The organism is Vagococcus sp. WN89Y (assembly GCF_052220145.1).
GTDB lineage: Bacteria > Pseudomonadota > Gammaproteobacteria > Enterobacterales > Enterobacteriaceae > Kosakonia.
On record NZ_JBQPOM010000018.1, the window covers coordinates 57672 to 114828 of the forward strand.

The 57157-nt window shown below is 54.6% G+C and carries 51 protein-coding genes, 5 tRNA genes and 1 riboswitch (2 of these 57 only partly in view); of the genes, 28 read left to right on the plus strand and 28 right to left on the minus strand.

The genetic code is table 11. The annotated features are described in order from the left end of the window. Positions 1-222 carry the beginning of an ATP-dependent RNA helicase RhlE gene (rhlE, locus tag ACTU3N_RS06195; protein WP_443085267.1) on the minus strand. Its footprint begins 1161 nt before the window's first position, so only the first 222 of its 1383 coding nucleotides appear in the window; the start codon lies at positions 220-222; its stop codon lies beyond the left edge, outside the window. Positions 223-494: 272 nt separating this feature from the next. Here rhlE and cecR point away from each other — a divergent pair, with 272 nt between their 5' ends. The 5 genes from cecR to ACTU3N_RS06220 are packed head-to-tail and all read left to right on the plus strand — an operon-like array spanning position 495 to position 6135. Further along, complete coding sequence (cecR, locus tag ACTU3N_RS06200) at positions 495-1172, plus strand: transcriptional regulator CecR (RefSeq protein ID WP_443085268.1); 678 nt, start codon at positions 495-497, stop codon at positions 1170-1172. Continuing rightward, positions 1169-2164, plus strand: coding sequence for a secretion protein HlyD (gene hlyD, locus ACTU3N_RS06205; RefSeq protein ID WP_443085269.1), 996 nt, complete (start codon positions 1169-1171; stop codon positions 2162-2164). Before cecR ends, hlyD begins: the two co-directional genes overlap by 4 nt. Further along, positions 2157-3896 carry an ATP-binding cassette domain-containing protein gene (locus ACTU3N_RS06210; RefSeq protein ID WP_443085270.1) on the plus strand — a complete coding sequence of 580 codons (1740 nt, stop codon included), beginning with the start codon at positions 2157-2159 and terminating at the stop codon, positions 3894-3896. The genes hlyD and ACTU3N_RS06210 overlap by 8 nt, the downstream gene beginning before the upstream one ends. After that, the gene (locus ACTU3N_RS06215) at positions 3886-5019 is read left to right on the plus strand and encodes an ABC transporter permease (protein ID WP_443085271.1); all 1134 of its coding nucleotides are present in this window, start codon (positions 3886-3888) and stop codon (positions 5017-5019) included. Before ACTU3N_RS06210 ends, ACTU3N_RS06215 begins: the two co-directional genes overlap by 11 nt. 9 nt (positions 5020-5028) lie before the next feature. Next, on the plus strand, positions 5029-6135 hold the full coding sequence (locus ACTU3N_RS06220) for an ABC transporter permease (protein WP_443085272.1): 1107 nt from the start codon (positions 5029-5031) through the stop codon (positions 6133-6135). A 2-nt stretch (positions 6136-6137) separates the two neighbouring features. Here ACTU3N_RS06220 and ACTU3N_RS06225 read toward each other — a convergent pair whose 3' ends face one another. Beyond that, positions 6138-6575 (minus strand): YbhQ family protein, encoded by a 438-nt coding sequence (locus ACTU3N_RS06225; RefSeq protein ID WP_443085273.1) that lies wholly within the window; start codon positions 6573-6575, stop codon positions 6138-6140. A gap of 130 nt (positions 6576-6705) precedes the next feature. Between ACTU3N_RS06225 and ACTU3N_RS06230 the strand changes: the two genes are divergently transcribed. The 3 genes from ACTU3N_RS06230 to ACTU3N_RS06240 are packed head-to-tail and all read left to right on the plus strand — an operon-like array spanning position 6706 to position 9673. Then, the gene (locus ACTU3N_RS06230) at positions 6706-7467 is read left to right on the plus strand and encodes an endonuclease/exonuclease/phosphatase family protein (protein ID WP_443085274.1); all 762 of its coding nucleotides are present in this window, start codon (positions 6706-6708) and stop codon (positions 7465-7467) included. Continuing rightward, the gene (gene clsB, locus ACTU3N_RS06235) at positions 7464-8708 is read left to right on the plus strand and encodes a cardiolipin synthase ClsB (RefSeq protein WP_443085275.1); all 1245 of its coding nucleotides are present in this window, start codon (positions 7464-7466) and stop codon (positions 8706-8708) included. Before ACTU3N_RS06230 ends, clsB begins: the two co-directional genes overlap by 4 nt. Beyond that, positions 8708-9673, plus strand: coding sequence for a lysylphosphatidylglycerol synthase domain-containing protein (locus ACTU3N_RS06240; RefSeq protein ID WP_443085276.1), 966 nt, complete (start codon positions 8708-8710; stop codon positions 9671-9673). The genes clsB and ACTU3N_RS06240 overlap by 1 nt, the downstream gene beginning before the upstream one ends. A gap of 62 nt (positions 9674-9735) precedes the next feature. On the opposite strand, the gene ACTU3N_RS06245 is transcribed toward ACTU3N_RS06240, so the two are convergent. The 6 genes from ACTU3N_RS06245 to moaA form a co-directional block, all read right to left on the minus strand. Further along, a complete protein-coding gene (locus ACTU3N_RS06245) occupies positions 9736-10443 on the minus strand; it encodes a Bax inhibitor-1/YccA family protein (RefSeq protein ID WP_443085277.1) in 708 nt (235 codons plus the stop codon). A gap of 46 nt (positions 10444-10489) precedes the next feature. After that, a complete protein-coding gene (gene moaE, locus ACTU3N_RS06250) occupies positions 10490-10942 on the minus strand; it encodes a molybdopterin synthase catalytic subunit MoaE (RefSeq protein ID WP_443085278.1) in 453 nt (150 codons plus the stop codon). 1 nt (position 10943) lies between these two features. After that, positions 10944-11189, minus strand: coding sequence for a molybdopterin synthase sulfur carrier subunit (gene moaD, locus ACTU3N_RS06255; protein ID WP_443085279.1), 246 nt, complete (start codon positions 11187-11189; stop codon positions 10944-10946). Next, a complete protein-coding gene (moaC, locus tag ACTU3N_RS06260) occupies positions 11182-11667 on the minus strand; it encodes a cyclic pyranopterin monophosphate synthase MoaC (protein ID WP_443085280.1) in 486 nt (161 codons plus the stop codon). The genes moaD and moaC overlap by 8 nt, the downstream gene beginning before the upstream one ends. A 3-nt stretch (positions 11668-11670) precedes the next feature. Next, entirely contained in the window at positions 11671-12183 is a 513-nt protein-coding gene (gene moaB / locus ACTU3N_RS06265) for a molybdenum cofactor biosynthesis protein B (protein WP_443085281.1), read from the minus strand. Between the two features lie 17 nt (positions 12184-12200). Then, on the minus strand, positions 12201-13190 hold the full coding sequence (gene moaA / locus ACTU3N_RS06270) for a GTP 3',8-cyclase MoaA (protein WP_443085282.1): 990 nt from the start codon (positions 13188-13190) through the stop codon (positions 12201-12203). Continuing rightward, positions 13178-13312: riboswitch (molybdenum cofactor riboswitch) on the minus strand. It overlaps the preceding gene by 13 nt. A gap of 270 nt (positions 13313-13582) precedes the next feature. On the opposite strand from moaA, the gene yvcK reads away from it, so the two are divergent. The 4 genes from yvcK to pmrB all read left to right on the plus strand — a co-directional run bounded on the left by yvcK (position 13583) and on the right by pmrB (position 18017). Next, positions 13583-14491, plus strand: a complete 909-nt coding sequence (gene yvcK / locus ACTU3N_RS06275; protein WP_443085283.1) for a uridine diphosphate-N-acetylglucosamine-binding protein YvcK — start codon at positions 13583-13585, stop codon at positions 14489-14491. A gap of 108 nt (positions 14492-14599) precedes the next feature. Then, the gene (gene eptA / locus ACTU3N_RS06280) at positions 14600-16237 is read left to right on the plus strand and encodes a phosphoethanolamine transferase EptA (protein ID WP_443085284.1); all 1638 of its coding nucleotides are present in this window, start codon (positions 14600-14602) and stop codon (positions 16235-16237) included. Then, entirely contained in the window at positions 16234-16911 is a 678-nt protein-coding gene (gene pmrA, locus ACTU3N_RS06285) for a two-component system response regulator PmrA (RefSeq protein WP_443085285.1), read from the plus strand. Before eptA ends, pmrA begins: the two co-directional genes overlap by 4 nt. Continuing rightward, a complete protein-coding gene (gene pmrB, locus ACTU3N_RS06290) occupies positions 16911-18017 on the plus strand; it encodes a two-component system sensor histidine kinase PmrB (RefSeq protein WP_443085358.1) in 1107 nt (368 codons plus the stop codon). The genes pmrA and pmrB overlap by 1 nt, the downstream gene beginning before the upstream one ends. A 129-nt stretch (positions 18018-18146) precedes the next feature. On the opposite strand, the gene uvrB is transcribed toward pmrB, so the two are convergent. Then, entirely contained in the window at positions 18147-20168 is a 2022-nt protein-coding gene (uvrB, locus tag ACTU3N_RS06295) for an excinuclease ABC subunit UvrB (RefSeq protein WP_443085286.1), read from the minus strand. 751 nt (positions 20169-20919) lie between these two features. Here uvrB and ACTU3N_RS06300 point away from each other — a divergent pair. After that, a complete protein-coding gene (locus ACTU3N_RS06300; RefSeq protein WP_443085287.1) occupies positions 20920-21642 on the plus strand; it encodes an ABC transporter ATP-binding protein in 723 nt (240 codons plus the stop codon). Here ACTU3N_RS06300 and bioD read toward each other — a convergent pair. Genes bioD through bioB form a run of 4 tightly spaced genes read right to left on the minus strand, consistent with a single transcriptional unit; the run spans position 21584 to position 25226 of the window. Then, entirely contained in the window at positions 21584-22306 is a 723-nt protein-coding gene (bioD, locus tag ACTU3N_RS06305; RefSeq protein ID WP_443085288.1) for a dethiobiotin synthase, read from the minus strand. The two genes, ACTU3N_RS06300 and bioD, sit on opposite strands and share 59 nt — an antisense overlap. Continuing rightward, positions 22299-23048, minus strand: coding sequence for a malonyl-ACP O-methyltransferase BioC (gene bioC / locus ACTU3N_RS06310; RefSeq protein ID WP_443085289.1), 750 nt, complete (start codon positions 23046-23048; stop codon positions 22299-22301). The genes bioD and bioC overlap by 8 nt, the downstream gene beginning before the upstream one ends. Next, a complete protein-coding gene (gene bioF / locus ACTU3N_RS06315; RefSeq protein ID WP_443085290.1) occupies positions 23035-24189 on the minus strand; it encodes an 8-amino-7-oxononanoate synthase in 1155 nt (384 codons plus the stop codon). The genes bioC and bioF overlap by 14 nt, the downstream gene beginning before the upstream one ends. Beyond that, positions 24186-25226 carry a biotin synthase BioB gene (bioB, locus tag ACTU3N_RS06320; RefSeq protein WP_443085291.1) on the minus strand — a complete coding sequence of 347 codons (1041 nt, stop codon included), beginning with the start codon at positions 25224-25226 and terminating at the stop codon, positions 24186-24188. Before bioB ends, bioF begins: the two co-directional genes overlap by 4 nt. A gap of 86 nt (positions 25227-25312) precedes the next feature. Here bioB and bioA point away from each other — a divergent pair, with 86 nt between their 5' ends. The 4 genes from bioA to ACTU3N_RS06340 all read left to right on the plus strand — a co-directional run bounded on the left by bioA (position 25313) and on the right by ACTU3N_RS06340 (position 35794). Further along, entirely contained in the window at positions 25313-26605 is a 1293-nt protein-coding gene (gene bioA, locus ACTU3N_RS06325; protein WP_443085292.1) for an adenosylmethionine--8-amino-7-oxononanoate transaminase, read from the plus strand. A 25-nt stretch (positions 26606-26630) separates the two neighbouring features. Then, a complete protein-coding gene (locus ACTU3N_RS06330) occupies positions 26631-27110 on the plus strand; it encodes a kinase inhibitor (RefSeq protein ID WP_443085293.1) in 480 nt (159 codons plus the stop codon). Between the two features lie 115 nt (positions 27111-27225). Beyond that, positions 27226-28509 carry a putative acyl-CoA thioester hydrolase gene (locus tag ACTU3N_RS06335; protein ID WP_443085294.1) on the plus strand — a complete coding sequence of 428 codons (1284 nt, stop codon included), beginning with the start codon at positions 27226-27228 and terminating at the stop codon, positions 28507-28509. Positions 28510-28669: 160 nt separating this feature from the next. Further along, positions 28670-35794, plus strand: a complete 7125-nt coding sequence (locus ACTU3N_RS06340) for a hypothetical protein (RefSeq protein ID WP_443085295.1) — start codon at positions 28670-28672, stop codon at positions 35792-35794. Between the two features lie 73 nt (positions 35795-35867). Here the strand turns inward: ACTU3N_RS06340 and pgl are convergent, their stop codons facing one another. Continuing rightward, positions 35868-36863 (minus strand): 6-phosphogluconolactonase, encoded by a 996-nt coding sequence (gene pgl, locus ACTU3N_RS06345; protein ID WP_443085296.1) that lies wholly within the window; start codon positions 36861-36863, stop codon positions 35868-35870. A gap of 156 nt (positions 36864-37019) precedes the next feature. On the opposite strand from pgl, the gene ACTU3N_RS06350 reads away from it, so the two are divergent. Next, a complete protein-coding gene (locus ACTU3N_RS06350) occupies positions 37020-37838 on the plus strand; it encodes a pyridoxal phosphatase (RefSeq protein WP_443085297.1) in 819 nt (272 codons plus the stop codon). Positions 37839-37906: 68 nt separating this feature from the next. Here the strand turns inward: ACTU3N_RS06350 and modC are convergent, their stop codons facing one another. From modC to ACTU3N_RS06370, 4 genes are all read right to left on the minus strand, one after another. Then, on the minus strand, positions 37907-38965 hold the full coding sequence (modC, locus tag ACTU3N_RS06355; RefSeq protein ID WP_443085298.1) for a molybdenum ABC transporter ATP-binding protein ModC: 1059 nt from the start codon (positions 38963-38965) through the stop codon (positions 37907-37909). Between the two features lie 3 nt (positions 38966-38968). After that, complete coding sequence (gene modB / locus ACTU3N_RS06360) at positions 38969-39658, minus strand: molybdate ABC transporter permease subunit (RefSeq protein ID WP_443085299.1); 690 nt, start codon at positions 39656-39658, stop codon at positions 38969-38971. Continuing rightward, positions 39658-40431: a molybdate ABC transporter substrate-binding protein gene (modA, locus tag ACTU3N_RS06365; RefSeq protein ID WP_443085300.1), complete on the minus strand. Its 774-nt coding sequence runs from the start codon at positions 40429-40431 to the stop codon at positions 39658-39660. The genes modB and modA overlap by 1 nt, the downstream gene beginning before the upstream one ends. Positions 40432-40601: 170 nt before the next feature. Further along, entirely contained in the window at positions 40602-40781 is a 180-nt protein-coding gene (locus tag ACTU3N_RS06370) for an AcrZ family multidrug efflux pump-associated protein (protein ID WP_443085301.1), read from the minus strand. Positions 40782-40914: 133 nt separating this feature from the next. Between ACTU3N_RS06370 and modE the strand changes: the two genes are divergently transcribed. From modE to gpmA, 8 genes are all read left to right on the plus strand, one after another. After that, entirely contained in the window at positions 40915-41703 is a 789-nt protein-coding gene (gene modE, locus ACTU3N_RS06375) for a molybdenum-dependent transcriptional regulator (protein ID WP_443085302.1), read from the plus strand. Between the two features lie 67 nt (positions 41704-41770). Beyond that, a complete protein-coding gene (gene modF / locus ACTU3N_RS06380) occupies positions 41771-43240 on the plus strand; it encodes a molybdate ABC transporter ATP-binding protein ModF (RefSeq protein WP_443085303.1) in 1470 nt (489 codons plus the stop codon). A 169-nt stretch (positions 43241-43409) separates the two neighbouring features. Then, positions 43410-44384: a DUF2167 domain-containing protein gene (locus ACTU3N_RS06385; protein WP_443085304.1), complete on the plus strand. Its 975-nt coding sequence runs from the start codon at positions 43410-43412 to the stop codon at positions 44382-44384. A 517-nt stretch (positions 44385-44901) separates the two neighbouring features. Continuing rightward, positions 44902-45918: a UDP-glucose 4-epimerase GalE gene (galE, locus tag ACTU3N_RS06390; RefSeq protein ID WP_443085305.1), complete on the plus strand. Its 1017-nt coding sequence runs from the start codon at positions 44902-44904 to the stop codon at positions 45916-45918. 14 nt (positions 45919-45932) lie between these two features. After that, the gene (gene galT, locus ACTU3N_RS06395) at positions 45933-46979 is read left to right on the plus strand and encodes a galactose-1-phosphate uridylyltransferase (RefSeq protein ID WP_443085306.1); all 1047 of its coding nucleotides are present in this window, start codon (positions 45933-45935) and stop codon (positions 46977-46979) included. Positions 46980-46981: 2 nt separating this feature from the next. Next, a complete protein-coding gene (gene galK, locus ACTU3N_RS06400; protein ID WP_443085307.1) occupies positions 46982-48130 on the plus strand; it encodes a galactokinase in 1149 nt (382 codons plus the stop codon). Next, a complete protein-coding gene (gene galM, locus ACTU3N_RS06405) occupies positions 48124-49164 on the plus strand; it encodes a galactose-1-epimerase (protein WP_443085308.1) in 1041 nt (346 codons plus the stop codon). The genes galK and galM overlap by 7 nt, the downstream gene beginning before the upstream one ends. Positions 49165-49370: 206 nt before the next feature. Then, entirely contained in the window at positions 49371-50123 is a 753-nt protein-coding gene (gene gpmA, locus ACTU3N_RS06410; RefSeq protein ID WP_443085309.1) for a 2,3-diphosphoglycerate-dependent phosphoglycerate mutase, read from the plus strand. Positions 50124-50188: 65 nt separating this feature from the next. Here gpmA and aroG read toward each other — a convergent pair whose 3' ends face one another. Beyond that, positions 50189-51241 (minus strand): 3-deoxy-7-phosphoheptulonate synthase AroG, encoded by a 1053-nt coding sequence (gene aroG / locus ACTU3N_RS06415; RefSeq protein WP_443085310.1) that lies wholly within the window; start codon positions 51239-51241, stop codon positions 50189-50191. Positions 51242-51556: 315 nt separating this feature from the next. Here aroG and ACTU3N_RS06420 point away from each other — a divergent pair, with 315 nt between their 5' ends. Both ACTU3N_RS06420 and zitB read left to right on the plus strand, forming a co-directional pair. Continuing rightward, the gene (locus ACTU3N_RS06420; protein ID WP_443085311.1) at positions 51557-51964 is read left to right on the plus strand and encodes a protein YbgS; all 408 of its coding nucleotides are present in this window, start codon (positions 51557-51559) and stop codon (positions 51962-51964) included. A 117-nt stretch (positions 51965-52081) separates the two neighbouring features. Then, positions 52082-53014 (plus strand): CDF family zinc transporter ZitB, encoded by a 933-nt coding sequence (gene zitB, locus ACTU3N_RS06425; RefSeq protein WP_443085312.1) that lies wholly within the window; start codon positions 52082-52084, stop codon positions 53012-53014. On the opposite strand, the gene pnuC is transcribed toward zitB, so the two are convergent. The 9 genes from pnuC to pal all read right to left on the minus strand — a co-directional run. Continuing rightward, entirely contained in the window at positions 53008-53730 is a 723-nt protein-coding gene (gene pnuC / locus ACTU3N_RS06430) for a nicotinamide riboside transporter PnuC (protein ID WP_443085313.1), read from the minus strand. The two genes, zitB and pnuC, sit on opposite strands and share 7 nt — an antisense overlap. Before the next feature lie 38 nt (positions 53731-53768). Then, positions 53769-54803: a quinolinate synthase NadA gene (nadA, locus tag ACTU3N_RS06435; protein WP_443085314.1), complete on the minus strand. Its 1035-nt coding sequence runs from the start codon at positions 54801-54803 to the stop codon at positions 53769-53771. A 185-nt stretch (positions 54804-54988) separates the two neighbouring features. Continuing rightward, positions 54989-55064, minus strand: a tRNA-Lys gene (locus ACTU3N_RS06440). A gap of 115 nt (positions 55065-55179) precedes the next feature. After that, positions 55180-55255: transfer RNA gene (locus tag ACTU3N_RS06445), tRNA-Lys, on the minus strand. 133 nt (positions 55256-55388) lie between these two features. Then, positions 55389-55464 (minus strand) — tRNA-Lys (locus ACTU3N_RS06450). A gap of 3 nt (positions 55465-55467) precedes the next feature. Further along, a tRNA-Val gene (locus ACTU3N_RS06455) sits at positions 55468-55543 on the minus strand. Between the two features lie 121 nt (positions 55544-55664). Next, positions 55665-55740: transfer RNA gene (locus tag ACTU3N_RS06460), tRNA-Lys, on the minus strand. A 164-nt stretch (positions 55741-55904) separates the two neighbouring features. Next, a complete protein-coding gene (gene cpoB / locus ACTU3N_RS06465) occupies positions 55905-56696 on the minus strand; it encodes a cell division protein CpoB (protein ID WP_443085315.1) in 792 nt (263 codons plus the stop codon). Between the two features lie 9 nt (positions 56697-56705). Continuing rightward, positions 56706-57157: the 3' portion of a peptidoglycan-associated lipoprotein Pal gene (pal, locus tag ACTU3N_RS06470; RefSeq protein ID WP_443085316.1), read on the minus strand. It continues 64 nt past the right edge of the window; the window shows 452 of its 516 coding nt (coding positions 65-516); its start codon lies off the right edge, out of view; its stop codon occupies positions 56706-56708.

A 57157-nucleotide genomic window follows, 5' to 3' on the forward strand; every position in this document is an offset into this window, starting at 1 on the left:
GCGACGGCCTTTGGCATGCGGTTCGTTTTGAATTAAACGTTGCAGCAGCGGCAGCGTAAAACCGGCGGTTTTACCGGTGCCGGTCTGGGCGCTGGCCATCAGGTCGCGGCCTTCAAGTACCGCCGGGATAGCCTGCTGTTGAATAGGGGTCGGCTGAAGATAACCCTGCTCCGCTACCGCGCGCAGGATTTCTGAATTCAGGCCAAGGGCATCAAATGACATAACAACTCCGCACCGCCCCGACCTGTTACAGGTGTAGTTTTCAGGGAGATAATAATAGGACTACTGACAAAAACCACAATGTCATAAAGAGGCGGAGTGTATCAGCTTTTGTGATCGGGCGCATAAAATATCCCAACCGGATTCGTCTGCAATATAAAAAATTACCTGATCCCGCCCTCACCTGTTTTGTCATTTACATTTCCCCTACTGGACAAGCTTATTTTTCCGTCTTAAATTTAATCAATCGATTGATTAATTTTTGGCGGCGACTGATGCATACCCCCCCCACCACCAGTAAAGGCGAGCAAGCCCGCAGTCAGTTGATTGCCGCCGCCCTTGCGCAGTTCGGCGAGTACGGGCTGCATGCCACCACGCGGGATATCGCCGCGCAGGCCGGGCAGAACATCGCGGCGATTCCTTACTATTTCGGCTCGAAAGAAGACCTTTACCTCGCCTGTGCGCAGTGGATTGCGGATTTTATTCATGAGAATTTTCGCCCGTATGCCGAAGCGGCAGAAGCGCTGCTGGCCCATCACGAGCCGGATAAAACCGCTATCCGCGCGCTTATTCATCAGGCCTGTCAAAACATGATAATGCTGCTGACGCATGACGAGACGCTCAATATCAGCAAATTTATCTCCCGTGAGCAGCTCTCGCCCACGCGGGCCTACCAGCTGGTGCATGACTCGGTCATTGCGCCGCTGCATCACTATTTTACCGCCCTGCTTGCCGCCTATACCGGCCGGGACGCCAGCGATACACAAACCATCATTCATACCCATGCATTGATTGGCGAAATATTGGCCTTTCGCCTGGGCCGTGAAACCTTTTTACTGCGCGCCGGATGGACCGCTTTTGATAAAGACAAAGCCGCGCAAATTTACCAGGTCATTACCTGTCATATCGATCTTATCTTGCAAGGACTAACGCTCAGGAGTTCGGAGTCATGAAAAAACCTGTCGTCGCAGTGTTATTGCTCATCGTCGTGCTGATTGCAGCAGGCGGTGGCTGGATGTGGTATCACAGTCAACAGGCGGGAACGCTGACCCTGTATGGCAATGTGGATATTCGTACCGTCAATTTAAGCTTTCGCGTCGGGGGGCGGCTGGACACGCTTGATGTGGATGAAGGCGATGCGGTAACGCGCGGTCAGAAGCTGGGCGAAATCGATAAAGCACCGTATGAAAACGCCCTGCGTCAGGCGCAGGCGAATGTGCTGGCCGCGCAGGCGAAATATGATTTAGCCACCGCAGGTTATCGCGCGGAAGAAATAGCCCAGGCTGTTGCTGCGGTCAACCAGGCGCGCGCCGCTTACGACTATGCGCAAAACTTTTATCAGCGCCAGCAAGGGTTGTGGAAAACGCGGGTGATTTCTGCCAATGACCTGGAAAATGCGCGCTCGGCAAGGGATCAGGCGCAGGCGACGCTGAAATCCGCGCAGGATAAACTCACCCAGTTCCGCGCAGGCAATCGCCCGCAGGAAATCGAACAGGCGAAAGCCGGTCTTGAACAAGCCCAGGCCGCCCTGGCGCAAGCGCAGCTTGATTTGCATGACACCACGCTGCTCGCCCCTTCCCCCGGCACCATCCTGACGCGCGCCGTCGAACCTGGCACCCTGCTCAACGCGGGCAGCACGGTCTTTACCCTGTCCCTGACCCGCCCGGTCTGGGTGCGTGCCTATATTGATGAACGCAATTTGCAACAGGCCCAGCCCGGTCGGGCGGTGCTGCTTTATACCGATGGTCGCCCGAATAAGCCTTATCACGGTCAAATCGGTTTCGTCTCGCCCACGGCGGAATTCACGCCCAAAACGGTTGAAACGCCCGATCTGCGCACCGACCTGGTGTATCGCCTGCGCATTGTCGTGACGGATGCCGACGATGATTTGCGCCAGGGGATGCCGGTGACCGTGAGCTTTGACGGTGAGGCGCGGCATGAGTGAGTCAGCCATCCATTTGCGCGGGCTGGTTAAGCGTTTCCCCGGTATGGAAAAACCCGCCGTCGCACGGCTGGACTGTGAGATTCATGCTGGTTATGTCACCGGGCTGGTCGGGCCGGACGGCGCAGGCAAAACCACGCTGATGCGTATCCTCGCCGGGCTGATGAAGCCGGACGAGGGCAGCGCCAGCGTGCTCGGTCTGGACCCGGTGAAAAACGACAGCGAACTGCACGCCATGCTCGGCTATATGCCGCAAAAATTTGGCTTGTATGAAGACTTAACGGTGATGGAAAACCTCAACCTGTACGCCTCGTTGCGCAGCGTGACCGGTAAAAAGCGTGAGGAAACCTTCGCCCGCCTGCTGGAGTTTACCGCACTCGGCCCGTTTACCGGCAGGCTGGCGGGGAAACTCTCTGGCGGCATGAAGCAAAAACTGGGGCTGGCCTGCACGCTGGTGGGCGAGCCGAAAGTGCTGCTGCTTGATGAGCCAGGCGTGGGAGTCGACCCGATTTCCCGCCGGGAACTTTGGCAGATGGTGCATGAGCTGGCGGGTGAAGGCATGCTGATCCTCTGGAGCACCTCCTACCTTGATGAAGCAGAGCAGTGCCGCGATGTGCTGCTGATGAACGAAGGCGAGCTGCTCTATCAGGGCGAGCCGAAGGCACTGACCAACAGCATGGCCGGGCGCAGTTTTCTCGTGACCAGCCCGCAGGAGAATAACCGCCGCTTGCTGCGCCATCTTCTGCGCCAGCCCGACGTGAGCGACGGCATGATTCAGGGGCGCTCGGTGCGCACTATCCTGAAAAAAGGCGCGCAGGTGCAGGCGATACAACAGGCAAGCGGTATGCCTGCGCTGGAAATCGTCGCGACGGAGCCACGCTTTGAAGATGCGTTTATCGACCTGCTTGGCGGCGCGGGCACCTCTGAATCACCGCTTGGCGCCATCCTGCACACGGTGGAAGGCAGCAAGGACGAAACGGTCATCGAAGCCAAAGCGTTGACGAAAAAATTCGGTGATTTTGCGGCGACCGACCACGTGAATTTTGCCGTCAAACGCGGGGAAATATTCGGGCTGCTTGGCCCGAACGGCGCGGGGAAATCCACCACCTTTAAAATGATGTGCGGCCTGCTGGTGCCGACCGATGGCCAGGCGCTGGTGCTGAATATGGACCTGAAAGTCAGCTCCGGTAAAGCGCGGCAGCATCTGGGGTATATGGCGCAAAAATTCTCCCTTTACGGCAACCTGACCGTCGAGCAGAACCTGCGTTTTTTTTCCGGCGTGTACGGCCTGCGCGGCAAAGCTCAGCGTGAGAAAATCGCCCGCATGAGCGACGCCTTCGGGCTGAAAACCATCGCCAGCCATGCCACCGATGAACTGCCGCTGGGGTTTAAACAGCGCCTGGCGCTGGCCTGCTCATTGATGCACGAGCCGGATATTCTGTTTCTGGATGAGCCGACCTCTGGCGTCGATCCGTTAACGCGCCGCGAGTTCTGGCTGCATATCAATAGCATGGTGGAAAAAGGCGTGACCGTGATGGTCACCACGCACTTTATGGATGAAGCGGAGTACTGCGACCGCATTGGTCTGGTGTACCGGGGAAAATTAATCGCCAGCGGTACGCCGGATGATTTGAAAGCGCAGACCGCCGACGAGGCTCACCCGGACCCGACGATGGAACATGCATTTATCACTCTTATCCATAACTGGGATAAGGAGCATAGCGATGAGCGTTAAAGCCCTCTCCTGGCGGCGCGTGCGCGCGCTGTGCATCAAAGAGACGCGCCAGATCGTGCGCGATCCCAGTAGCTGGATGATAGCTGTGGTTATCCCGTTGCTGCTGCTGTTTATTTTCGGCTACGGCATCAACCTGGACTCCAGCAAACTGCGCGTCGGCGTGCTGCTGGAACAGCGCAGCGAAGAGGCGCTCGACTTTACCCATACGCTCACCGGTTCGCCTTTTATTGACGCAACGGTCAGTGATAACCGGCAACAATTGATTGAGATGATGCAGGCCGGGCGGATTCGCGGGCTGGTGGTGGTGCCGGTTAATTTTGCCGCGCAAATGGCGCGCCCGGATGATATCGCGCCGATTCAGGTGATCACCGATGGCAGCGAACCCAATACCGCCAACTTTGTGCAGGGTTATGTGCAGGGAATCTGGCAACTCTGGCAGCAGCAGCGCGCGGAAGATCGCGGTGAAACATTCGAACCGCTTATCGATGTGCAGACCCGTTACTGGTTTAACCCGGCGGCCATCAGCCAGCATTTTATTATTCCGGGCGCAGTCACCATTATTATGACGGTGATAGGCGCAATCCTCACCTCGCTGGTGGTGGCGCGCGAATGGGAGCGCGGCACGATGGAAGCGCTGCTCTCCACCGAAGTGACTCGTGCCGAGCTGCTATTGTGCAAGCTCATTCCTTATTACTTTCTCGGCATGCTGGCGATGCTGCTCTGTATGCTGGTCGCCGTGTTTATCCTCGGCGTACCGTTTCGCGGATCGCTGCTGTTACTGTTTTTAATAACCAGCCTCTTTTTACTCAGCACGCTGGGGATGGGCCTGCTTATCTCAACCATTACCCGCAATCAGTTTAACGCAGCGCAGGTGGCGCTCAACGCGGCGTTTCTGCCCTCGGTGATGCTCTCCGGTTTTATCTTTCAGATAGACAGCATGCCCGCGGTTATCCGCACGGTGACGTATCTTATCCCGGCGCGTTATTTCGTCAGCACGCTGCAAAGCCTGTTTCTGGCAGGCAATATTCCGGTGGTGCTGCTGGTCAATGTGCTGTTTCTGGTGGCCTCAGCGGTGATGTTTATCGGCCTGACGTGGCTGAAAACAAAGCGCAGACTGGATTAAGGAAAAGCCATGTTTTATCGTTTACTGACGCTCATTCGCAAAGAGTTGCAGTCGCTGTTACGCGAGCCGCAAACCCGTGCCATCATCATCCTGCCGGTGCTGATTCAGGTGTTGCTGTTCCCCTTTGCCGCGACGCTTGAAGTGACTAACGCCACCATTGCGATTTATGACGAAGACAACGGCGAGCATTCGGTGGAGCTGACGCAACGTTTTGCCCGCGCGAAATCGTTCACCCAGGTGCTGCTACTGAAAAGTCCGCATGAAATTCGCCCGACTATCGATACGCAAAAAGCGCTGCTGCTGGTGCGCTTTCCGCCTGATTTTTCCCGCAACCTCGACAGGCTGCAACCTGCGCCGCTGCAAATGATCCTTGACGGGCGCAACTCAAACAGCGCGCAAATTGCCGCCAACTACCTGCAACAAATCGTCAAAGATTATCAGCAGGAGCTGATTGCCGGGCAGGCAAAACCGAACAACAGCGAGCTGGTGATCCGCAACTGGTATAACCCCAACCTCGACTATAAATGGTTCGTGGTGCCGTCGTTGATAGCGATGATCACCACGATTGGCGTGATGATCGTGACCTCGCTGTCTGTGGCGCGTGAACGCGAGCAGGGCACGCTCGATCAGCTGCTGGTTTCCCCGCTGGCGACCTGGCAGATTTTTATCGGCAAAGCGGTGCCCGCCCTGATTGTCGCCACCTTTCAGGCCACGGTGGTGCTGGCGATTGGTATCCTTGCGTATAAGATCCCGTTCGCCGGTTCGCTGCTGCTGTTCTATTTCACAATGCTGGTGTACGGCCTGTCGCTGGTGGGGTTTGGCTTACTCATCTCGGCGCTCTGCTCAACGCAACAGCAGGCGTTTGTCGGCGTGTTTGTCTTTATGATGCCCGCCATATTGCTCTCAGGCTATGTGTCGCCGGTGGAGAATATGCCGGTCTGGCTGCAAAACCTGACCTGGGTTAACCCTATCCGGCACTTTACGGATATTACCAAGCAGATCTATCTGAAGGATGCGAGTTTTGCCATTGTCTGGCAGAGCCTGTGGCCGCTGTTGGTGATTACAGCGACTACCGGTTCCGTGGCGTATGCCATGTTCCGGCGCAAAGTCGCCTGAGCTTAGCGATGCTCGCGTGAGTTCGCGCTGCTGCGCCTGTGATGAAGCCCGAAGGATTCCGGCGGCAGTTTACGCTCTTTCGCCAGTAGCGAAATCACCGCCGGGCCGGCAAGGATAGCCAGCCCGACAATCGCCAGCAAAAAGTTATTTTGCAGCACCTTTGATAGCAGCCACAGCACGATTAGCGAGGCGCCAAAATACCAGGTGGTGGTCAGTTCTTCGAGCACATCGCCGACACCGCGCCAGCGCGCATCGTGGTGGCGCTGTAAAAAAAGCATCAGCAGTAGCGACACGCCATAAAGCACGCACAGCCCCAACCCCACGCGCACCAGCGTACCGCTCATCCAGCCCATCACTAACACCGCCACAATCAGCAGATGCAGCACTATCTGCCCGCAACTGAGGCCTGTGGTGTCGCGAACGTGTTGTTGCCATTTCATGGCTCGTCTCCTGGGGATATATCTCTTATGAAGAGTACGCACATTTACAGAAAATTCTGTAACCCCGCCGCTTTTTGTGACAGGGACTACAATTTATTTCACGAGAGGACGTGAGGCTGACAGGAGAATTATGACCCAACAAGCGCGACATTTTTCATTGAAAGTTCTCACTATCAACATCCACAAAGGCTTTACCGCGTTTAACCGGCGCTTTATTTTGCCGGAGCTGCGTGACGCCGTTCGTACCGTCAGCGCGGATATTGTCTGCCTGCAGGAAGTGATGGGCGCGCATGAAGTCCACCCGTTGCACGTTGAGAACTGGCCTGACACCACCCACTATGAATTTCTCGCCGATACCATGTGGAGCGACTATGCCTACGGGCGTAACGCGGTCTACCCGGAAGGGCATCATGGTAACGCCGTCCTCTCACGATACCCTATCGAATCCTATGAGAACCGCGATGTCTCCATCGACGGCAGCGAGAAGCGCGGCCTGCTCTATTGCCGCATTGTGCCACCTGACTTTGGCCGACCCGTGCATGTGATTTGCGTGCACCTGGGGTTGCGTGAAGCGCATCGTCAGGCGCAACTCACGATGCTGGCGGAGTGGGTCAACAGCTTTCCTGAAAACGAACCGGTGCTGGTGGCAGGCGATTTTAACGACTGGCGGCAGAAAGCGAACTATCCCCTTAAAGCCCAGGCCGGGCTGGAGGAGATTTTTACCCGTGCGCGCGGCCGCCCTGCCCGCACCTTTCCGGTCAGTATGCCTGTGCTGCGTCTTGACCGCATCTACGTCAAAAATGCGAACGCCAGCGCGCCGACCGCGCTATCGCTACGTGACTGGCGTCATTTGTCCGATCATGCTCCTTTAAGTGCGGAGATCCATCTATGAAATGTAGCTGGCGAGAAGGCAACCGCATCCAGTTACTGGAGAATGGGGATCAGTATTACCCGGCGGTGTATAAGGCCATTGATCAGGCCAAACAGAAAATTATTCTGGAAACCTTTATCTGGTTTGAAGACGAAGTGGGACGCGAGTTGCAGCGTGTTCTGCTGCGTGCCGCCCAGCGCGGCGTGAATATTGAAGTGTTGCTGGATGGCTACGGCTCGCCGGATCTGAGCGACAACTTTGTCAACGAACTCACCGCCGCCGGGGTGATATTTCGCTACTACGATCCGCGCGCGCGCCTGTTTGGTATGCGTACCAACGTGTTTCGCCGTATGCACCGCAAAATTGTGGTGATTGATAATACCGTGGCGTTTGTTGGCGGCATCAACTATTCAGCCGAGCATCTGAGTAATTACGGCCCGGAAGCCAAGCAAGATTACGCCGTACGCGTTGAAGGCCCGGTGGTGGAAGATATTCTGCAATTCGAGCTGGAAAATTTACCGGATAACGCATCAACCAAACGCTGGTGGCAGCGCAGGCGCCATCTGCCGCAAGAGAATCACCAGCCAGGCGAAGCCCAGGCGCTGTTTGTCTGGCGGGATAATGATGATCATCGCGACGATATTGAGCGTCACTATTTAAAGATGCTGGCGAAAGCCAAACGCGAGGTGATCATTGCGAATGCCTATTTCTTTCCCGGCTACCGCCTGCTGCACGCGATGCGCAATGCGGCCCGTCGCGGCGTGTGCGTGAAGCTTATCGTTCAGGGTGAGCCGGATATGCCCATTGTGAAAGTGGGTGCCGAGCTGCTTTATAACTACCTGTTAAAAGGTGGCGTGGAAGTGTATGAGTATTGCCGCCGCCCGCTGCACGGCAAAGTGGCGCTGATGGACGATCACTGGGCGACGGTCGGCTCCAGTAATCTTGACCCGCTGAGCCTGTCGCTGAATCTGGAAGCCAATCTGATTATCCATGACCGGGCGTTCAATCAGACCTTGCGCGAAAATTTACAGGCCATTATCGACCACGATTGTAAACGGGTGGATGAATCGATGGCGCCGAAACGCACCTGGTGGAATCTGGGGAAAAGTATTGTGGTGTTCCACTTTTTACGCCACTTCCCGGCGCTGGTGGGCTGGCTGCCTGCGCATACGCCACGACTGGCGCTGGTGGAGCCGCCGGTACAGCCGGAGATTGAAACCCAGGATCGGGTGGAGACGCAAAATTCGGGGGCGAAACCCTGATGGCAAAATCACACCCGCGCTGGCGTCTGGCCAAAAAAATTCTGACCTGGCTGTTTTTTATCGCAGTGGCAGTGCTGCTGGTGCTGTATGCGAAAAAGGTGGACTGGGAAGATGTCTGGAAGGTTGTCCGCGACTATAACCGCACGGCGCTGCTGAGCGCGGTCGCGCTGGTTATCGTCAGTTACCTTTTGTATGGCTGTTATGACCTGCTTGCCCGCGCGTATTGCGGGCACAAGCTGGCGAAACGCCAGGTGATGCTGGTGTCGTTTATCTGCTACGCCTTCAACCTGACCCTGAGTACCTGGGTGGGCGGTATTGGTATGCGCTATCGCCTCTACTCGCGCCTGGGGCTGCCGGGCAATACCATCACGCGTATTTTTTCTCTGAGCATTACCACCAACTGGCTGGGCTATATTTTGCTCGGCGGCATCCTCTTTACCTTTGGCGTGGTGCAGCTCCCCGCCCACTGGTATATCAATGAAACCACGTTGCGCATCATTGGCGGCGTCCTGTTGTTAATTATCCTGATTTATCTGTGGGGCTGCGCCTTTGCAAAACGCCGCCATGCGACGATAAAAGGCCACAAACTGGTGCTGCCGACGTGGAAATTTGCCGTGGCGCAGATGGTGATTTCCAGCGCCAACTGGATAGCAATGGGTACCATTATCTGGTTGCTGTTGGGTATGCAAGCCGACTTCTTTTTTGTGCTGGGCGTGCTGCTGGTGAGCAGTATCGCCGGGGTGATAGTGCATATCCCGGCGGGTATCGGCGTGCTGGAGGCGGTGTTTATCGCGCTGCTAAAAGGCGAGGATGTGTCGCAGGGAACGATTATCGCCGCGATGCTCGCCTACCGCGTGCTCTATTACTTCCTGCCGCTGTTGCTGGCGCTGGTGTGTTATTTGCTGCTGGAAAGCCGGGCGAAAAAACTGCGGGCAAAAAACGAAAAGGCGATGGCGAAAGGCTGAGTAATACCGTTTGCTCGCGGCAAAAAAATCCCGGCCAGTAGCGCCGGGATTTTATTATGCGTTTAGCGGCGGTTGCCGAAGATGCGCAGCAGCATCAAAAACAGGTTAATAAAGTCGAGGTAGAGGGTCAGCGCGCCGAGGATGGCGTACTTGCGCAGCTGTGAGTGGTCACTGACATTAATTTGCTCGCCCATATTTTTGAGCTTCTGGGTGTCGTATGCCGTCAGGCCGACAAAAATGACCACGCCTGCGTAGGTGACAATCCACATCAGCGTTTCGCTTTTCAGCCAGAAATTAACCAGTGATGCCAGAACAATACCAATCAGCCCCATAAACAGCATGCTGCCCATGCCGCTCAGGTCGCGTTTGGTGGTGTAGCCATACAGGCTCATCGCGCCGAACATCCCGGCGGTCACCACAAACGTCGCGGCGATAGACTGCGCCGTATAGAGCAGCAAAATGCTGGAAAGCGTCAGGCCAGTTAGCGCGGAATAGAGCATAAAAAGCGTGGTGGCGACACCCGCGCTCAGCTTCTGGATAAGCCCGGAGAGCACAAATACCAGCGCCAGTTGTGCGATAATCAGCCCGAAGAAGGTAACGCGGCTGGCGAAGACCATTTGCATTACCGCTTCGCTGCTGGCGGCGTACCAGGCCACAAAAGCGGTCAGTAACAGGCCGCACGTCATCCAGCCATACACCTGCGCCATATAGGTTTGCAAGCCGGTTCGGCTTTGCTGGACTATTGAGTCCGAACGAGGAAAACGGTCCATAATCACTCCTGATCGATGGGAAAACTTCCTATAAGGTTAACACAAATTACCAGCGCTTCGCGGCCTGGCGATCGCTATCGCGCGCTTCCACCCAACGCTCGCCCTGCAACGTTGCTTCCCGCTTCCAGAACGGCGCGCGGGTTTTCAGATAATCCATGATAAATTGCCCGGCCTCAAACGCGCTGCTGCGGTGCGCGCTGGCAACGCCGACGAAGACGATTTCGTCGCCCGGCCAAAGCTCGCCGACGCGGTGATAAACCGTTACCCGCCCCAGCGGCCAGCGGCCGCGCGCTTCATCGACGATTTCCGCCAAAGACTTTTCCGTCATCCCTGGATAGTGCTCAAGGGTCAGCGCGCTGACGCTATCGCCCAGATTATGATTGCGCACTTTACCGGTAAAGGTGACGACCGCGCCATCTTCATCGTGCGCCGCCAGCCAGGCGTACTCGTCTGCAATGTTAAACGCCGCGCGCTCAACGCAAATCCGTGTCTCGCCCATTTCAGCCTCCGGTGACCGGCGGGAAGAACGCCACTTCATCGCCGCTTTGTAAAGGATGGCTGAAATCCACCAGCGTTTGATTAACCGCCGCCAGCAGTTTGCCGTCTTCCAGCGCCAGCGCCCAGCGATCGCCCTGCGCTGCCAGATGCTGGCGCAGCGCCTCTACAGAGGGAAAAACGGTGTCGGTTTGCATACTGTCGCAGCCGACAAGTTCACGCACCTGCGCGAAGAATAAAATGTTAATCATCACTCTCTACCCTGAAATCTCCCGATTTGCCGCCGCTTTTTGCCAGCAGGCGCACCGGGCCGATAGTCATATCTTTTTGTACCGCTTTGCACATATCGTAAATCGTCAGCGCCGCAACCGAAGCCGCCGTCAGCGCTTCCATCTCGACGCCGGTTTTGCCGGTTAAGCGGCAAAGGGACTCAATCCGCACGCGGTTGTGCTCCGGCTGCGCCTGTAACTGCACTTCGACTTTGCTTAAAAGCAGCGGGTGGCACAGCGGGATCAGCTCCCAGGTGCGTTTTGCCGCCTGAATCCCGGCGATCCGCGCCGTGGCGAACACATCGCCTTTATGGTGACTGCCGTCGATAATCATCGCCAGCGTTTGCGGTTGCATGGTAACAAAGGCTTCGGCACGCGCTTCGCGCACGGTTTCTGCTTTCGCCGACACATCAACCATGTGCGCTTCGCCATCGGCGTTAATGTGGGTCAGTTGCGACATAACTTACTTCTTCAGATGAGGATGGAAATTACACGGGCGCGTGCGGGCGTCCAGTTGCGGGGCAATAATGTTTTCCCACGCGGTGCGGCACGCTTTGGTGGAACCCGGCATGGCAAAAATCAGCGTTTTGTTGGCAATGCCCGCCACCGCCCGCGATTGCAACGTCGCGGTGCCAATCTCTTCAAAAGAGAGCATGCGGAACACTTCGCCAAAACCGGCTATTTCGCGATCGAACAGCGGCAGCAACGCCTCCGGGGCCTGATCGCCCTCGGTTAAACCGGTGCCGCCGGTTATCAGCACCACCTGCACATCATCGCTGGCAATCCATGCAGACACCTGGGCGCGAATGGCGTAACGGTTCTCTTTGACAATGGCTTTGCCCACCAGCTGATGCCCGGCCTCGTGGGCCGCATCACGTAGATAATGGCCGGACGTGTCGTCTTCTTCACCACGACGGTTCGATACCGTCAAAATCGCTATCCTTACCGGGATAAACTCAGCGCTAACCTGGCTCATGTCACTCTCCTTGCGGCTTAGCCGCCGATATATGAAAGGTTTTGCGTAATGCCGGTGTCGCCCTGATGCAGGAAGTGCGTCTGCTTTTTATGGGTTAAGGCCTCGGCAATACGCTGCTCCAGCATCGGTTGCTGCGCGTCCGTTTGCAACAGATCGCGCAACGCCACGCCGCCATCGCCAAACAGGCACAAATGCAGCTTGCCGGTAGACGACACGCGCAGACGGTTACAGCTGGCGCAGAAATCTTTTTCATACGGCATGATAAGGCCTATCTCGCCGGTGTAATCCGGGTGGCAAAAAACCTGTGCCGGGCCGTCGCTGCGCTGGCGCAACTGATGGATCCAGCCACGCTTAAGCAGCTCATCGCGCAATACCATGCCTGAGAGATGGTGCTTGCGGAACAGTTCGCTGCCCTCGCCGGTTTCCATCAACTCGATAAAGCGTAACTGGATAGGGCGTGATTTGATCCACGCGAGAAAGGTGTCAAGCTGGTGATGGTTCACGTCGCGCATCAGCACGGTGTTGACTTTGACTTTGGCAAAGCCCGCCGCGAACGCCGCATCGATACCGTCCATCACCTGACGGAATTTATCCTGCCCGGTGATAGCGTGAAACTGGCGGGCATCGAGGCTATCGACACTGACGTTAATCGCAGTCAGCCCGGCCTCACGCCAGTGGGCAACGTCACGCGCCAGGCGATAGCCATTGGTGGTGACGGCAATCTGGCGAATGGCGCTGTTTTCATGCACGGCGGCAATGATATCGGTAAAATCGCGACGCAGAGAGGGTTCGCCGCCGGTCAGGCGCACTTTTTCCGTGCCCATCGCGCTGAAGGCGCGGGTCACCCGGCGAATTTCATCGACGCTGAGGAAGCCTTTATTGCTCACGCCGCCCGGTTTGTAGCCGTCCGGCAGGCAGTAGGTGCAACGAAAATTGCACACATCGGTGATCGACAAACGTAAGTAGTAGAACTTACGCGCGAACGCATCAGTAAGTTGTGAAGCCATGTACACCTTTCCAAATACGGGAGATGCAGTCATTTCTTCCTGCACCCTGGTGACGGTATCGCCACGGCCAGAGCACCCTATTTTTCAACGTAGGCACCAAGGCTTGAGTGTATGTCCCTGGGTTTTTCGGATAATTATCCGAAATACATTAGGGTTAAGTTATCAGTAACACTAAGATTGATTAAGCGGATAGTAGCGCGTTCAGCACCCTTTCGCCAGAATCAATATCGCTATATAAAATCGTATATAGCGACATGATCGTGCACTTTCGCTACAGAGTACGTGAAACATCTGTTTTTGCTTTGATATGTGTCATTTTCCGCTGTTCGCGGCATCGTCTTTTGGTGGTATTTACGCTACCGTAGCGCGATAAATATTTATAAGGAATGATTATGCGTAATCGCACACTTGCAGACCTGGATCGTGTTGTCGCGCTTGGCGGCGGGCATGGCCTCGGGCGTGTGATGTCTTCTCTTGCCTCGCTGGGATCACGGCTTACCGGTATTGTTACGACCACGGATAACGGCGGCTCTACCGGGCGCATCCGCCGCTCGGAAGGCGGTATTGCCTGGGGTGATATGCGCAACTGTTTAAACCAGCTGATCACCGAACCGAGCGTGGCGTCGGCGATGTTTGAGTACCGTTTTGGCGGTAATGGCGAACTTTCCGGACATAACCTCGGAAATTTAATGTTAAAGGCGCTCGACCACCTCAGCGTGCGGCCTCTGGAAGCGATAAATTTAATTCGTAACTTATTAAAGGTGGATGCTTTTCTGATCCCGATGTCAGAGCAACCGGTTGATTTAATGGCAACAGACAGCGAAGGGCATACGGTTTATGGCGAGGTCAATATCGACCAGCTTCATGCGCCGGTGCAAAATTTAATGCTGTCACCGCCCGTTCATGCCACGCGCGAAGCGGTTGAGGCGATTGCCGAGGCCGATCTGATTGTTATCGGGCCTGGCAGTTTTTACACCAGCCTGCTGCCGCTGTTATTGCTTGAGGATTTGGCCCAGGCGCTGCGCCGCACGCCCGCGCCGGTGGTGTATATCGGTAACCTGGGCCGTGAGCTAAGCCCGGCTGCGGCCAGCCTGACGCTGGCGGATAAGCTCGCGATTATGGAGCAGTACGTCGGTAAAAAAATCATTGATGCCGCCATTGTCGGGCCAAAGGTTGATGCCAGCGCGGTGACAGACCGGCTGATTATCCAGGAAGTGCTGGAAGCCAGCGATATCCCCTATCGCCATGACCGCAAGCTTCTGCGCGCGGCGCTGGAAAAAGCGGTGCAACAATTAGGGTGATACCCCGGCGAGTGACTGCCCCCTCGCCGGGCATTTCTTAACATCTTAAGGTTGTCTTAAAAAACCCCTGTCAGCATAGCGGTATTCTATGTTGAGACAGGTCATTGTATGTTCCGTTTTCCCCGGCCAGCCCTGAGCCGTACTGCATTTATTTCTCTGTGTGCGCTTTTTATTGCGCTGGCCCTGAATGTGGCATTCTATCGCCAGGCATTCAGCTTATTACCGGTAAATTCTTTGCATAACGCGCTGGTCTTTCTCTCCATGCCAGTGGTGGCTTTCAGCGTAATTAATAGTGTGTTATCGCTGGCCGCTTTCCTGCGTCTCGATAAAGTGGTTGCCAGCGTATTTATTATCGCCAGCGCCGCCGCACAATATTTTATTATGACCTTCGGAGTGATCATCGATCGCTCGATGATCGTTAATATCCTGGATACCACACCGGCAGAAAGCTTTGCCCTGCTGTCAGGCAAACTGATATTAACGCTGTTATTTACCGGCGTGCTGCCGGTGATTATTGTCTGGTGGATAAAAATAAAACCCGCACGCAGCACATTGCGCAGTATTCTTTCGCGTGTTGTCAGCCTCTTTATTTCTGCGCTGCTTATCGCGCTGGTGGCGCTGCTGTTTTATAAAGATTACGCCTCGCTGTTTCGTAATAATAAAGAGCTGGTGAAATCCCTAAGCCCGTCCAATACTATTGCTGCATCTTTGTCATGGTATTCCCACAATCGCATGGATAATTTGCCGCTGGTACGCTTAGGGGAAGATGCCGTACAGCGCCCGGAAATGCGTAATGGCCCGCGTAAAAACCTGACCATATTAATTGTTGGTGAAACCTCCCGGGGGCAAAATTTCTCTTTAGGCGGCTATGAGCGGGAAACGAACCCGCGCCTGAAACAGGACAAGGTGATTTATTACCCCAACACCACCTCCTGCGGCACGGCCACGGCGGTGTCGGTTCCTTGTATGTTTTCCGGTATGCCGCGTGCGCATTACGACGACAGTCTGGCGCATCATCAGGAAGGATTGCTGGATATTGTTCAACGCGCGGGTATTCAGGTGTTATGGAATGAAAATGACGGCGGGTGTAAAGGCGCGTGCGATCGCGTGCCGCACCAGGATATGACGCAACTGAATTTGCCAGGTTACTGCATTAATGGCGAGTGCCAGGACGAGGTATTATTTCACGAACTGGCGCAGTATATCGATACATTGCACGGCGACGGCCTGATTGTATTACACACTATTGGCAGCCACGGACCAACCTATTACAACCGCTACCCCAGGGAATTTCGCCGGTTTACACCGACGTGCGATACCAATGAAATCCAGTCCTGCTCACGGGAACAATTAGTTAATACTTATGACAATACGATTTTATATGTCGACTATATTGTTGATAAGGCGATTAAATTATTGCAATCGAAGCAGGATAAATTTACCACCAGCCTCGTGTATCTCTCCGATCATGGTGAGTCGCTTGGGGAAAATGGCGTCTATTTGCATGGGCTGCCTTACGCTATCGCCCCCGAAGCGCAAACCCACGTGCCGATGCTGCTCTGGCTGTCTGACGATTACCAGAAGCGTTACGGGGTGGACAGTCAGTGCCTGCAAAAACAGGCGCAGGCACAGGCTACGTCGCAGGATAATCTCTTCCCGACAATGTTGGGTATACTTGGCGTCAGCACGAAGGTCTATCGTGCCAGTGAGGATTTATTAACACCGTGCCGGGAGCAGGCAAAATGAAAATTCTGGTGATTGAAGACGATGCCCTGCTGTTGCAGGGGCTCATCCTGGCCATGGAGAGTGAGGGCTACGCCTGCGACGGCGTGGCGACGGCAAAGGAAGCCGCGCTGTGCCTGGCTGCAGGCCACTATAGCCTGATAGTGCTTGATTTGGGCCTGCCGGATGAAGACGGCCTGCATCTGCTGGCGCGGCTGCGCCGGGAAAAATATACCCTGCCGGTGCTGATCCTGACCGCCCGCGATACCCTGGATGACAGGGTTGCGGGCCTGGATACCGGTGCGGATGACTATCTGGTGAAACCGTTCGCGCTGGACGAACTGAATGCCCGTATTCGCGCGCTACTGCGCCGCCATCATAACCAGGGCGATAACGAAATCACCCACGGCGATCTGCGCCTTAACGTCACGCGCCGCCAGGCGTGGCTGGGGGAGCAACTGCTGGAGTTGACGCCCAAAGAGTACGCCCTGCTTTCGCGCCTGATGTTAAAAGCCAACAGCCCGGTGCACCGGGAAATTCTCTACAACGATATTTACAACTGGGATAACGAGCCTTCCACCAATACCCTGGAAGTGCATATCCATAACCTTCGGGACAAGATAGGCAAGTCCCGCATTCGCACCGTGCGCGGCTTTGGCTACATGCTGGTGCAGGCGGCGACAAGGGATTGCACGTGATGACGCTGTTCCCCTTCAAAAGCAGAAGTATGCGCAGCCGCCTGCTGCTGACCATCGGCGGCATTCTGGTGTTTTGCCAGTTAATCAGCGTGTTCTGGTTGTGGCATGAGAGCGAAGAGCAGATCCAGCTTCTGGTCGAAAGTGCTGTCACTGAACACAACAACCACAAACAGATTGCCCATGAAGTCCGCGAAGCGGTCGCCAGCCTGCTGGTGCCAAGCCTGCTGATTGTGGGCCTGGCCTTGCTTATCTGTATGCAGGCGGTGAAAACCATCACCCGACCGCTTTCAGAGCTGCAACGCGAGCTGAATAAGCGCACGCCGGATAACCTGCACCCCATCACCCTGCACAATAGCGTGAGCGAAGTCGAGGCGGTCACCTCATCGATTAACGAACTGGTTTCACGCCTGACCCTGACGCTGGAGCGGGAGCGCCTGTTTACCGCAGACGTTGCGCATGAGCTGCGCACGCCGCTCGCCGGGCTGCGCCTGCATCTGGAGCTGATGGCAAAAAGCAACAAGATCAATGTGGAGCCGTTAATTCAGCGCCTCGATCAAATGACGGAAAATATTGGTCAGCTGCTGCAACTGGCCCGCGTCGGCCAGTCGTTCTCCGCGGGCAGCTACCAGCAAGTGATGCTGCGCAACGATGTGCTGCTTCCCCTGCGTGACGAACTGGAGACTATGCTTGCCAGGCGGGAGCAGCGGCTGGTGCTCGCACAAACCCAGGACATGGCGGTATCCGGCGATGCCACGCTGCTTCGCGTACTGGTCAGAAACCTGGTGGAGAATGCGCACCGTTATAGCCCGGCAGGTTCGACTATCCATGTGCTGCTGGAGCAGGGTGACTCGCCGGTGCTGGCGGTGGAAGATGAAGGGCCTGGCATAGATGAAAGCCGCAGCGGCGAGCTGAGCAAAGCGTTTGTGCGCATGGATAGCCGCTACGGAGGGATCGGGCTTGGGTTGAGCATTGTGTCGCGCATCGCGCAGTTACACAACGCCCAGTTCTTTTTGCACAACCGCCAGGATGCATCCGGCGTGCGGGCATGGGTGAAATTTCACCCTGCCCTGCGCCAGCTTAATAGCTCAGCACCCAAAGATGACTAAAGCCAATAACAATCGCCAGAGCAAATGTAACGGCAAAGAACTCACGAAATTTAAATTGTTGCATCACACTACCTCCACTTAACTGGAGGTAGTGTGCCCGGCGAATATTAAGGGAACATTAAGCAAGGCTCAGGAGGCGGCGATAAACAACTCGCGCAGTTGATGCAGCTGATCGCGCACGCTGGCAGCCTCTTCGAACTCAAGGTTTTGCGCATGCTCCATCATCTTGCCTTCCAGCTCGTGGATTTTCTGTTGCAGCGCTTTCGGAGAGAGCGCCAGCTCGGCGGCTTCCACCTGCGCAGGCGTGCGGGACTTGCCGCGCCCTTTCGCACGCGTCTTCGCCAGCCCCTCGCCCAGCGCCAGAATATCCACCACTTTTTTGTTCAGCCCCTGCGGCGTAATGCCGTGCTCTTCGTTATAGCGCTGCTGTTTCTCGCGGCGGCGTTCGGTTTCGCCAATCGCCTTCGCCATCGACGGGGTGATTTTATCACCATAGAGAATGGCCTTGCCGTTTACGTTTCGCGCCGCACGGCCAATGGTCTGAATAAGCGATCGCTCGGAGCGCAGGAAGCCCTCTTTGTCAGCATCAAGAATCGCCACCAGCGACACCTCCGGCATATCCAGCCCCTCGCGCAGTAAGTTGATGCCGACCAGCACATCGAACTCGCCAAGACGCAAGTCACGGATGATTTCCATACGCTCGACGGTATCAATGTCCGAGTGCAGATAGCGCACCCGCTCGCCGTGCTCCTCCAGGTACTCCGTGAGGTCTTCCGCCATGCGTTTGGTCAGCGTCGTCACCAGCACGCGTTCGTTAATTGCCGCGCGTTTGCGGATTTCCGACAGCAGGTCATCTACCTGAGTCGCCACCGGACGCACCTCAATCACCGGGTCAAGCAGGCCGGTCGGACGCACCACCTGATCGACAACGTCTTCACCGGATTTTTCCAGCTCGTAATTGCCCGGCGTTGCCGAAACATAAATGGTTTGCGGCGCCAGCGCTTCGAACTCTTCAAATTTCAGCGGGCGGTTGTCCAGCGCCGACGGCAGACGGAAACCATACTCCACCAGCGTCTCTTTACGCGCCCGGTCGCCGCGATACATTCCGCCGATTTGCGGGATAGTGACGTGGGACTCATCGACCACCAGCAGACCGTCTGCCGGGAGGTAATCAAACAGCGTCGGCGGCGGCTCGCCCGGCCCGCGCCCGGAGAGATAGCGGGAATAGTTTTCGATCCCGGAGCAGTAGCCCAGCTCGTTCATCATCTCCAGATCGAACTGGGTGCGCTGGCTGAGGCGCTGTTCTTCCAGCAGCTTGTTGTTTTCCAGCAGCGTTTTACGGCGCACGGCCAGCTCATCTTTTATCTCCTCCATCGCCTGCACGATACGCTCGCGGGGCGTGACGTAGTGCGTTTTCGGATAGATGGTAAAGCGCGGGATAACGGACTCAATATGCCCGGTCAGCGGGTCAAACAGCGACAGACGCTCAACTTCTTCATCGAACAGCTCCACGCGCAGCGCCAGGTCATCAGACTCCGCCGGGAAGATATCGATAACCTCCCCGCGCACGCGGAACGTGCCGCGCTGGAACGCCTGATCGTTACGCATATATTGCAGCTCCGCCAGGCGGCGCAGGATCGCGCGCTGATCGATAATCATGCCTTTGGTCAGATGCAGCATCATTTTCAGGTAGAGATCGGGGTCGCCCAGACCGTAGATAGCGGACACCGACGCCACCACCACCACGTCGCGGCGCTCAAGCAGGGCTTTGGTGGCCGACAAACGCATCTGTTCGATGTGCTCGTTCACCGACGCATCTTTTTCAATAAAGGTGTCCGAGCTGGGGACGTAGGCTTCCGGCTGATAGTAATCGTAGTAGGAAACGAAGTACTCCACGGCGTTCTCCGGGAAGAACTCTTTCATCTCGCCATACAGCTGCGCGGCCAGCGTTTTGTTCGGTGCCAGCACCATCGTCGGGCGCTGGAGATCGGCAATCACGTTCGCGACGGTGAACGTCTTCCCTGAACCGGTAACACCCAGCAGCGTCTGGTGTGCAAGGCCGTCTTCCAGCCCTTCCTTGAGGCGACGTATAGCTTCAGGCTGATCGCCGGAAGGACGAAAAGCGGAATTCAGTTTGAACGGTTTACTCATGAACGGCTACCTGGTGAAGGAATGAGCGGGCAGGTAACCTATTTTACTCACCAGCGTGACTTTTGCCAACCTGTAATACTGGATGAAAAAACAGTGGCGTCTACGAAAATTTGTACTAAGTACGGCCCTCACGGCGATTAGCTTCTGAAATTTACGCTCCGGCCAGATAAAAACGCCCCGCTTTAGGGTTATCCCCAGAAATTTTCCTGGATTAACATTTGTCAAGCACGCGTTTGAAAGTTTTGTGGCAGCCGGTGACACTTTTCTTACAGGCATTGATTTTATTTAACGTGTTGATTTAAAAAACAAAATATAAAAAGCTGTGTTTCGCGTCAATTCAGACGCAGGCCGCGCAGTTGCTCGCTTGTAGCACGTTTTCTAACTCTAATGCACAAGGTTATCCACAGGAATAGTGGATAACTGCCGCCAGGCCGGACTGCCAGCCTTCCGCCAAATTCCTAATTTACCTGGCGAAGCGGCGCACAAAAAAAATTTATTGATTCTTTTTGCTACCGATCCGGGAAAACAGCGCCGGATCGGCTTGCGATCCGCCTCACAAATTGTTGCTTTAATGCACCACCATTCGCCACGGTAGCACTGGCAAAGTGCAGCATTTTATTATTTGATCCGCTTTTCATCGCGCCGCAGGGCGATCTTCTACTGGTTATGTCCGAAAAAACCGTCTTTTGCTCACAATGGCAAGCCTTTTGCACATCATTCCTGTCAGCCTGACCCCAGTGAGGAGTGAATCATGTTGAGCTTGCGTGCAGTCAATCAGTTCTACGGCGATCGGCATATTTTATGGAACGTGGATCTCGATTTACTTCCCGGTGCCTGTACGTCAGTCATCGGCTTGCCCGGTATGGGTAAAACCACGCTGATTAACTGTATCGCGGGATTTCTGCCGGTGGAGAGCGGCAGCATCATCTGGCAGGAAGACGGTGAAATCGCGCAGGATTTGCACCTGATGCAGGCGGCTCACCGTAGCGCGCTGGGCATTGGATATGTGCCGCAGGACCGGCGCATCTTCTCGCAACTGACCGTGGAGGAGAACCTGCATATCGCGGTCCTCGCAGGCGGCGATGCGGGCAACAGCCTGCGCCAGGATATTTATGACCTGTTGCCGGAGCTGTATGCGCTGCGCAAAGCGAAAGGCGCGGAACTGGCCGACGATCTGCAACAGCAGCTGGCCGTGGCGCGGGCGCTGATGACCCGCCCACGGCTGTTGATCCTCGATGAACCGACGCGCGGGCTGGGCCAGGCGTTTATCCATAAGCTGGGTAACTTAATTGTGCGGCTGAATCAGGAGTTCGGAATGACTATCCTGCTCGCCGAAGAACGCCTCTCCTTTATCCGGCGAGTCACGGATCGTTTTTATCTGCTGCACCGGGGGCGCAACGTGGCCGAAGGCAGCATTAAGCAACTGGACGACCCACGGCTTCTGCAATGGATGACGCCGGAGCCAGCACGCTAAGATCCAGGTAATGACCCAGCGTCTCCTGTTCCGCCGCCTGGCCAAGCCAGGGGATCTCGCCAATGCACGGTGCCGGTAACATGCGCCGCAAGGTCGCCAGATACTCCGCGTGCCGCTTGCCCGGCACCTGCACATCGTTGGCTATCCAGCCTGCCAGCCGAAGCCCTGCCTGCAAAACGGCCTGCGCGGTGAGCACCGCATGGTTAATACAGCCCAGTTTCACCCCAACCACCAGGATGACCGGCAGGCGCTCCTGGGTGACCCAGTCGGCAAAGGTCAGCGTCTCTGAGAGCGGCGTAAACCACCCGCCAGCACCTTCCACCAGTAGCCACTCGGCCTGGGCTTCCAGCGTGCGTAACCCGGCAGACATCACGGCAGCCTCAATGGCAACGCCCGTCTGTGCGCTGACAATGTGCGGCGAGGTGGGTTCTTCGAAGGTGAACGGATTAACCGTCTCATAGGCCAGCGGCAGGCTGCTGTTACGCTGTAGCGCCAGCGCATCGCTGTTACGCAGCCCTTGTGCGGTCATCTCACTGCCGGACGCCACCGGTTTGTAGCCTGCGCTGCGTAACCCACGTAGATTCGCCGCCTGTAATAAGGCGCAGCTGGCGACGGTTTTACCCACTTCGGTGTCCGTTCCGGTCACAAAATAGCGCTCAGTCACGGGTGATTACTCCCCAAAAAAGATGATAGGTCAGCGGGCATTTGCCCTGCTGTTGCGGCCAGGCCAGCTGCAAGCGCTGCAATGCGCCGCGTGTCAGCCCTTTTTGCCTGCCCGCGTGAAGGTGTGTCGCGCCGATACCTTTCAGCGAGCGCAGCGCGCTGGCGGCATCATCAAAGCAGAGCGTGACGCGCTCAGTCCCCTGACGCAGCCGAAAACCGTGCAGCGCCTGCCCGATGGCCTGCGGCGTTAAAAAACGGTTGGCATGCGGGCGGTCATCAACCGCGCGCCAGGCCTGGTTGAGTTCCGGTAACGAGGCGTCCACCAGGGTGGTAAACGCCACGCTGCCGCCGGGCTGCGTCACGCGGTATAACTCGCTGATGGCCTGGCGCAGGGAGTCGCACCACTGCACCGCCAGGTTGCTCCACACCAGCGAATAGTGGCTGCCTGCCAGGGGCAGCGCTTCAATATCCCCCGCCACGTAGTGCTGCGCGCTGTGCCGCTCGCGCGCGGCGCGCAGCATCGGCGCAGAGAGATCGAGCGCCGTCACTTCGCTGCCCTGCTCACGCCAGTAACGGCTCATCGTCCCCGGCCCGCAGCCTGCGTCCAGCACCCGCGCGGGCGTTTGCGCGCCGAGCTTCGCCAGCAGCAGATCCGCACTCAGGCGCTGCAATGTGTCGTGCTGCGCGTAGCTCTGCGCCGCGCGACCAAAGGCGGCGGCCACCGCCTGTTTATTCACCGCCATGCAGCGCCTCCAGTAACCGGTCGATATCCTCACACTCATGCGCGGCTGTTAGCGTCAGGCGCAGGCGCGCGGTGCCAGGCGGCACCGTTGGCGGGCGGATCGCCGTCACCCAGCAGCCTTGCTGGCGCAGGCGTTCTGCCAGCTGTAATGCGCGCGCATTTTCACCGACAATCAACGGCTGGATAGCGCTTGCGGAGTCCGTCACCGTCATCGCCAGCCCTGTTGCGCCCTGGCGAAAACGGGCAATTAATGCACGAAGATGCGCCCGGCGACGATCGCCCTCCTCGCCACGAATCACCTGCAGTGCCGCGCTCAGCGCCGTTGCCTGCGCGGGCGGCATCGCGGTGCTGTAAATAAGATGGCGGGCGAATTGCAGAAAATAATCCGCCACCGAATGGCTGCACAGCACCGCCGCGCCGCTGACGCCGACGCCTTTACCAAAGGTGACCACCAGCAATTCCGGGCGGATACCCTGCGCATAGCAGCTGCCGCGCCCCTGCTCGCCAACAACGCCCACACCGTGCGCGTCGTCAACCATCAGCCAGGCCTGTGCCTGCCGCGCTGCGCCCGCCAGCTCTTTAAGCGGAGCGCTGTCGCCATCCATGCTGAACACCCCTTCGCTGACCACCAGTTGCTGACCCGCGCACGGTTTTGCCAGCAATGAAGCCAGATGCCCGACATCGTTATGCACGAATCGCCGCAATTGTGCCAGGCTTAGCGTAGCGGCTTCGAGTAAGGACGCGTGGCTGAGTTTGTCGGCAACAATCCTGTCGTCACCGCCGGTCAGCGCCGTAATCACTGCCTGGTTTGCCGCGAAACCTGAAATAAACAGCAGCGCGCGATCATAGCCGAGCCACTCAGCAAGTTCGCTCTCCAGCGCCTGGTGCGCCGTGGTGTAGCCGCTGACGTGGCCCGACCCGCCGCTGCCGACGCCGTAGCGCTCTGCGCCCTGCTGCCAGGCGCGGATCACCGCCGGGTGCTGGCTCAGGCCGAGGTAATCATTACTGGAAAAGTTGCAAAAGTGCTGCTCGCCCAGCGTCAGCCAACGCCCGGCGCCCTGGTCAACGGCGCGGCGCGTGCGAAGGGCATGCTGCGCGCGACGCTCGTCAAGCGCCGCGTCAATGCGTTGCTGCCAGCTCATAGGGCGGCGGCGTTGTAATACTGGTCGGTATCGGCGTGCAGAAGCTGCGCTTCAAGCTGCTGTTGCTGCTCGTTGTCGCCATTGAGTACCTCGGTTTGCTGAGGATTCAGGCCAAGTTTGCGAAACAGTTGCAGGTCTTTGTCTTCTTCCGGGTTTGGCGTGGTCAGCAGTTTGCAGCCGTAGAAAATAGAGTTCGCCCCGGCCATAAAACACATCGCCTGCGTCTGTTCATTCATCTGCTCGCGACCGGCAGAAAGACGCACGTGGGAGGTGGGCATCATAATGCGGGCCACCGCAATGGTGCGGATAAAATCAAACGCGTCGACGTCGTCGTTTTCCGCAAGCGGCGTGCCTTTTACTTTTACCAGCATATTAATTGGCACGCTTTCCGGCGGCGTGGGCAGGTTTGCCAGTTGCAGCAGCAGCCCGGCGCGGTCTTTCACCGTTTCGCCCAGGCCAACGATACCGCCGGAGCAGACTTTGATCCCGGCGTCGCGCACTTTATCCAGTGTATCGAGACGCTCCTGGTAGGTGCGTGTGGTGATGATATTGCCGTAGAACTCCGGGGAAGTGTCGAGGTTATGGTTGTAGTAATCCAGCCCGGCCGAGGCCAGCCGCTGCGCCTGATTTTCGCTCAGTGTGCCGAGCGTCATACAGGCTTCCAGGCCCAGCGCTTTCACCCCTTCGACCATCTGTTCCAGGTACGGCATGTCGCGATCCTGCGGGTTTTTCCACGCAGCGCCCATGCAAAAACGGGTGGAACCGGCTTGTTTTGCTTTGCGGGCAGAGTCCAGCACCTGCTCTACTTCCATCAGGCGCTCGGCTTCCAGCCCGGTTTTGTAGCGCGCGCTCTGCGGGCAATATTTGCAGTCTTCCGGGCAGGCTCCGGTTTTAATCGACAGCAGCGTGCTGACCTGCACCTGGCGTGGGTCGAAATGCTGGCGGTGAACCTGCTGCGCTTCAAACAGCAACTCTAGCAAAGGTTTTTCAAAAAGTTCGGTAACTTGCGACATCGTCCAGCGTGCGTGGTGAGCCATTGGGCTTCTCCAAAGGGTGTTGTAAAATCGTTATTGGGTGTAGACTCGTAAACCTAAAACTTTTTAATTTGGTTTACAAGTCGATTATGACAACGGACGATTTAGCCTTCGATCAACGCCATATCTGGCACCCTTACACTTCAATGACCTCTCCTTTGCCGGTTTACCCGGTGCAATCCGCCCAGGGCTGCGAGCTGACGCTTGCCAGCGGCGAGACGCTGATTGACGGTATGTCGTCCTGGTGGGCGGCGATTCATGGCTACGGTCATCCGGCGCTGAATGCAGCAATGAAAGCGCAAATCGACGCCATGTCGCACGTGATGTTCGGCGGTATAACCCACGCTCCGGCTGTCGCGTTGTGCCGTAAGCTGGTGGCGATGACGCCTGATGCGCTGGAGTGCGTTTTTCTGGCTGACTCCGGCTCGGTGGCAGTGGAAGTTGCGATGAAAATGGCGCTGCAATTCTGGCAGGCAAAAGGGCAGCCCCGGCAGCGTTTTCTCACCTTCCGTAACGGCTACCACGGGGACACATTTGGCGCGATGTCGGTCTGCGACCCGGACAATTCCATGCACAGTCTCTGGAAGGGGTATCTGCCGGAAAACCTGTTTGCTCCTGCGCCGCAAAGCCGTTTTGATGGCGAGTGGAACGAGCAGGATCTGGTCGCTTTCGCCCGCGTGATGGCCGCCCATCGCCATGAAATCGCCGCAGTGATTCTGGAGCCGATTGTGCAGGGCGCAGGCGGGATGCGGATGTATCACCCTGAGTGGTTAAAACGCATCCGTAAAATGTGCGATCGTGAAGGCATCCTGCTGATTGCCGACGAGATAGCCACCGGTTTCGGGCGCACCGGCAAGCTGTTTGCCTGCGAACACGCAGAGATAGCGCCGGATATTCTCTGCCTCGGCAAGGCGCTGACCGGCGGCACCATGACGCTTTCGGCCACCCTGACCACCCGCCAGGTAGCGGAAACTATCAGCGAAGGTGAAGCAGGCTGCTTTATGCATGGCCCGACGTTTATGGGCAACCCGCTGGCCTGCGCGGCGGCAAGTGCCAGCCTGAGCCTGCTGGAGAGTGGCGCATGGCGCGAGCAAGTCGCGGCTATCGAAGCCCAGTTGCGTGCGGAGCTGGCCCCGGCGAAGGCGCTTGAGAACGTCGCGGATGTGCGCGTGCTGGGCGCGATTGGCGTCGTGGAAACTCACGCGCCGGTCGATATGGCCGCCCTGCAACGCTTCTTTGTCGAACAGGGCGTGTGGATCCGCCCGTTTGGCAAACTGATTTATCTGATGCCGCCGTATATTATTACGGCGCAGCAACTTTCGCGTTTAACCCGCGCCGTGGTAGACGCCGTTGCGCGCAATGACTTGTTCGCCCAGGCTTAAGCAGGGCTTTTGCAAAGAGGAGCAGATGATGAAGCTGGTAAGCCATGATCTACGCGACGGCGAGAAACTGCCGAATCGCCATGTTTTTAACGCGATGGGCTACGATGGCGACAATATTTCGCCCCACCTGGCCTGGGATGAGGTGCCAGCCGGGACAAAGAGTTTTGTCGTGACCTGTTATGACCCGGATGCGCCGACCGGCTCCGGCTGGTGGCACTGGGTGGTGGCAAACCTCCCCGCCGATACCCGCGTGCTGCCGCAAGGTGCCGGCTCCGGCCTTGCCGCACTGCCGGAGGGCGCGGTGCAGACCCGTACCGATTTTGGCAAAGCCGGATACGGCGGCGCTGCGCCGCCAAAAGGCGAAACGCACCGCTATGTGTTTACCGTTTATGCGCTGGACGTTGACAGAATCGATGTGGATGAAAACGCCAGCGGCGCGCTGGTTGGCTTTAATGTTCACTTCCACAAACTTGCCAGCGCCTCCATTACCGCGCTGTTTAGTTAAGAAAGTCACTACTTTTGAAGCCGATTGTGCGAATCGGCTTCCCGTTTCGCTCAACTTAGTATAAAAAAGCAGGCTTTGGGCAATTCATTTCAACTTGCATAGTCTGGAGCATCCCTTGAAGACATCATCGGTTTCCCGTCTGGCGCTGGCACTCGCTTTTGGCGTGACACTGACCGCCTGTAGCTCAACACCACCGTCTGAACGTCCTTCTGAACAAACCGCGCCGGGTACGTCCTCGCGCCCGATTCTCAGCGCCGGTGAGGCGAAAAACTTTACTGCGGATCGCTACTTTACCGCCATGACGCCTGATGGCGCGCCGTGGAAACCTTATGCTATCCGTCTGCCGGAAAAACCTGACTTCGTGGTGGGCGCAGCAGGTACGCCTGGCGTCACCCATACGTCTATTCAGGCAGCGGTAGATGCGGCTATCAATAAACACTCAAGCGAGCGCCAGTATATCGCTATTATGCCTGGCGAGTATGAAGGCACCGTGTACGTGCCCGCCGCTTCCGGCAGCGTGACGATTTACGGCACCGGCGAGAAGCCGCTGGATGTGAAAATCGGTCTGGCGCTGGATTCCGAAATCGATCCGGGCAGCTGGCGGCGCCTGGTTAACCCGTCGGGCAAATATATGCCAGGCAAACCGGCGTGGTATATGTTTGACACTTGTCAGAGCAAGCGCGCGGCAACCGTTGGCGTGATGTGTTCTGCGGTCTTCTGGTCGCAGAATAATGGTCTGCAATTACAGAACCTGACCATTCAGAATACGCTGGGTGACAGCGTGGATGCGGGGAATCACCAGGCGGTGGCGCTGCGCAGCGATGGCGACAAAGTGCAAATCAACAATGTGAATATCCTCGGTCGCCAGAACACCTTCTTCGTGACTAACAGCGGCGTGGATAACACCCTGCGCAGCAATCGCCAGACCCGTACGCTGGTGACCAACAGCTATCTCGAAGGGGATGTGGATATCGTGGCAGGCCGTGGCGCGGTGGTGTTTGACAATACCGACTTCCGGGTCATCAATTCCCGCACTCAGCAGGAAGGTTATGTCTTCGCCCCGGCAACGCTGTCGAATCTCTATTACGGCTTCCTCGCCGTGAACAGCCGCTTTAGCGCGTCCGGCGAGGGCATCGCGCAGCTTGGCCGCTCGCTGGATGTGGACGGAAACACCAACGGCCAGGCGGTCATTCGCGATAGCGTCATTAACGAAGGTTTTAATGTGGCGAAGCCCTGGGCAGATGCGGCCATTTCCGGTCGTGCTTTTGCAGGGAACACCGGCAACACGGATGAGAAAGGCAACCTGCAGCGCGAGCTGAACGATAATCAGTTCAACCGCCTGTGGGAGTTTAACAACCGTGGTATTGGCAGCCAGGTGGTTGCTGAACCCAAAAAATAATCCGCCGTCGCAGGTAACACAGCAAGGCCCGTCATTTTTATACAATGACGGGCTTTTTTGTTAACGCAGAAAGATTACTTTTTAATCGATTTCTGTATGCTTTGCAAACAACCGGAAGGGTAAATTTAGGCAATTCTTAACCTAAGGAGAGGTACAGAAAATGCCAACCATTACCCAGCCAGACAATGCTCTTCTCCCCTCGCCCCAGCGCCACGCAGCAAAAGATATTGAAGCCAATACTCCCCTGATGGCGCACTTCGCGTCTGCCAGCCTTTCAGGTGCCGAATTAGCCCGCCCGGCACCGCCCTGGCTGCCACAGCGCGTTTGGATGTGGCTGGCAAACCGTTCGCAACCGATGCAGTCGGACACAAACCATCGCATCACGCTGGCAGAAGAAGAGGCGCACTTTCTCCTGAGCCAAAAAGAGGATTCCTCCTCACGTAGCCCTGTACTCTATACCGCTCTCGCGCTGCTTGGCGCAACGGCCATCGGGGCGCTGGCCTGGCACCGCTTCGGCGGTGATAGCAGTTCTGACGAGAATGGCGTAATGCCGGGCCATAACACCTCAGAGAATGCGCTAAGCAATGCACCGCGCAGCGAGCTTCTTGTGGCACATCCTGAAACCACCACCCGTAAACAGTGTCTACACCACTCTCTTAATCGTCCGGACATAACCGAGTGGGGCCCCTGCCCTGATGAAATTGCAGAGATAATTGCCAGGCAAGATGCCCACAGAGCAGAGGAGGAGAAGAAACACGCAGAGCGTGAGAAAAAACGGGCTGAAGAAGAAGCGAGAAAAAAAGCCGAAGAAGAAGCAAAGCGAAAAGCAGATCCTAACGCGAAGTGCTGGTTTCCTAATAAGTATGGCCGGGGCGGCGGGAGTGACAAACCGGGCCTTTGCAGAGGAAATGCTGACAAGGTGGTTTATAACAAAAACAAGAAACGCAAGCATAAACCGACAACAACCACACCAGAACCACCGCCAAGGGAGCCCATAAAATTTTATATGCAAAGGTATCAGCCGGAAGTCTGCAGAACGCCGAACTTTCTGGCACGCTGCGAAAATGTGCATGCGAATTTTCGGCGACCTAACAAATTAGTATTACAAGTGCATGATGTCTATTGTTATTGCCCGCCGCCGCAAAAGAACAGATCCTGGTATAAAATAGTCTATCTCCCCGATGATATAAACTACATGCCATCCACAACCACAACACAATATCCAGCGCACGCCTCGAAAATAAAATATTACCAGAAAAAAACAGAGCCTGAAGAATGCCAGGATAAGAATGTCCTGCAGCGCTGCGAAAATATGCATAATGCGCATCCGGGGGTAAATAGTTTATTACTTCCGGTCCAAAACAGTACTTGTTATTGCCCGCCACCACAATCACGGAAAGACAATTACATGGTGACGTATCTTGAAGACGAAATAAATTCAGCCACAACACCGAAAACAATAACCTCTACGGCAAAATCCATCCCCTCCTCAACAAAAAAACCTAAGCCGCAGTTTTTCACTAAAAAAACACAGCCTGACGACTGTAAAGATATTAATTTTTTAGCCCGTTGTGAGAACGTCCTGTCTTTTCATCCTAAAGCAAAAGAGATGATTTTGAAAAATAAAGGCAAGCAATGTTACTGCCCACCGCCGGAAAAAAAACGAAAACAGTACGAGATAATTTATCTTGATGTAGAAGTCGATTCGTCAGGAAAACCGGTGACAGAACCGGTTGAAAAAGTGGTGATATCGCTCTTCCCGACCATTCCCACACCCACTAAAAGAAGGGAACAATCACTCAATTTTCGCCTGCCGGATGAAGCGTCGGATAAGCTTGGCAGGCCATTAGCCCCCCCTGAAAAGGAGCCTGAGGATGACGTCAAAGTTGTACAACTCTTTGATCTTGCCTGCATCGAGGCGCGTGACTCCCTGAGCTGGAGCGATATTGCGCGTGTGATTGGCGAGACCCTGGAAAGCCCGGTGACGAAACTCTCTGAAGAATCCGCTATTGTTCACTCCTGGAATACTGGTAAAGGCTGCCCACCACCGGAAGAGCTGGAGAATATGCGGGCGATCACCAGCCGTATTGATCAGGTGCTCAGTTTAATCCTGCAAATGCTTCCTCACGCACAGCCGATTAGAATTGCTCAAAACCTTATTGGCCCTGGTTTACAAATCATGGCCGACGACCTCGACGGTATTAAAACGCCACATTCCAGGCTGACCGATTTTGTTATGCAGCTTACCCAAACCGCGCGTGATATGATCCCGACACTCACCACACCGGAAAAGATGTCCTTATATAGCAAACCTGGTGAAAAAGATGGTAGCGTTGCGTCAAATAAAAAAACCTTCACCAAACGCTTTATTTTCCGCGCCGGGAAAACCTATATTTCTGTTGGCGGCAAAGAATATCCGTTACGGTCACAATCTGATGAAAAGCCTTACATCATTGATGACAACGGAAGATTAAGTTACGTCCAGTTTAACAAGGACGTTGATCAATGGGGGTTTATTGAAGAGCAGAACAATATTTTTTATTCAGATAATAATAATGCTTACGCTGAGGTTTATGGCATCAACCTGGCCGAGCAACCTGCCGGCTATAAAGTCGATGTCGATTATAATCATGACTTTGTTACCATTACGCCACCCAATAAAGCAGTGGTCACCGGCGTTTTTGTTGGCAATGAATTTGTGCCTGCTACGTTGCAAAAATCAGGATTCTGGCATTTAGCGTTAACCAATACTCCCGGGCAGGATGAGATAAAATCGCTGAAAAAGACGCCCGCCGGTTGGGTTTTCGATGCGCTTTCAACGAAGATGGATGAATATCTCCAAATGCTGCTGGAAAGTAAGCCAGGTGGTGTGAGCCTGTCGCGAGAAAACCTTATTGCACCGATTAATGACCTTACCGGTTTCAGCGCCAGCATGTTTCATGGGAATTTTATTAAATATAAGGAAAAGTATTACAAAGTAAATCTCCAGACAAATGGCGTTCCAGGCGAATTTCATCATGAAGTCGATGGATTTTCCCAGGCAAAAATCAAATTTAAAGATGATGCTTTTATGCTGGAAAACGAAACAAATATGTTATTTCCTCTGAGAACCACGGTTGTTGATGAGTTATTCCCCAGAGGTAATCACTTTTTAATTGAATCCGGTGCGCTAAATTATATTTTTAATCATGCCGAGGTAACCGTCGCAAATGCTGAAACCCGGCTCGCACCAGGTGTGTATATTGATAAAAATGGAAAAACATTCTTCGCTGCACAACACTCAAAATTTATTGCCACTACTATTTCAGACCGGGAAATAGCCATTAAAGGTGACCTGTATATGGGACACGATAAGGATATAATCCTCTGGTTAGAGGGTGATACCTGGTATCGCGTCAGAGATGAGCCGGTAATCAATGCCGTTGAGTATGAGGATGTCTCTTTATGCCGGGAGAAAAAAGCACCAGGTGCAGCCGCGCGTTGCCTGCCGGTAATGATTGAAAGAAACCTTCATCAACATCTGCAAAAGCATATCACCAGGGGAACCACCAGCAGTGCGCCTCCGGCTCCGGAAGCCCTGGTCGAAGATAATGCTTTTAACATTCCTTTTTTATATAAAGATACCACCACCAGTAGATATTATTTTTTATATGATGACCACTACTTTGATGCAAAAATAATCGAACCAGACGATCTGAATAACCCAACTGGCAGTTATGCGTTGGCGCTTTCCGGTAAAAAAACATTTTTCAGCGGCAAGCCTTTTATCACCAACATTATCACTGAAAAAGTAAATAATAAAATGCAGATAAAAACAATGTCTGCATATACTGCGGAACGAATAAAAACGCATAAAAATATAGCTGACAATTACGTTAATAAAAGACCCTGGCGCGATATTCTTGATATGAGCTTTGTCGAAGAGGCAGCCAGTAGCGCCAAACGCTCAGCAAATGTTTATGTAGAATTAAATCCAGACAGATTCAGCGCAGCGCGAGCTCACAAAACATTTAGTGAAGCATGGAATGAAGCCAGAGTAAAACTCTATCCACAGCGTATTTTAAGCGATAGCGGTTATTATTTTAATATGTTTCCGCTCAGTACCGAGGCACAGTCTTATGGTGTTTATGAGCAAAAAGCGCTACAGCTCTGCGTTAATAAAATCCATTACATTCAGGACAAAGTTATCCCGAGGCTTATTGCCGCACTGAGTTATGATGCCCCTGGATCGGCAGAATGCGAAGATTATATTGCGGAAGTCCTGCAAAGCAGCGACAGAAGATTTAATAATGATGTCATGCTATCTCTCAGTAAGCGGTTACAAAAAATGGATTCCATGTTGACTCAATTAAAGAAAGAGGATCGAATTATTTTTTCCACCGCACTTCATCATAAAGAGAGAACAACCATTCCCGATCGCACATCTTCAGTGCTGATGGCAGACGAGAAATCCTCAGGCCACGTCTCGTACATACCTGAAAATGCAGGCAACAATCTGTTTATTAATATCGATAAAACTGAAGATGTTGATTTTATGAGCGCACTGCTTTATGGCATTGCACAAGCTGAAGATATGACAAAACCGCTTGTCGGGATTTCAAGAGATAATGGTATTTATGTTCCGATTAAAGATGCCATCAAAGAACTGACAGATAAAATGAAGCAGCAAGCATTAAGCTTCGAAGAGTTTAAGAATTTAAAAACCGTCAGTAAATACTATCTGGAAAAGGTTGCGGCTTATAAAAATATCAAAATGGATGACTTGCTTGATCAGCGCAAACTCGCTTATGTGCTGCAAAACGATCCCGGATATCAGGCGCATATTCTGCTTAATTCATCTGAATTTTTAACCCTAATGACGCAGGATCTGTATCATCGGGTGGCGATCAAACAAGCCGAAGGTATGCCATCACGAATCGATAACTGGATGAAAAAATATGGCGAACAGCGCGCCTTTATTAATATAAAAGAGAAACAACCGGTACGGACAGATTTAACAACAGAGGAGATTACTGAGTCAATTTTAAAGACCACAGATTTTGATGGTGCGCAATATCTGGCTGAAGCACAACGTGTTACGGAGATAAAAGAAGGTATTGAAAATCCCCTGCGGCTCAGCGACATTATAGCCACACCTGTTGCCGATTTTATGGCTAAAAAAGGGTTCAGCGATATTCGCTACCGGGCTATGGCGTTGTTTATTTCCAGCGACGATGGCACGCCTGTTACGCATTTCGCCGTCGTCGGCAAATTACATGGCAAGGAGTATGTTTTCGACCTCGCCGCTGGAGAATTCGCCGAACGATATCGATCCCTTGCCGGACCGGTCATTCTGCCGGAGCAGCAATGGGCGCAAAAATATTCATTGCTATCGGACAATCTGCTTATTAAATACGCCGACTTTACTTCGCTCGATGCGGCTCAGCATCGCTTTAATCAGCATAATAAATTTCTTTACTGGGGTCCGGAAATTAAAATTCCTGATGCCAGGGTACTCCGTCGCCCTGAATGGTATTTCCCACCTCCCGCTGCGGATACGCCTGCCCTGCCTGGAGTGGAGTCTCCGGGGCGCCTGGGATATACGAACCCGGTAAGAGAAGCCGCCCGCCTTAGCCAGCTATCCGCGCAAACATCGGGTAACAGCTGGAATTATGCAGTTAAAGTACTCGAAAATGCAGAACTGATAACGCAGGGCTGTGCAACAGAATTACGTGCAGAAATATTACGCGCCGTGGATTTTATGCGCTTTAACGCAAAGACCCCCGGCACAGTCAATGACCTGTTGATTAACCCGCGCATTATTGAGACGAAACAACAGATATTGCGCGTCAACGCGGGCGAGCTGCTCATTTTTATGGGCAGTGAACCTGGGTATTCCGCGAAAGGCTCGCATCCAGTACATGTCATGGTCAGCACCGGTAACGGGCGTTTTGCCGGGATCCAGAACAGCATACTTAATGCATCCTTTGATGATGGCAAAATGATACTTACCGCCGAGCAACTGGGCGAGTTTGTAAATGGCCTATTTAAGCGTTCGCAAAGCGCTTCATTGCCGGAAATACAGTTAATTGCGGGTTATCCCAGAGAGCTTAAAACCAATGAATACCCTGATTTGCGTACGCTTGCAGAACGTACGCAAATGCAGCGCAATAAGGGTAAAGATATTGCTGAAGAGACAGCCAGGCTGCTGAGAGTCTCGGGCGAGCTGTCCGCTGAACAGAGCATCGCGCTGGCAGAAGTGCTACAACCGCTTCTTACAGCAACGGAAAACACCGCGAAGTCCGGCAGGACCATACAGAGTCTGTTGTACAATCCAGTACGTATAAACAGCAAAGCAGACCTGTCAAACGTGCAAAAAGGGCAGCTGGTGATTTTCGGCAAACCCTCCTCTTCATATGCTGCAAGCCATGCAATGTATAGCCTGGGTTACGGCGAATTTGTGATGGTCGATCCGCCTCACCTAACGTTGCACATTTCCAGCCCCAGCGCCCGGATAGAATCATCGCAGTTTCCCGAAAATATTATTAAAGAACACCGAGTATATGCCGGTGAAATAGCGCTGGATGAACTGCGCATTACCTCTCTGCTGGGCCAGGATTCAAAGTTCGTCGTCAAAAACAATGTGGTCAAGGTCACCGCGCATGGCGCTATTTCCAATGCCGCGTTTATGGATGCACCAGAACTTGCGGATGTTATCCGCGGGCTTGGGTTACGTGAAAATCCGCCGGTTGACTGGTCAAAAATAGAAAAGGTAGAGCTGAATACCTGTTATTCTGCGCTGGGTCGTTTACCTCTGGGCAAAGCGGTAGCGTACCTTTTACAGAAGAAAGTTTCCGCATGGCCGCGTTTATACAGTGAAAAAGTCCGTGATAATCCAGCCGTTTCCCTGCGCGAAAAGGTGTATTTGCCCGAGGCAGTGAAGCCGGAAGAATTACTGCTTTTGAAAAAACAAGCCACGCGTAACTACTATTTCTGGCACCATATGCTGCACAGCTGGTTTTACAGATCGCTTGATCATTTGCGCAAGAAACGTGATGCCGCCCAATGGGAGAATATGTTTAAAAATGTGTTCGCCGTGGCTAACGGCAATATGACGGTGGACAACTTTTTAACGACCATGCCGGAATATAAAAGGCACTTAATCACCACGCCAGAGCTTTTCGCAGAAATGGCCGGTGATCCTGTATTTACGGCTGAACAATTTGCCGAACGCTGTATGGATATTATTTATTTAAGCCGCTATACCGAGGATCTGGCGGATGAATATTTGAGTCAACTGGACTGAGTATCAAAAACGCCTGATATTATCGATCAGGCGTTTTTTAAAAAGGGCGATTAAGCCCTGTCTTATCAGTCCATTAATAAGCGTTAACCACCACCCACATTGGCCCCTGCCCGACAGCGTAACGGCCTTTCTCACTAAGAAGCCCCTGCGGGCCGTCGATTTCATACAGCGCAATATGGTGAGACTTCTGCCCGGCAGCAATCAGGTATTTGCCGCTGTTATCGATATTGAACCCACGCGGTTGCGTTTCTGTCGGCTGGAAACCTTCAACCGCCAGCACGCTGCCATCTTCCGATACGCTAAAAATAGTCAGCAGGCTGGAGGTGCGATCGCACGCGTACAGGTGGCGGCCATCCGGCGTAATGTGGATATCCGCGGCCCAGCGCGTGTCGGCAAAATCAGCGGGCATCATATCCAGCGTCTGCACGCACTCGATTTTGCCGTGCGGGTCGCTTAATTGCCAGATATCCACCGTGCTGTTTAGCTCATTGACACAGTAGGCGTAGCGTTTGTTGGGGTGAAAAGCCATATGGCGCGGCCCTGCACCTTCGACGGTTGCCACTTCCGCAGGCTCCTGTGCGGTCAGTTTGCCGTCTTCGCCCAGCGTAAACAGGCAAATACGATCCTGTTTTAAGGCCGGAACCCACAGGGTGCGGTTATCCGGGGAAATATTCGCCGAGTGGCAACCTTCCAGCCCCTCAATGACCTCAACCGTGTCGGCCGGAATGCCATCATCAAGGCGCACTACGCTAACGCAACCGGCATTGTAAGAGCCGCTAAAGAGGAAGCGCCCGCTGTGATCGGTAGAAATATGCGTGGGACTTCCCGGCAACGGCGCTTCGCCTGCTACGGCCAGCGAGCCATCTTCCGGCGAAATACGGTAAGCGATAACGCGAAATTCCGGGCGAACGCCAACGTAGAGATAACGCTTATCCGGGCTGACAACCATTGGCTGTACCTGGCCTGGAACATCGACCACCTGCACCAGCGTCAGTGAACCTTCGGGCGCCAGACGCCAGACGTGGATCTGTTGGCTTTCAGGACTGGCGGTATAAACGGTTTGTTTCATGAACTCTCCTTCCTTTCGAATTTCTCTACGTTAAGTAACCAGGATAGTCGTTTTTGTGCGTTGGTGCGGGATAGCGAGCGGAAATTTTACGCATCCGGCGACCCGGTGTACCATCCAGTTAGTAAATGAATTTAAACATCGACTATGGAAAACGATATGACTTCGCGCGTGATTGCTCTGGATCTAGACGGTACCTTATTGACCCCGAAAAAAACACTTCTGCCCTCTTCGCTGCAAGCACTCTCCCGCGCAAAAGCCGCCGGGCATCAAATCATTATCGTAACCGGTCGCCACCATGTTGCCATCCACCCTTTTTATCAGGCGCTGGCCCTGGATACACCTGCAATTTGTTGTAATGGCACTTATTTGTATGATTATCATGCAAAAAGCGTTATCGCCGCCGATCCGCTGCCGGTTCCACAGGCGCTGCAACTGATTACGCTGCTGGAAGAACACAACATTCATGGCCTGATGTACGTGGATAATGCAATGGTTTATGAAAAGCCGACCGGGCATGTGGAGCGCACAACAAACTGGGCGCAATCGCTGCCGCCGGAGCAGCGCCCGGTGTTTAGCAAGGTTGATTCACTGGCGGCAACGGCGCAGGAGGTTGAGGCTATCTGGAAATTTGCCCTGACCGACGAAGACACGCAAAAGCTAAAACAGTTTGTGCACCATGTTGAACAAACGCTGGGACTGGAGTGCGAATGGTCGTGGCATGATCAGGTGGATATCGCCCGTAGCGGCAACAGCAAAGGCAGGCGCCTGAGCGAATGGGTCGCCTCACGCGGGTTATCCATGCGTGACGTGGTTGCTTTTGGCGACAATTATAACGATATCAGTATGCTGGAAGCCGCAGGCGTGGGCGTGGCGATGGGAAACGCAGACGATGCGGTCAAAACGCATGCGAATGTGGTGATTGGCGATAATACCACCGACAGCATCGCCGGGTTTATCTATAAAGAGTTGCTGTAACGAAAACACCTGTTACGCTGCGTTGCCGACCCGTCAGGGGCAGCGCAGCGTAAACATCCTCAGTTGTATCAGGAGGTTATCGACACGCTCTTGATTTGCGCATACAGCCATGTGCCGGGTTTGATCGCCAGCTCATCCCTGGCCCATGGGCTAATACGCGCCCACAGCGTGCGGCCCCCGACATCAAGCTGCACTTCTACCTGACCGTCAGCATCAAAACAGCCAACGACTTTGGCACGCAGAACGTTGCGAATACTGGAGTTCACCGGCGGTTGCAGCACCAGCGAAACATCCGTTGCCTGAATACGAATACGTAACGGTGCCTGGGCGGGCAAATCCACTTTATTCACCCAGATATGCTGGTCACCCAGCGCCAGCGCGGTCATCGTATAATGCGGATGGTGCTCCAGTACGCTCACTTTCAGGATAGTGCTCTGCTGCTCTTGCGGCAGCCAGGGGTGCATGACGCTGCTGCCCCACACTTCTTCAAGATGACCAAACGCTTTCACTTCACCGGCTTCAAGCACCATAACGTTATCCGCCAGATGCAGGATTTCATCCAGCGAGTGACTGACATACAGCATCGGGATATTAATCTCCCGCGCCAGGCGTTGCAGATACGGCAACAGCTCGCGTTTACGCGGAATATCCAGTGACGCCAGCGGCTCATCAAGCAGCATCAGCTCCGGGGCGGTGAGTAACGCGCGCCCGATTGCCACACGCTGCTTTTCGCCGCCGGAAAGCCCGCCGGGCAGCCTGTCCAGCAGGGGTTCAATCCCCAGCAGCGCCACCAGCTTATCGAACTGGCTCGCCATCGATTTCGCCATCCCATAGCGCAAATTCCCCAGCACTTTATAGTGCGGAAAGAGACGCGCATCCTGAAAAACATAACCGACGCGCCGTTTTTCCGGCGGCAGGCATAGCTTTTTCGTGCTGTCGAACAGCACGCGATTATTGAGCGCGATGCGCCCTTCGCCGGGGCGCGTCAGCCCGCCGATAGCGTTAATCAACGACGTTTTCCCCGCGCCGCTCACGCCAAAAATCGCTGTGATGCCACTGGCCGGGAGATTTTCAGCAACGCGCAGGGTATGGGTACCGAGCGTCTGGGTAAAATTGAGTTCCAGCAAGGCTTATCTCCCAATCCGTTCGCGGCTAAGGCGCGCCAGCCACTCGGAAATCAGTAACGAAACCAGCGCCAGAATAATCGAAATCACACACAAGCGTGCTGCGGCGCTTTCGCCCCCCGGCGTCTGGATAAGCGTATACATGGCAGACGGAATGGTGCGCGTTTCGCCAGGAATATTGGAGACAAAGGTAATGGTTGCGCCAAACTCGCCCAACGAGCGGGCAAAGGCCAGCACCGTGCCGACGATAATGCCCGGCAGCGTCAGAGGCAGCGTAATGGTGAGAAAAACGCGCCAGCGCCCGGCACCCAGCGTGCGCGCCGCCTGCTCCAGTTTGGTATCCACCCCTTCCAGCGCCAGGCGAATGGCGCGCACCATCAGCGGAAAAGACATCACCGCCGCCGCCAGCACCGCGCCACGCCAGCTAAAGGCAAAGGTGAGGCCAAACCACTCGTATAATCTTTTACCGATAAAACCGTATTTGCCCATCGACACCAGCAGCAAATAACCCACCACCACCGGCGGCAGCACCAGGGGTAAATGGAGGAAACTATCAAGCAATGCTTTGCCGGGAAACGTGCAGCGCACCAGCAGCCAGGCAAAGAAAATCCCAAAGGGCAAACTGAATATTACCGCCAGGGAAGAGACTTTTAGGCTCAGCAATACCGCCTGCCATTCGGGATCGGTCAATATCATTAGTGGGTCGTAAATCCGTACTGTTTAAAGATTGCAGAAGCCTGCGGGCCTTTCAGGTAATCATAAAACGCGCTAACCGTGGCGTTTTTATGCCCGTCAATGATTGCCAGCGGGTATTCAACTTTCTGGTGGGAATCTTCCGGGAAGGTTCCGACAACTTTAACGCCTTTACTGGCAACTGCATCAGAACCATAGACAATGCCCAGCGGCGCTTCGCTACGCTCGACCAGCGCCAGCGCGCCGCGCACATCTTCTGCCGGAGCCAGCTTCGGTGACAGCGTCTCCCAGGCACCGAGTTTTTGCAGCGCTTCTTTAGCATAAATCCCGGCAGGGACATGCTCCGGGTCGCCAACGGCCAGACGTCCCTCTTTTAACAGGCTGTTCCATTGAGTTTTTGCATCGATGGTGATATTACCCTGCGCGCTACTTTTCGGCGCGACCACCACCAGGCTGTTACCCAGCAGCGTAGCACGCGTGGTGGTATCAATCGCCTTTTTATCCGCCGCGTAATCCATCCACTTCTGATCGGCAGAGATAAACACGTCCGCAGGCGCACCGGCTTCAATCTGGCGAGCCAGGGTGGAAGAAGAGGCGAAAGAGGAGACAACGTCGACATTTTTCTCTTTCTTATAGGCCGCAGCGATATCCTGCATGGCGTTAGTCAGCGACGCCGCAGCAAAAACAGTCACTTTGCCTTCTTCTGCCAGCACCTGGCCTGCGAAAGAGAGCGTTAACGTTGCGGCGGCAAAAAGGCGTAACCCTGTACGTATCATCTTTAACTCCTGTGCGTATCGTTATATAAAAAAAGACATAACGATAATACCCTATTTTTCCTCTTGTTAGACTATACCCATCAAGAATTAGTTATCTTTATAACTATCGGCAGGAAGACGGCGGAGCTTAAAAGTAAAATGCCCACGGGCGTGGGCATTTTGAGAAAGGATCAGTGCTTCTGGCTGGAACGGTCGCGCTGGCCAACGCCGGAGAAGATGTTGAACACTTCTCCCAAGCCCCAGATAGCCCCCAGGATGATCGCCATCACCACAGGAACCATGATTACGGCAAAAGCCAGACTTTTCAATAACTCAAACATGGTCGACTCCAGATCAAGTGAATGAGGCATTTTAGCCTGAAAGTGCGATAAAACACTCGCCTTTTGTGCGATTGCTCTTACGCCAGGCGCGGAAGCGCGGGCAGCAGACTAGGCGTAGCGCCGCTTTTCCTTCACAATACACTTTTTGCCAGGACAACGCGCCATGCAGGCTGAAATTCTTCTTACCCTCAAACTCCAGCAGCGCCTTTTCGCCGATCCGCGGCGTATCGCCCTACTGAAACAGATAGAACAAACTGGCTCTATCAGCCAGGGGGCCAAAAACGCCGGCATCAGTTATAAAAGCGCCTGGGATGCCATCAATGAGATGAACCAGCTCAGCGAACACACGCTGGTCGAGCGGGCTACCGGCGGCAAAGGCGGCGGCGGTGCAATCGTCACGCGCTACGGGCAGCGGCTGATCCAGCTCTATGATCTGCTCGGGCAAATTCAGCAAAAAGCGTTTGACGTCCTGAGCGACGACGATGCCCTGCCGTTAGACAGCCTGCTGGCGGCTATCTCCCGTTTCTCTTTGCAAACCAGCGCCCGTAATCAGTGGTTCGGCACCATCACCGCCCGCGATCATCAGCAGGTACAGCAGCATGTCGAGGTGCTGTTAGCCGACGGCGAAACCCGCCTGAAAGTGGCGCTTACCGCCCAAAGCGGCGAGCGACTGGGCCTTAATGAAGGCAAAGAGGTGCTGGTGCTGCTTAAAGCACCCTGGGTTAACCTCACGCTGGATGCAAAGCAGGCCGCGCAGGCGGACAACCAGCTAACCGGGCGTATCAGCCATATCGAACGTGGCGCACAGCAGAGCGAAGTGTTGATGACGCTGCCGGACGGCCAGCTGCTCTGTGCGACGATTCCTTCCGCGCAGGCAGGAGATTTGCAGGAACAGTGCGAAGTGACGGCATATTTTAATGCCGATCGGGTGATTCTCGCCACGTTATGCTGATGGCATTGACAAACCTTTTCATTACACGTATCCCTGAATTTCACTGCTGCAAATAATGGGATGGCACATGTCTTCATTGCAAATTTTGCAATGTACGTTTCGTCTTAACGATACCCGTACATTACGTATTGAGCACCTGACGCTGCGCGCCGGTGAAAGCTGGGCCTTTGTTGGCGCGAACGGTAGCGGCAAATCCGCGCTGGCCCGGGCGCTGGCCGGGGAGCTTAAGCTGCTCGGCGGCGAGCGCCAGTGCCAGTTTGCCCGCCTGACCCTGCTCTCTTTTGAACGTTTACAGAAACTGGTCAGCGACGAGTGGCAACGCAACAACACCGATATGCTCAGCCCGGGTGAAGAGGATACCGGGCGCACAACGGCGGAAATTATTCAGGAAGAGGTGAAAAACCCGCCACGGTGCGTGCAGCTGGCGGCACAGTTTGGCATCACGCACTTACTCGATCGCCGCTTCAAATACCTCTCCACCGGTGAAACCCGCAAAGCGCTGCTGTGCCAGGCGCTGATGTCCGAGCCAGAGCTGCTTATTCTCGACGAGCCGTTTGACGGGCTGGACGTCGCTTCCAGAGAGCAACTTGCCGAACACCTCGCCTGGCTTAATCAGCAGGGTTACACCGTGGTGCTGGTGCTTAACCGGTTTGACGAGATCCCGGGCTTTGTGCGCAACGCCGGTGTGGTGGCGGATTGCGCGCTGGTCGAGACCGGAGAAAAAGCGGCGCTGTTGCAGCAGGCGCTGGTGGCGCAACTGGCGCACAGCGAAAAGCTTGGCGGTGTGAGCCTGCCGGAGCCGGACGCGCCGCCTGCACGCCACACGCTGAACGTGGGCGAGCCGCTGATTGTGCTGAACGATGGCGTGGTCTCTTATAACGACAAACCTGTCATCAACCATCTCACCTGGCGCGTAAACCCCGGCGAGCACTGGCAGATTATCGGCCCAAACGGCGCGGGGAAATCAACGCTGCTGAGCCTGATTACCGGCGATCATCCGCAGGGTTACAGTAACGATTTGACGCTGTTTGGCCGCCGCCGTGGCAGCGGGGAAACTATCTGGGATATCAAAAAGCATATCGGGTATGTCAGCAGCAGTCTGCACCTGGACTACCGCGTCAGCACCAATGTGCGCAACGTGATTCTTTCCGGTTATTTTGACTCGATTGGTCTCTACCAGGCGGTGTCGGATAAGCAACACAAACTGGCGCAGCGCTGGCTGGAGATTTTAGGTTTCGATGCCCGCACGGCAGATGCGCCGTTTCACAGCCTCTCCTGGGGGCAACAGCGGCTGGCGCTTATCGTGCGTGCGCTGGTTAAACACCCGACGCTGCTTATTCTTGATGAACCCTTGCAAGGGCTCGATCCGCTTAACCGGCAATTAATTCGTCGCTTTGTCGATATATTAATTAAAGAAGGTGAAACTCAGCTGCTATTTGTTTCCCATCATGCCAGCGACGCGCCACTCTGTATTACCCACCGGCTGGAGTTTGTGCCACAGGGCGAAGAATACCGCTACCAACAGACACCACAATAATTAGGAGGGTGGCGCGTATTCCCCGCTGTGGTGTAATAGTCCCGCTTTTAAGCAAAAAAATAACTATTTTACTGGCTTGTCGGCAATACAAAATTGCCTGCGGCCAGTTTTTATTATGGCAAGTTTAAAACCCGTCGATGGACGTCGGGTGAAATATCACGGGACTATTATGACTCAACTCCTTCGCATCACCCGCCTTTGCGCCATGGCGGCAATACTCTTTTTTGGCCTGAATATCACTGCGTTCGCCGGGGAAAATGCCCAGGCAGTAACCTCTGATCCGGACAGTCAAATAAAACTGGCGGTGGAAAATATGCAGCGCGCCAGTATTCATGGCCCCCATAAAGTAAATTTAGGTGACCAGGCGGTACTCAATTTACCGCAAGGATTTGCCTGGATCCCGCCGAAACAGGCGGCGGTATTTATGCGTGAGCTGGGTAATTACGTTAACGATGACTATTTTTACGGGCTGGTATTTAACGAGGCCATTTCTGGTTTTGTTTCTATTGAATATGATAACGCTGGTTATATCAAAGATGATGATGCAAAAGAGTGGGACGCCGACGAACTGCTGAGTAATTTGCAGGAAGGCACCAAAGCAGGCAATAAAGACCGCAGCGCCAAAGGTATTGCGCCGATTGAAATCACCGGCTGGGTGGAAAAACCGAGCTATAACGCGGCGTCGCATCGCCTGATTTGGTCTGCCGCGATTCGCGAGATTGGCTCCAAGCTTGCGGAAAAAGAACAGGGCGTAAACTACAACACCTACCTGCTGGGCCGCGAAGGTTATCTCTCCTTAAACCTCGTCACCGATCTCGCCACCGTGGAGAGCGAAAAGCCGCTCGCCAAAACGCTGTTGGACGCCGTGGCCTTTAACGACGGCAAAAAATACACCGACTTTAACGCTTCGACGGACAAAATTGCTGAGTATGGCCTTGCGGCGCTGATTGGCGGCATCGCGGCGAAAAAGCTTGGATTGCTGGCAATGATTGGCGTGACGCTGTTGAAGTTCTGGAAACTCGGCCTGCTCGCCCTGGCCGGAGCCAGCGTCGCCGTGAAGAAAGTGCTGTTTCGCAAAAAAGCGCAGGCAGCCGAACATAGCGTAAATCTGGACAAAGCAGAAAAAACAGAAAAAACGCAGTAGCGTGAAGCTGCTTTCTGCTGTTTAAAGGCGCATCCCCCGGTGAGTTTTTACTTTCCGGGGGCACGAGCATACTCTCCATTGCCACCTGCGCGATGTTTTTCGGCGGGCCTTATGCGCCTGACCTTGTGGTGATGCTGTTTTGCTACAAGCTGCCCGCCCGGCGGCGTCATGAATCGCCGGATTATGTTCCTCTCGATTATGGCAAACGTCTGGAATATAGCGTTTTGTACTTCGCTCTCATTGCCTGGTCGTCGCTGATGACTTATAAACTCCACGAATCCCTTTCCCGTTTCCGTTGAAACAAAATGCGTTACAGCGCAGCAGTGCGGAAGCTTTAGGACTATTCACATTCGCCGGAAAGTCGCCCGTCATGACGGGGCTTTCCCGGCTTTTGCCTGAGAAAAACAGCGAACAGAGAAAGCAGTGTAAACGATTCCACTATTTTATCCCGTGTCACAGTTTTACGCTCTCTGTTATGCTAATCTTTATTCATATCACATGCATGATGGAGTGAAATATGCGAGTTCTGGTTACAGGTGGTACCGGTTACATTGGGAGTCATACCTGCGTACAACTACTGCAAAACGGCCACGACGTTATCATCCTCGACAACCTCTGCAACAGCAAACGCAGCGTACTCACGCCAATTGAGCGCTTTGGCGGTAAAGCCGCGCTGTTTGTGGAAGGGGATATTCGCGATGAAACACTGATGACGAAGATCCTGCGCGAGCATGCCATCGACGCCGTGATTCACTTCGCCGGGCTAAAAGCCGTCGGGGAGTCGGTCGCAAAACCGCTTGAATATTATGACAACAATGTCTCGGGCACCCTGCATCTTGTCAGCGCGATGCGCGCGGCGAATGTGAAAAATTTTATCTTCAGCTCCTCGGCGACCGTTTACGGCGACCAGCCGAAAATTCCTTATGTTGAAAGCTTCCCCACCGGCACCCCGCAAAGCCCCTACGGGAAAAGCAAACTGATGGTGGAGCAGATCCTGACCGACCTGCAAAAAGCACAGCCGGACTGGAGCATTGCGCTACTGCGCTATTTCAACCCGGTCGGCGCGCATCCATCAGGCGAGATGGGCGAAGATCCGCAGGGCATTCCGAACAACCTGATGCCGTACATCGCCCAGGTGGCGGTGGGTCGCCGCGATTCGCTGGCGGTGTTTGGTAACGATTACCCGACTCACGACGGTACCGGTGTTCGCGATTATATCCATGTGATGGACCTGGCGGACGGCCACGTTGCCGCGATGCAGCAACTGGCGGATAAACCAGGCGTACATATTTATAACCTCGGCGCGGGCGTTGGCAGCAGCGTATTAGACGTGGTGAATGCGTTCAGTAAAGCCTGTGGCAAACCTGTCGCCTGGCACTTCGCGCCGCGCCGTGACGGTGATTTACCCGCTTACTGGGCCGATGCGACCAAAGCCGCTAACGAGCTGAACTGGCGCGTCACCCGCACGCTTGACGAAATGGCAGAAGATACCTGGCGCTGGCAGTCCCGCCATCCGCAGGGCTATCCCGACTGACTAAAGGATTGGTAATGACGCAATTTAACCCTGTCGATCACCCGCATCGCCGTTATAACCCACTGACCGGGCAATGGGTGCTGGTTTCTCCTCATCGCGCCAAACGCCCCTGGCAGGGCGCGCAGGAGACGCCCGCAAAACAGACGCTGCCTGCGCACGACCCGGACTGTTTTCTCTGCCCGGGCAATACCCGTGTGACCGGCGATAAAAACCCGGACTACACCAGTACCTATGTGTTTACCAATGATTTCGCCGCGCTGATGACCGACACGCCGGATGCGCCGGAAAGTCACGATCCGCTGATGCGCAGCCAGAGCGCGCGCGGCACCAGCCGGGTTATCTGCTTCTCGCCGGATCACAGCAAAACGCTGCCAGAGCTTAGCGTTAATGCGCTTATCGAGGTGGTAAAAACCTGGCAGCAACAGACCGACGAGCTGGGAAAAACCTACCCGTGGGTGCAGGTTTTTGAAAACAAAGGCGCGGCGATGGGCTGTTCTAACCCGCATCCGCATGGTCAGGTGTGGGCTAACAGCTTCCTGCCGAATGAAGTCGCGCGCGAAGACCGCCTGCAAAAAGAGTACATGGCGCAGTATCACTCACCGATGCTGGTGGATTATGTGCAGCGTGAGCTGGACGATGGCAGCCGTACGGTGGTGGAAACCGAACACTGGCTTGCCGTTGTGCCCTACTGGGCGGCGTGGCCGTTTGAAACGCTGCTGCTGCCAAAAGCGCATGTCCTGCGCCTGACGGAACTTACCGACGCACAGCGTGACGATCTGGCGCTGGCGCTAAAAAAACTGACCAGTCGTTATGACAACCTGTTTCAGTGCTCTTTCCCCTACTCGATGGGTTGGCACGGCGCGCCGTTTAACGGCGAAGAAAACACCCACTGGCAGCTGCACGCACATTTCTACCCCCCGCTGCTGCGCTCCGCCACCGTGCGTAAATTTATGGTCGGCTATGAAATGCTCGGCGAAACCCAGCGCGATTTAACGGCAGAACAGGCCGCTGAACGCCTGCGCACGGTTAGTGACATCCATTTTCGCGAATCCGGAGAATAACAATGAATCTGAAAGAGAAAACACAATCCCTGTTTAGCCAGACATTCGGCTACCCTGCCACCCACACGATTCAGGCACCGGGCCGTGTCAACCTGATTGGCGAGCATACCGATTATAACGACGGTTTTGTGCTGCCCTGCGCGATTGATTATCAGACCGTGATTGCGTGCGCTGCCCGCACTGACCGCACGGTACGGGTACTGGCCGCTGATTACGATGAGCAAGTCGATGAATTTTCGCTGGATGCGCCGATTGTCGCCCATGAGAGCTACCAGTGGGCTAACTATGTGCGCGGCGTGGTAAAACACCTGCAACAGCGTGATAACAATTTTGGCGGCGCGGATCTGGTGATAAGCGGTAATGTGCCGCAGGGTGCCGGGCTGAGCTCTTCAGCTTCGCTCGAAGTGGCGGTCGGTACCGTGTTCCAGCAGCTGTATCACCTGCCGCTGGATGGCGCGCAAATTGCGCTCAATGGTCAGGAAGCGGAAAACCAGTTTGTCGGCTGCAACTGCGGCATTATGGATCAGCTGATCTCCGCGCTGGGTAAAAAAGATAGCGCGCTGCTGATTGACTGCCGCTCGCTTGGCACCAAGCCTGTCTCCATGCCGCACGGCGTGGCCATTGTTATCATTAACAGTAACTTCAAACGCTCTTTGGTCGGCAGCGAATACAACACGCGCCGCCAGCAGTGCGAAACCGGCGCACGCTTCTTCCAGCAACAAGCGCTGCGTGATGTCAGCCTTGAGCAGTTTAATGCAGTCGCCAGTGAACTCGACCCGTTGGTCGCCAAACGCGTGCGCCATGTATTAACAGAAAACGCTCGCACAGTAGAAGCGGCGGCCGCGCTGGAGAAAGGCGATCTGCGCCGTATGGGTGAGCTGATGGCGCAATCGCACGCCTCAATGCGTGATGACTTCGAGATAACCGTGCCGCAAATCGACACCCTGGTGGAGATTGTTAAAGAAACCATTGGCGATCGGGGCGGCGTACGTATGACCGGCGGCGGCTTTGGCGGCTGTGTCGTCGCGCTGGTGCCGGAAGCATTAGTGCCAGAGGTACAGCAGGCGGTCGCCAGCCAGTACGAAGCGAAAACCGGTATCAAAGAAACGTTTTATGTGTGCAAACCATCACAGGGAGCAGGACAGTGCTAAATGAAACGATCGCGGCAGCGCCGGACGGCCTGCCTTTTCGTCTGATCACCTTACGTAATAGCGCAGGGATGGTCGTGACACTGATGGACTGGGGCGCTACGCTTTTATCCGCGCGCGTCCCGATGAAGGATGGTTCCGTGCGCGAAACCCTGCTCGGTTGCGCAACGCCGGAGCACTACCTGCAACAGACGGCTTTTCTTGGCGCATCCATTGGCCGCTACGCCAACCGTATCAGTAAAAGCCGCTTCGAGCTTGACGGTGAAAGCGTGACGTTGCTGCCAAGCCAGGGCGAGAACCAGCTCCACGGCGGCCCGCAGGGTTTTGACAAGCAGCGCTGGAATATCGAACGGCAGAACGATAGCGAAGTGCTATTCTGTCTTACCTCGGCGGATGGCGACCAGGGATTCCCCGGTAATCTGACGGCGAGAGCGCTTTTCCGTCTGGAGGAAGACAACACTATTTCTATTGAATACCGCGCCACCACCGATCGTGCTTGCCCGGTGAACCTGACCAACCACGCCTATTTTAACCTTGATGGCGAGCAGTCGGACGTGCGCAACCATACGCTGCAACTGCTGGCCGATGACTACCTGCCGGTGGACGAGATGGGGATTCCGACCGCCGGGTTGAAGAAAGTGGCGCTGACCAGCTTCGATTTCCGCACGCCTAAAATCATCGCGGAAGATTTTCTGCGCGAAGACGATCAGGTGGTGGTGAAAGGTTATGACCATGCGTTTTTACTGCAGGCAAAAGGGGATGCCAGCCAACCGGCAGCCCGGCTGTGGTCGGCGGATAAACAGCTACAAATGACGGTTTACACCACCGCGCCTGCTTTACAGTTCTATTCCGGTAATTTTCTTGAAGGCACGCCCGCACGCGGCGGCATAAACTATAGCGCCTGGCAAGGACTTGCTCTGGAGAGCGAGTTTTTGCCTGACAGCCCAAACCGCCCGGATTATCCGCAGCCGGACGTCATTTTGCGCCCCGGCGACGAATATGTCAGCCTGACGCAATACTGCTTTAGCGCGCAGTAATATCACGCCCTCTTCGCTGAGGGCTTTTTTTGCGCTTTTTGCTGAAAAATGCGCCAGTTACAGACAAAACTCTAACCCCTTATTCACAAGCAGCTTACACTGAGCCGCTATTTTCGCTATGGTTAAGGGTAATCGTTGCCGTGAATTATCTCCCGGCAATATAATGAGAATTATTATCACTCAATCAGGCTCACAGGAGTAAGAGTATGGCTGTTACTAAGCTGGTTCTGGTTCGTCACGGCGAAAGCCAGTGGAACAACGAAAACCGCTTCACCGGTTGGTATGACGTCGATCTGTCCGAGAAAGGCGTCGGTGAAGCAAAGGCAGCAGGCAAGCTGCTCAAAGAGGAAGGCTACACGTTCGACTTCGCTTATACCTCTGTGCTGAAACGTGCCATCCATACGCTCTGGAATGTTCTGGACGAACTGGATCAGGCATGGCTGCCGGTGGAAAAAAGCTGGAAGCTGAACGAGCGTCACTACGGCGCGCTGCAAGGCCTTAACAAAGCCGAAACCGCCGAAAAATACGGTGACGAGCAGGTGAAACAGTGGCGTCGCGGTTTTGCCGTCACGCCTCCGGCGCTGACGAAAGATGATGAGCGCTATCCGGGTCACGATCCGCGCTATGCGAAACTGACGGACGCTGAACTGCCGCAGACGGAAAGCCTGGCGCTGACCATCGATCGCGTTATCCCTTACTGGAACGAAAGCATTCTGCCGCGCCTGAAAAGCGGCGAGCGCGTGATCATCGCCGCACACGGTAACTCCCTGCGCGCGCTGGTAAAATACCTCGACAATATGAGCGAAGAAGCGATCCTCGAACTCAATATCCCGACCGGCGTACCGCTGGTGTATGAGTTTGACGAAAACTTTAAGCCAATCAAACACTATTACCTGGGCAATGCAGAAGAGATCGCAGCAAAAGCCGCTGCGGTGGCAAACCAGGGTAAAGCGAAGTAATTCTTCGCCGATAAAAAAAGCGTGGATAAATCCACGCTTTTTTATTTTCAGCTGAGCTAAGCCTTTTAGCCCCGGCGTGCTTTGACCGCATTTGCCAGCTGGCGCAGCAGCGCCTCGGTATCTTCCCAGCCGATACAGGCATCGGTGATGCTCTTGCCATAAACCAGCTGTGCGCCGCTCTCCAGGCTTTGGTTACCTTCCACCAGGTGGCTTTCAATCATCACGCCCATGATTGCTTTTTCGCCCGATGCAATTTGCTGGCATACATCAGCCCCTACTTCTAACTGCTTTTTAAACTGCTTGCAGGAGTTGGCGTGGCTGAAGTCAATCATCACGTTCGCATCAAGCCCGGCTTTTTGCAGACCCGCTTTGACCTGGGCCACGTGCTGCGCGCTGTAATTCGGCTCTTTGCCGCCGCGTAAAATGATGTGGCAGTCATCGTTACCGCTGGTGTTAACAATCGCGGAATGCCCCCATTTGGTCACCGACAGGAAGCAGTGCGGCGCGCTGGCAGCATTGATGGCATCAATCGCTACTTTAATCGTGCCGTCGGTACCGTTTTTGAAGCCCACCGGGCAGGAAAGACCGGAGGCCAGCTCGCGATGCACCTGAGACTCAGTGGTACGCGCGCCGATGGCTCCCCAGCTCATCAGGTCTGCCAGATACTGTGGCGTGATCATATCCAGGAACTCGCCCGCTGCGGGCAGTCCCGCGTTGTTGATTTCCAGCAACAGCTTGCGGGCAATACGCAGCCCATCATTGATCTGGAAACTGTTATCCATATGCGGATCGTTAATCAGCCCTTTCCAGCCCACGGTGGTGCGCGGTTTCTCAAAATAGACGCGCATGACCACTTCCAGCTCGCCTTTCAGCGCTTCACGCAGTTCCAGCAGGCGCGACGCATACTCTTTCGCGGCGACCGGATCGTGAATAGAACACGGGCCAATCACCACCAGCAGGCGGTCGTCGTCACCACGGAGGATGTTATGGATGGCTTTGCGGGCAAGGGCTACGGTGTTTGCAGCCGTTTCCGTGGCCGGGAATTTCTCAAGGAGCGCAACAGGCGGTAATAACTCATTGATCTCTTTAATACGTAAATCGTCATTCTGATAATTCATCTGCTTCTGGCCTAACCCTGTTTTTTGTAATGAATGCAATACCTCCAATCTATCCTGGTTAGGCACGAAGTGTAAACGCGAATTTACACTCCAGCCAGACAAATCCTGGAATTGCGCATTACGCCGCCAGAAAGTAGCGAACAATGAGATCGACGCTACACTTTTTAACTGTAAACGCTTTATTTTTTGACTTTATCATTATTCCATGCTGCCAAAATGGTAAGTCATGGCATCTTTGACCACTGAGCGTGATAATTCGTTCGCGCTGCTTTTGCCATCTTAACGAGACGGTGAAAACGACAGAACAGGAGCATCATGATGAAAATGAACAAATTAGCGACACTTTTTCTGACCTCCACACTGACCCTGGCAAGCGGTGCCGCTTTCGCAGCCGATTCTGCATCGTCATCCAACAACGGTCAGGCCAACTCCTCTGCCGCAGCGGGACAAACTGCGCCGGACGCGCGTGAAAACGTCGCGCCGAATAACGTCGACAACAGCCAGATCAATACCGGCACGACGGGAACGACCTCTTCCTCCGCTTCGGACAATATGACCAAGGATGAGATCCACAAAAATACCATGTGTAAAGACGGTCGTTGCCCGGACGTGAACAAGAAAGTGCAGACCGGTGACGGCGTCAATAATAATGCCGACACAAAAATTGACGGCACGACCAACAACAATGAAGTGAGTACCAAAACCGACGGTACTACCCAGTAATCGGTAAATGCTGAGATGTGATAAGGAGAGCTTCGGCTCTCCTTACTTTTTTCTGCTCGCCCGGAAAATATCTGTAATGATATAAATCATTCATGATGAACAGGAAGGACTCCGCCCATGGCGCATTCACACTCCCACGCTCCCTCTGATGGTAATGCCCGTCGCTTGTTGCTGGCGTTTGTCGTCACCGCGACCTTTATGCTGGTGGAGGTCGCCGGGGGGCTAATCTCCGGCTCACTGGCCTTGCTCGCCGATGCCGGTCATATGCTGACCGATGCAGCCGCGCTGCTCTTTGCGCTGCTGGCCGTGCATTTTGCCCGCCAGCCTCCCAGTGCCCAGCGAACGTTTGGCTGGCTGCGTTTAACGACGCTTGCGGCGTTCGTTAATGCGCTGGCGCTGGTGCTCATCACTATCTGGATTGTGTGGGAAGCCCTGCAGCGCTTTTATCATCCGCAGCCGGTTGCGGGTGTCACGATGATGGTGATTGCTGTGGCGGGCCTGCTGGCGAACCTGCTCTCTTTCTGGCTGTTGCATCGCGGGAGCGAAGAGAAAAACCTGAATGTGCGGGCGGCCGCGCTGCATGTGCTGGGGGATTTGCTGGGTTCTGTGGGCGCAATTGTTGCCGCGCTGGTGATTATGGCCACTAACTGGACACCCATTGACCCTATTTTGTCGGTTCTGGTGTCGGCGCTGGTGCTGCGCAGCGCGTGGCGCTTAATGAAAGAGAGTGTTAACGAATTGCTCGAAGGCGCACCAGGGTCGGTGGATATCGGCGCGTTGCAGCGCCATTTGCGCCGCGCTATCCTTGAAGTGCGCGACGTACATCATGTGCATTTATGGCTGGTAGGTGAAAAACCGTTGATGACACTGCATGTGCAGGTGATCCCGCCGCGCGATCATGACCAGCTGCTGGGCGAGATCCAGCACTTTCTCGCGCATCACTACAATATTGAGCACGCCACCATTCAGATGGAGTATCAAAGCTGTAGCGGCCCGGACTGCGCGCTTGGCGAAACGTCGCCGGGCCACCACCATTCACATACTCATTGACGAGAAAGCGCGTAAGAGCCTCGCTCATGCGCGCTGTTTATCCACATCCGGCTACCGTTGAGAGCAATAAAGGTCAGGATCATGTATTCGACCGACATCGCCCACACCCCCTGTAATGCAAAGATAACCACGCTGATAAGGTTTACCACCACCCACAGCAGCCAGTTTTCGACATATTTACGCGTCATCAAAATCATCGCCACGATGGAGAACACCATCATGCACGAATCCCAGAACGGATAGGCGTCCGGCGCAACTTCCGGCATCACAACGTTCATCCCAAGCGCCTGCATGAGGGCGACCGACGCGCGCGTCAGGATGATAAAGATGGGGTTGATAAAGGCGGTCATCAGACCAATCGCCACCACACAAACCGCCAGCCAGGCTAACGCTTTTGACCGGGAAAGCCAGCGGATTTGCAGCTCGGCCTGATTATCAGCAGTTTGTCGCGACCAGGCGTACCAGCCGTAAATATTGGCGGCGAAGAAAAAGAGCTGGAGCAGCAGGCTGGCGTAAAGGTTTATCTGGTAAAAAATTATCGCAAAGAGCGTCACATTCAGCAGGCCAAATGCGTAGTTAATAATTTTCTCAAGACTGGCCAGCCAGATACACAGCAAACCGGCAACGGTACCGATAGCTTCTATCCATGAAAGATCATACCCGCCAGCCCCCAGCGGGATATGGACGAGGATATTTTGTGTGCTGAATAAATCCATGATTTCCCCGAAGCGCAATGTTACGCATTTACGATTAATTAAGGTCGTAGTGTAGCCGCAAAATCCAGCATACGGTTAAGCGGCGTAAGCGCGCCTTCGCGTAACGCTTCATCAACATGGATTTCGTGCGCCGTTCCGCCGTTTTCCAGCGCGCTGGCAATCGCTTTTAGCCCATTCATCGCCATCCAGGGGCAGTGCGCGCAACTGCGACACGTCGCGCCCTCGCCCGCCGTTGGCGCTTCGAACAACTCTTTTTCCGGCACAGCCTGCTGCATCTTATAAAAGATACCGCGATCGGTGGCGACAATCAGCTGCTTGTGCGGAAGCGTTTTTGCCGCATTGATCAATTGGCTGGTCGAGCCAACGGCATCGGCAAGCTGCACCAGCGATTGCGGAGACTCCGGGTGCACCAGTACCGCCGCATCGGGATAAATCGCTTTCATGCGTGTTAGTGCCTGGGTTTTGAATTCATCATGCACAATACAGGCGCCCTGCCAGCACAGCACATCGGCACCGGTTTGCTTTTGCACATAATTGCCAAGGTGCTTGTCCGGCGCCCAGATGATTTTTTCACCGAGACTATCAAGATGTTCAATCAGTTCGACGGCGATGCTGGATGTGACAACCCAGTCAGCGCGCGCTTTTACTGCTGCGGAGGTGTTTGCATAGACGACGACGGTGCGGTCCGGATGAGCATCACAAAAAGCGCTGAAGGCATCCGCCGGGCAGCCAAGATCCAGCGAACATTCAGCGTCAAGGGTGGGCATCAGTATGGTTTTTTCAGGGCTGAGAATTTTTGCCGTTTCCCCCATAAAGCGCACACCGGCAACGAGCAGCGTGGAGGCCGGATGTCGTGCGCCAAAACGCGCCATCTCCAGCGAATCAGAAATGCACCCGCCCGTATCTTCCGCCAGTTGCTGAATTTCCGGGTCGGTGTAATAGTGAGCGACCATCACCGCGTCGCGCGCCTTAAGTAACTGCCTGATTTTTTCGCGCCAGGCGCGTTTTTCGCCCGCACTCAGCGGCGCAGGTTTTGGCGGGAAGGGGTAAACAGCGGTTTCTGGCTCGAACATCACGCTCATCCTACTCTCTCTCGTTTTTCATGCTTAACATACAGACCGAGAAATCGCTTTCTGAACGCGTGATCCCGGCCAGTGTGTTTTATATGCTAAACAAGATAGACGATTGTGATGTATTTGTCGTGGAAATTTTTAAGAAGCAGAAAGCAAAAAAGCGCCTTTAGGGCGCTTTTTTACATTGGTGGGTCGTGCAGGATTCGAACCTGCGACCAATTGATTAAAAGTCAACTGCTCTACCAACTGAGCTAACGACCCCTTGAGGGGATACTTCTTTGAACCGGTGCTGCGGGCAGAATAAGCTGGCTCGCGCTTCACCTTTCGGCTGGTTGCTTTGCAACTCTCTTCGCGTCAGTTCCCACTACTTTCAACGTGGTGGGTCGTGCAGGATTCGAACCTGCGACCAATTGATTAAAAGTCAACTGCTCTACCAACTGAGCTAACGACCCATAAGGGTAGCGACGTCAAAGATAATTTGTATTCAGAACTGCTTAGCGTGGCGGGATGGTTTGGCGTTTCCTTTAGCGGGCAACGTTATCCTTCACTCTGTACTACCACAACCTAACCGGTGCTGCTTTAAACTGGTGGGTCGTGCAGGATTCGAACCTGCGACCAATTGATTAAAAGTCAACTGCTCTACCAACTGAGCTAACGACCCGAGTGGTGGGTGATGACGGGATCGAACCGCCGACCCCCTCCTTGTAAGGGAGGTGCTCTCCCAGCTGAGCTAATCACCCGATACTACGCTGGATACTGCTAAGTGGTGGATCGTGCAGGATGACTCGGCTTTCGCCTCGCCCTTCGGGTCGTTGCTTCGCAACGCTATCCTTCACGTTCTGTGTTCCACTACTTTTAAAGTGGTGGGTCGTGCAGGATTCGAACCTGCGACCAATTGATTAAAAGTCAACTGCTCTACCAACTGAGCTAACGACCCACTCTTGTGCTGCTTCCGGTTTATGTGATAACCCGTGGCAACGGCGGCATATATTACTGATTTATGATTCTGGCGCAACCTAAATTTCGATAAAGATCATCTGACTGCCTGATATTTATGCGACAAGACCAGAAAAACCGCACTTTCTGGTCATGCGCCAGTCATTACAGCGATGCCAGTCGCTTCTGCGCCTGCTTCGCACCATCGGTGCCGGGGTACTTGCTGATCACCTGCTGATAGACCGCTTTCGCTTTTGCGCTGTCCCCTTTGTCTTGCATAATCACACCGACTTTATACATTGCATCCGGTGCTTTAGGTGACTTAGGGTAATTTTTCACCACATACGCGAAATAATAGGCAGCATCATCCTTTTTCCCCTTGTTGTAATTCAACTGACCGAGCCAGTAATTCGCGTTCGGCTGATAGGTTGAATCAGGGTACTTCTTGATAAAATTTTGAAACGCAGTGATAGCATCATCCTGGCGGGACTTGTCCTGCACCAGCGCAATCGCTGCGTTGTAATCCGTATTGGCATCGCCGCTTTGCACCGGTGCGCTATTCGCCGCACCGGTATCCGCCGCCGGAGCCTGTGCCGCAGCACCGCCCTGATCGCCTGACGTTTGCTGGGCCTGCCCTGCCGCGCCGCCGCTGCTGAGGCTATCCATCTGCAAAAGGATCTGCTTCTGGCGCTCAACCACCTGATTCAGCTGATACTGGCTTTCCTGAATTTGACCACGCAGGGAATCAATATCGGACTGATTATCAGCAAGCTGCTGCTGGAGTTGGGTTAAAAGTTGGCTGTGAGCATTTGAAATACGCTCAAGTTGAGTGACGCGGTCTTCGACCGAGCCTGAGCCGACACTACTGATTGGCGCCTGAGCATTAGCGGCCCAGGGGGCCGCTATGCCAACCAGTAACGACAGACTCAACAGATGATGTCTGAAGTTACTGCTCATGCAATTCTCTTAGTAAACCAGTACGGCGCGACGGTTTTTGGCGTAAGCCGCTTCGTCATGGCCCAGTACTGCAGGTTTTTCTTTACCGTAAGAAACGATGGAAATCTGGTCAGCAGAAACGCCTTTACCCTGCAGGTACATTTTCACGGCGTTTGCACGACGTTCACCCAGGGAGATGTTGTATTCCGGCGTACCACGTTCGTCAGCGTGACCTTCAACGGTAACTTTGTAGGATGGGTTGCTACGCAGGAAGTTAGCGTGAGCATCCAGCATCGCAGCAAAGTCAGAACGGATGTCATACTTGTCCAGATCGAAGTAAACAATGTTGTTCTGCTGCAGCTGTTGCATCTGCAGACGCGCTTGTTCTTCGGAGGACATGTTGCCGCTACCGTTCATGCCAGTGCCTGCACCCATCATGCCTTCACCGCTCTGATCGTTGCTTGCATTCTTGTTAGAAGAAC

Excerpts from the sequence above, each read along its gene's own strand:
- cecR (WP_443085268.1), top strand. The coding sequence starts at position 495 with ATGCATACCCCCCCCACCACCAGTAAAGGCGAGCAAGCCCGCAGTCAG.
- hlyD (WP_443085269.1), top strand. The coding sequence starts at position 1,169 with ATGAAAAAACCTGTCGTCGCAGTGTTATTGCTCATCGTCGTGCTGATT.
- ACTU3N_RS06210 (WP_443085270.1), top strand. The coding sequence starts at position 2,157 with ATGAGTGAGTCAGCCATCCATTTGCGCGGGCTGGTTAAGCGTTTCCCC.
- ACTU3N_RS06215 (WP_443085271.1), top strand. The coding sequence starts at position 3,886 with ATGAGCGTTAAAGCCCTCTCCTGGCGGCGCGTGCGCGCGCTGTGCATC.
- ACTU3N_RS06220 (WP_443085272.1), top strand. The coding sequence starts at position 5,029 with ATGTTTTATCGTTTACTGACGCTCATTCGCAAAGAGTTGCAGTCGCTG.
- ACTU3N_RS06225 (WP_443085273.1), bottom strand. The coding sequence starts at position 6,575 with ATGAAATGGCAACAACACGTTCGCGACACCACAGGCCTCAGTTGCGGG.
- ACTU3N_RS06230 (WP_443085274.1), top strand. The coding sequence starts at position 6,706 with ATGACCCAACAAGCGCGACATTTTTCATTGAAAGTTCTCACTATCAAC.
- clsB (WP_443085275.1), top strand. The coding sequence starts at position 7,464 with ATGAAATGTAGCTGGCGAGAAGGCAACCGCATCCAGTTACTGGAGAAT.
- ACTU3N_RS06240 (WP_443085276.1), top strand. The coding sequence starts at position 8,708 with ATGGCAAAATCACACCCGCGCTGGCGTCTGGCCAAAAAAATTCTGACC.
- ACTU3N_RS06245 (WP_443085277.1), bottom strand. The coding sequence starts at position 10,443 with ATGGACCGTTTTCCTCGTTCGGACTCAATAGTCCAGCAAAGCCGAACC.
- moaE (WP_443085278.1), bottom strand. The coding sequence starts at position 10,942 with ATGGGCGAGACACGGATTTGCGTTGAGCGCGCGGCGTTTAACATTGCA.
- moaD (WP_443085279.1), bottom strand. The coding sequence starts at position 11,189 with ATGATTAACATTTTATTCTTCGCGCAGGTGCGTGAACTTGTCGGCTGC.
- moaC (WP_443085280.1), bottom strand. The coding sequence starts at position 11,667 with ATGTCGCAACTGACCCACATTAACGCCGATGGCGAAGCGCACATGGTT.
- moaB (WP_443085281.1), bottom strand. The coding sequence starts at position 12,183 with ATGAGCCAGGTTAGCGCTGAGTTTATCCCGGTAAGGATAGCGATTTTG.
- moaA (WP_443085282.1), bottom strand. The coding sequence starts at position 13,190 with ATGGCTTCACAACTTACTGATGCGTTCGCGCGTAAGTTCTACTACTTA.
- yvcK (WP_443085283.1), top strand. The coding sequence starts at position 13,583 with ATGCGTAATCGCACACTTGCAGACCTGGATCGTGTTGTCGCGCTTGGC.
- eptA (WP_443085284.1), top strand. The coding sequence starts at position 14,600 with ATGTTCCGTTTTCCCCGGCCAGCCCTGAGCCGTACTGCATTTATTTCT.
- pmrA (WP_443085285.1), top strand. The coding sequence starts at position 16,234 with ATGAAAATTCTGGTGATTGAAGACGATGCCCTGCTGTTGCAGGGGCTC.
- pmrB (WP_443085358.1), top strand. The coding sequence starts at position 16,911 with ATGACGCTGTTCCCCTTCAAAAGCAGAAGTATGCGCAGCCGCCTGCTG.
- uvrB (WP_443085286.1), bottom strand. The coding sequence starts at position 20,168 with ATGAGTAAACCGTTCAAACTGAATTCCGCTTTTCGTCCTTCCGGCGAT.
- ACTU3N_RS06300 (WP_443085287.1), top strand. The coding sequence starts at position 20,920 with ATGTTGAGCTTGCGTGCAGTCAATCAGTTCTACGGCGATCGGCATATT.
- bioC (WP_443085289.1), bottom strand. The coding sequence starts at position 23,048 with ATGGCGGTGAATAAACAGGCGGTGGCCGCCGCCTTTGGTCGCGCGGCG.
- bioF (WP_443085290.1), bottom strand. The coding sequence starts at position 24,189 with ATGAGCTGGCAGCAACGCATTGACGCGGCGCTTGACGAGCGTCGCGCG.
- bioB (WP_443085291.1), bottom strand. The coding sequence starts at position 25,226 with ATGGCTCACCACGCACGCTGGACGATGTCGCAAGTTACCGAACTTTTT.
- bioA (WP_443085292.1), top strand. The coding sequence starts at position 25,313 with ATGACAACGGACGATTTAGCCTTCGATCAACGCCATATCTGGCACCCT.
- ACTU3N_RS06330 (WP_443085293.1), top strand. The coding sequence starts at position 26,631 with ATGATGAAGCTGGTAAGCCATGATCTACGCGACGGCGAGAAACTGCCG.
- ACTU3N_RS06340 (WP_443085295.1), top strand. The coding sequence starts at position 28,670 with ATGCCAACCATTACCCAGCCAGACAATGCTCTTCTCCCCTCGCCCCAG.
- pgl (WP_443085296.1), bottom strand. The coding sequence starts at position 36,863 with ATGAAACAAACCGTTTATACCGCCAGTCCTGAAAGCCAACAGATCCAC.
- ACTU3N_RS06350 (WP_443085297.1), top strand. The coding sequence starts at position 37,020 with ATGACTTCGCGCGTGATTGCTCTGGATCTAGACGGTACCTTATTGACC.
- modB (WP_443085299.1), bottom strand. The coding sequence starts at position 39,658 with ATGATATTGACCGATCCCGAATGGCAGGCGGTATTGCTGAGCCTAAAA.
- modA (WP_443085300.1), bottom strand. The coding sequence starts at position 40,431 with ATGATACGTACAGGGTTACGCCTTTTTGCCGCCGCAACGTTAACGCTC.
- ACTU3N_RS06370 (WP_443085301.1), bottom strand. The coding sequence starts at position 40,781 with ATGCCTCATTCACTTGATCTGGAGTCGACCATGTTTGAGTTATTGAAA.
- modE (WP_443085302.1), top strand. The coding sequence starts at position 40,915 with ATGCAGGCTGAAATTCTTCTTACCCTCAAACTCCAGCAGCGCCTTTTC.
- modF (WP_443085303.1), top strand. The coding sequence starts at position 41,771 with ATGTCTTCATTGCAAATTTTGCAATGTACGTTTCGTCTTAACGATACC.
- ACTU3N_RS06385 (WP_443085304.1), top strand. The coding sequence starts at position 43,410 with ATGACTCAACTCCTTCGCATCACCCGCCTTTGCGCCATGGCGGCAATA.
- galE (WP_443085305.1), top strand. The coding sequence starts at position 44,902 with ATGCGAGTTCTGGTTACAGGTGGTACCGGTTACATTGGGAGTCATACC.
- galT (WP_443085306.1), top strand. The coding sequence starts at position 45,933 with ATGACGCAATTTAACCCTGTCGATCACCCGCATCGCCGTTATAACCCA.
- galK (WP_443085307.1), top strand. The coding sequence starts at position 46,982 with ATGAATCTGAAAGAGAAAACACAATCCCTGTTTAGCCAGACATTCGGC.
- gpmA (WP_443085309.1), top strand. The coding sequence starts at position 49,371 with ATGGCTGTTACTAAGCTGGTTCTGGTTCGTCACGGCGAAAGCCAGTGG.
- aroG (WP_443085310.1), bottom strand. The coding sequence starts at position 51,241 with ATGAATTATCAGAATGACGATTTACGTATTAAAGAGATCAATGAGTTA.
- ACTU3N_RS06420 (WP_443085311.1), top strand. The coding sequence starts at position 51,557 with ATGATGAAAATGAACAAATTAGCGACACTTTTTCTGACCTCCACACTG.
- zitB (WP_443085312.1), top strand. The coding sequence starts at position 52,082 with ATGGCGCATTCACACTCCCACGCTCCCTCTGATGGTAATGCCCGTCGC.
- pnuC (WP_443085313.1), bottom strand. The coding sequence starts at position 53,730 with ATGGATTTATTCAGCACACAAAATATCCTCGTCCATATCCCGCTGGGG.
- nadA (WP_443085314.1), bottom strand. The coding sequence starts at position 54,803 with ATGTTCGAGCCAGAAACCGCTGTTTACCCCTTCCCGCCAAAACCTGCG.
- cpoB (WP_443085315.1), bottom strand. The coding sequence starts at position 56,696 with ATGAGCAGTAACTTCAGACATCATCTGTTGAGTCTGTCGTTACTGGTT.